General features: G+C 72.9%; 50 protein-coding genes (1 of these 50 running past the window's edge). 18 read left to right on the top strand and 32 right to left on the bottom strand.

From position 1 onward, the window contains the following. Positions 1–135: 135 nt before the first annotated feature. Entirely contained in the window at positions 136–1,197 is a 1,062-nt protein-coding gene (locus tag ACFWXC_RS05705; protein ID WP_384473577.1) for a chitinase, read from the bottom strand. Between the two features lie 245 nt (positions 1,198–1,442). Between ACFWXC_RS05705 and ACFWXC_RS05710 the strand changes: the two genes are divergently transcribed. Next, complete coding sequence (locus tag ACFWXC_RS05710) at positions 1,443–2,483, top strand: NlpC/P60 family protein (protein ID WP_384473580.1); 1,041 nt, start codon at positions 1,443–1,445, stop codon at positions 2,481–2,483. Between the two features lie 24 nt (positions 2,484–2,507). Here the strand turns inward: ACFWXC_RS05710 and ACFWXC_RS05715 are convergent, their stop codons facing one another. Together ACFWXC_RS05715 and ACFWXC_RS05720 are read right to left on the bottom strand one after the other, a co-directional pair. Beyond that, positions 2,508–3,170 carry a response regulator transcription factor gene (locus ACFWXC_RS05715; protein WP_384474169.1) on the bottom strand — a complete coding sequence of 221 codons (663 nt, stop codon included), beginning with the start codon at positions 3,168–3,170 and terminating at the stop codon, positions 2,508–2,510. A 7-nt stretch (positions 3,171–3,177) separates the two neighbouring features. Continuing rightward, entirely contained in the window at positions 3,178–4,437 is a 1,260-nt protein-coding gene (locus ACFWXC_RS05720) for a sensor histidine kinase (RefSeq protein WP_384473583.1), read from the bottom strand. A gap of 184 nt (positions 4,438–4,621) precedes the next feature. On the opposite strand from ACFWXC_RS05720, the gene ACFWXC_RS05725 reads away from it, so the two are divergent. Genes ACFWXC_RS05725 through ACFWXC_RS05735 form a run of 3 tightly spaced genes read left to right on the top strand, consistent with a single transcriptional unit; the run spans position 4,622 to position 8,120 of the window. Next, the gene (locus ACFWXC_RS05725; RefSeq protein WP_384473586.1) at positions 4,622–4,852 is read left to right on the top strand and encodes a hypothetical protein; all 231 of its coding nucleotides are present in this window, start codon (positions 4,622–4,624) and stop codon (positions 4,850–4,852) included. Next, on the top strand, positions 4,849–5,598 hold the full coding sequence (locus ACFWXC_RS05730; protein ID WP_384473589.1) for an ABC transporter ATP-binding protein: 750 nt from the start codon (positions 4,849–4,851) through the stop codon (positions 5,596–5,598). Before ACFWXC_RS05725 ends, ACFWXC_RS05730 begins: the two co-directional genes overlap by 4 nt. Positions 5,599–5,603: 5 nt before the next feature. Next, complete coding sequence (locus ACFWXC_RS05735; RefSeq protein ID WP_384474172.1) at positions 5,604–8,120, top strand: FtsX-like permease family protein; 2,517 nt, start codon at positions 5,604–5,606, stop codon at positions 8,118–8,120. Between the two features lie 197 nt (positions 8,121–8,317). On the opposite strand, the gene gndA is transcribed toward ACFWXC_RS05735, so the two are convergent. Then, on the bottom strand, positions 8,318–9,757 hold the full coding sequence (gndA, locus tag ACFWXC_RS05740) for an NADP-dependent phosphogluconate dehydrogenase (RefSeq protein ID WP_384473592.1): 1,440 nt from the start codon (positions 9,755–9,757) through the stop codon (positions 8,318–8,320). Between the two features lie 63 nt (positions 9,758–9,820). Continuing rightward, on the bottom strand, positions 9,821–10,786 hold the full coding sequence (locus ACFWXC_RS05745; RefSeq protein WP_384473595.1) for a zinc-binding alcohol dehydrogenase family protein: 966 nt from the start codon (positions 10,784–10,786) through the stop codon (positions 9,821–9,823). A gap of 102 nt (positions 10,787–10,888) precedes the next feature. On the opposite strand from ACFWXC_RS05745, the gene ACFWXC_RS05750 reads away from it, so the two are divergent. The 3 genes from ACFWXC_RS05750 to ACFWXC_RS05760 all read left to right on the top strand — a co-directional run bounded on the left by ACFWXC_RS05750 (position 10,889) and on the right by ACFWXC_RS05760 (position 12,757). Next, a complete protein-coding gene (locus ACFWXC_RS05750; RefSeq protein ID WP_384473598.1) occupies positions 10,889–11,386 on the top strand; it encodes a MarR family winged helix-turn-helix transcriptional regulator in 498 nt (165 codons plus the stop codon). Positions 11,387–11,468: 82 nt separating this feature from the next. Next, complete coding sequence (locus tag ACFWXC_RS05755) at positions 11,469–11,711, top strand: hypothetical protein (RefSeq protein ID WP_384473601.1); 243 nt, start codon at positions 11,469–11,471, stop codon at positions 11,709–11,711. A 95-nt stretch (positions 11,712–11,806) separates the two neighbouring features. Then, entirely contained in the window at positions 11,807–12,757 is a 951-nt protein-coding gene (locus ACFWXC_RS05760; RefSeq protein ID WP_384473604.1) for a glycoside hydrolase family 26 protein, read from the top strand. A 9-nt stretch (positions 12,758–12,766) separates the two neighbouring features. Here ACFWXC_RS05760 and ACFWXC_RS05765 read toward each other — a convergent pair whose 3' ends face one another. The 8 genes from ACFWXC_RS05765 to ACFWXC_RS05800 form a co-directional block, all read right to left on the bottom strand. Continuing rightward, on the bottom strand, positions 12,767–14,209 hold the full coding sequence (locus tag ACFWXC_RS05765) for a zinc ribbon domain-containing protein (protein ID WP_384473607.1): 1,443 nt from the start codon (positions 14,207–14,209) through the stop codon (positions 12,767–12,769). After that, on the bottom strand, positions 14,206–14,775 hold the full coding sequence (locus ACFWXC_RS05770) for a phage tail protein (RefSeq protein ID WP_384473610.1): 570 nt from the start codon (positions 14,773–14,775) through the stop codon (positions 14,206–14,208). The genes ACFWXC_RS05765 and ACFWXC_RS05770 overlap by 4 nt, the downstream gene beginning before the upstream one ends. Positions 14,776–14,803: 28 nt before the next feature. Further along, entirely contained in the window at positions 14,804–16,765 is a 1,962-nt protein-coding gene (locus ACFWXC_RS05775; protein ID WP_384473613.1) for a putative baseplate assembly protein, read from the bottom strand. A 5-nt stretch (positions 16,766–16,770) separates the two neighbouring features. After that, entirely contained in the window at positions 16,771–17,214 is a 444-nt protein-coding gene (locus ACFWXC_RS05780) for a GPW/gp25 family protein (RefSeq protein ID WP_384473616.1), read from the bottom strand. A gap of 129 nt (positions 17,215–17,343) precedes the next feature. Then, entirely contained in the window at positions 17,344–19,251 is a 1,908-nt protein-coding gene (locus tag ACFWXC_RS05785) for a VgrG-related protein (protein ID WP_384473619.1), read from the bottom strand. Then, positions 19,251–19,973, bottom strand: coding sequence for a LysM peptidoglycan-binding domain-containing protein (locus ACFWXC_RS05790; protein ID WP_351696172.1), 723 nt, complete (start codon positions 19,971–19,973; stop codon positions 19,251–19,253). Before ACFWXC_RS05790 ends, ACFWXC_RS05785 begins: the two co-directional genes overlap by 1 nt. Positions 19,974–19,995: 22 nt before the next feature. Further along, positions 19,996–20,418, bottom strand: coding sequence for a phage tail protein (locus tag ACFWXC_RS05795; protein ID WP_093500599.1), 423 nt, complete (start codon positions 20,416–20,418; stop codon positions 19,996–19,998). Positions 20,419–20,457: 39 nt separating this feature from the next. Then, the gene (locus ACFWXC_RS05800; RefSeq protein ID WP_384473623.1) at positions 20,458–20,961 is read right to left on the bottom strand and encodes a hypothetical protein; all 504 of its coding nucleotides are present in this window, start codon (positions 20,959–20,961) and stop codon (positions 20,458–20,460) included. Positions 20,962–22,666: 1,705 nt separating this feature from the next. Here ACFWXC_RS05800 and ACFWXC_RS05805 point away from each other — a divergent pair. Then, entirely contained in the window at positions 22,667–22,987 is a 321-nt protein-coding gene (locus tag ACFWXC_RS05805) for a hypothetical protein (protein ID WP_384473626.1), read from the top strand. An 869-nt stretch (positions 22,988–23,856) separates the two neighbouring features. Here the strand turns inward: ACFWXC_RS05805 and ACFWXC_RS05810 are convergent. From ACFWXC_RS05810 to ACFWXC_RS05825, 4 genes are all read right to left on the bottom strand, one after another. Beyond that, entirely contained in the window at positions 23,857–24,024 is a 168-nt protein-coding gene (locus ACFWXC_RS05810) for a DUF6760 family protein (RefSeq protein ID WP_351316879.1), read from the bottom strand. Beyond that, entirely contained in the window at positions 24,021–24,491 is a 471-nt protein-coding gene (locus ACFWXC_RS05815; RefSeq protein WP_362558775.1) for a hypothetical protein, read from the bottom strand. The genes ACFWXC_RS05810 and ACFWXC_RS05815 overlap by 4 nt, the downstream gene beginning before the upstream one ends. Then, positions 24,491–24,934: a phage tail protein gene (locus tag ACFWXC_RS05820; protein ID WP_350791871.1), complete on the bottom strand. Its 444-nt coding sequence runs from the start codon at positions 24,932–24,934 to the stop codon at positions 24,491–24,493. The genes ACFWXC_RS05815 and ACFWXC_RS05820 overlap by 1 nt, the downstream gene beginning before the upstream one ends. Positions 24,935–24,997: 63 nt before the next feature. Then, positions 24,998–26,581, bottom strand: coding sequence for a phage tail sheath subtilisin-like domain-containing protein (locus ACFWXC_RS05825; protein ID WP_384473631.1), 1,584 nt, complete (start codon positions 26,579–26,581; stop codon positions 24,998–25,000). A 235-nt stretch (positions 26,582–26,816) separates the two neighbouring features. Between ACFWXC_RS05825 and ACFWXC_RS05830 the strand changes: the two genes are divergently transcribed. The 3 genes from ACFWXC_RS05830 (at position 26,817) to ACFWXC_RS05840 (ending at position 31,950) form a co-directional block, all read left to right on the top strand. Next, a complete protein-coding gene (locus tag ACFWXC_RS05830; protein ID WP_384473634.1) occupies positions 26,817–28,961 on the top strand; it encodes a DUF4157 domain-containing protein in 2,145 nt (714 codons plus the stop codon). A 95-nt stretch (positions 28,962–29,056) separates the two neighbouring features. Then, entirely contained in the window at positions 29,057–30,511 is a 1,455-nt protein-coding gene (locus ACFWXC_RS05835) for a hydrolase (RefSeq protein WP_384473637.1), read from the top strand. Continuing rightward, the gene (locus ACFWXC_RS05840) at positions 30,508–31,950 is read left to right on the top strand and encodes an RICIN domain-containing protein (RefSeq protein WP_384473640.1); all 1,443 of its coding nucleotides are present in this window, start codon (positions 30,508–30,510) and stop codon (positions 31,948–31,950) included. The genes ACFWXC_RS05835 and ACFWXC_RS05840 overlap by 4 nt, the downstream gene beginning before the upstream one ends. Positions 31,951–31,966: 16 nt before the next feature. On the opposite strand, the gene ACFWXC_RS05845 is transcribed toward ACFWXC_RS05840, so the two are convergent. From ACFWXC_RS05845 to ACFWXC_RS05855, 3 genes are all read right to left on the bottom strand, one after another. Next, the gene (locus ACFWXC_RS05845) at positions 31,967–33,931 is read right to left on the bottom strand and encodes an ATP-binding protein (RefSeq protein ID WP_384473643.1); all 1,965 of its coding nucleotides are present in this window, start codon (positions 33,929–33,931) and stop codon (positions 31,967–31,969) included. After that, a complete protein-coding gene (locus ACFWXC_RS05850) occupies positions 33,928–34,587 on the bottom strand; it encodes a DUF4255 domain-containing protein (RefSeq protein ID WP_384473646.1) in 660 nt (219 codons plus the stop codon). Before ACFWXC_RS05850 ends, ACFWXC_RS05845 begins: the two co-directional genes overlap by 4 nt. 125 nt (positions 34,588–34,712) lie before the next feature. After that, positions 34,713–35,363, bottom strand: coding sequence for a LuxR C-terminal-related transcriptional regulator (locus ACFWXC_RS05855; protein WP_384473649.1), 651 nt, complete (start codon positions 35,361–35,363; stop codon positions 34,713–34,715). Positions 35,364–35,792: 429 nt separating this feature from the next. On the opposite strand from ACFWXC_RS05855, the gene ACFWXC_RS05860 reads away from it, so the two are divergent. Beyond that, positions 35,793–38,525 (top strand): LuxR C-terminal-related transcriptional regulator, encoded by a 2,733-nt coding sequence (locus ACFWXC_RS05860; RefSeq protein ID WP_384473652.1) that lies wholly within the window; start codon positions 35,793–35,795, stop codon positions 38,523–38,525. On the opposite strand, the gene ACFWXC_RS05865 is transcribed toward ACFWXC_RS05860, so the two are convergent. Both ACFWXC_RS05865 and ACFWXC_RS05870 read right to left on the bottom strand, forming a co-directional pair. Beyond that, positions 38,504–39,271, bottom strand: a complete 768-nt coding sequence (locus ACFWXC_RS05865; protein WP_384473655.1) for a hypothetical protein — start codon at positions 39,269–39,271, stop codon at positions 38,504–38,506. The genes ACFWXC_RS05860 and ACFWXC_RS05865 overlap by 22 nt on opposite strands. Positions 39,272–39,285: 14 nt before the next feature. Continuing rightward, on the bottom strand, positions 39,286–39,591 hold the full coding sequence (locus ACFWXC_RS05870; protein ID WP_384473658.1) for a hypothetical protein: 306 nt from the start codon (positions 39,589–39,591) through the stop codon (positions 39,286–39,288). Positions 39,592–39,780: 189 nt separating this feature from the next. Between ACFWXC_RS05870 and ACFWXC_RS05875 the strand changes: the two genes are divergently transcribed. Continuing rightward, positions 39,781–41,343 carry an XRE family transcriptional regulator gene (locus ACFWXC_RS05875; protein ID WP_384473661.1) on the top strand — a complete coding sequence of 521 codons (1,563 nt, stop codon included), beginning with the start codon at positions 39,781–39,783 and terminating at the stop codon, positions 41,341–41,343. Positions 41,344–41,362: 19 nt separating this feature from the next. Here ACFWXC_RS05875 and ACFWXC_RS05880 read toward each other — a convergent pair whose 3' ends face one another. Beyond that, entirely contained in the window at positions 41,363–42,607 is a 1,245-nt protein-coding gene (locus ACFWXC_RS05880; protein ID WP_384473664.1) for an amidohydrolase, read from the bottom strand. A 169-nt stretch (positions 42,608–42,776) separates the two neighbouring features. Here ACFWXC_RS05880 and ACFWXC_RS05885 point away from each other — a divergent pair, with 169 nt between their 5' ends. Then, positions 42,777–43,001, top strand: coding sequence for an antitoxin (locus ACFWXC_RS05885; RefSeq protein WP_384473667.1), 225 nt, complete (start codon positions 42,777–42,779; stop codon positions 42,999–43,001). Between the two features lie 36 nt (positions 43,002–43,037). Here ACFWXC_RS05885 and ACFWXC_RS05890 read toward each other — a convergent pair whose 3' ends face one another. The 5 genes from ACFWXC_RS05890 to ACFWXC_RS05910 form a co-directional block, all read right to left on the bottom strand. Next, positions 43,038–43,976 (bottom strand): MIP/aquaporin family protein, encoded by a 939-nt coding sequence (locus tag ACFWXC_RS05890; RefSeq protein WP_384473673.1) that lies wholly within the window; start codon positions 43,974–43,976, stop codon positions 43,038–43,040. 135 nt (positions 43,977–44,111) lie between these two features. Then, the gene (locus ACFWXC_RS05895) at positions 44,112–44,777 is read right to left on the bottom strand and encodes an SDR family NAD(P)-dependent oxidoreductase (RefSeq protein ID WP_384473676.1); all 666 of its coding nucleotides are present in this window, start codon (positions 44,775–44,777) and stop codon (positions 44,112–44,114) included. Between the two features lie 112 nt (positions 44,778–44,889). Then, complete coding sequence (locus tag ACFWXC_RS05900; RefSeq protein ID WP_384474174.1) at positions 44,890–45,519, bottom strand: DUF4328 domain-containing protein; 630 nt, start codon at positions 45,517–45,519, stop codon at positions 44,890–44,892. 139 nt (positions 45,520–45,658) lie between these two features. Then, positions 45,659–47,914: an MMPL family transporter gene (locus ACFWXC_RS05905; RefSeq protein WP_384473678.1), complete on the bottom strand. Its 2,256-nt coding sequence runs from the start codon at positions 47,912–47,914 to the stop codon at positions 45,659–45,661. A 267-nt stretch (positions 47,915–48,181) separates the two neighbouring features. After that, entirely contained in the window at positions 48,182–48,538 is a 357-nt protein-coding gene (locus tag ACFWXC_RS05910) for a hypothetical protein (RefSeq protein ID WP_384473681.1), read from the bottom strand. Positions 48,539–48,663: 125 nt separating this feature from the next. On the opposite strand from ACFWXC_RS05910, the gene ACFWXC_RS05915 reads away from it, so the two are divergent. From ACFWXC_RS05915 to ACFWXC_RS05930, 4 genes are all read left to right on the top strand, one after another. Next, positions 48,664–49,206 carry a GntR family transcriptional regulator gene (locus tag ACFWXC_RS05915; protein WP_384473684.1) on the top strand — a complete coding sequence of 181 codons (543 nt, stop codon included), beginning with the start codon at positions 48,664–48,666 and terminating at the stop codon, positions 49,204–49,206. Next, entirely contained in the window at positions 49,203–49,982 is a 780-nt protein-coding gene (locus ACFWXC_RS05920) for a GntR family transcriptional regulator (protein ID WP_384473687.1), read from the top strand. The genes ACFWXC_RS05915 and ACFWXC_RS05920 overlap by 4 nt, the downstream gene beginning before the upstream one ends. Positions 49,983–50,065: 83 nt before the next feature. Then, positions 50,066–50,332: a hypothetical protein gene (locus tag ACFWXC_RS05925; RefSeq protein ID WP_384473690.1), complete on the top strand. Its 267-nt coding sequence runs from the start codon at positions 50,066–50,068 to the stop codon at positions 50,330–50,332. Positions 50,333–50,524: 192 nt separating this feature from the next. Further along, a complete protein-coding gene (locus ACFWXC_RS05930) occupies positions 50,525–51,949 on the top strand; it encodes a hypothetical protein (protein ID WP_384473694.1) in 1,425 nt (474 codons plus the stop codon). 133 nt (positions 51,950–52,082) lie between these two features. Here the strand turns inward: ACFWXC_RS05930 and ACFWXC_RS05935 are convergent, their stop codons facing one another. The 4 genes from ACFWXC_RS05935 to ACFWXC_RS05950 form a co-directional block, all read right to left on the bottom strand. Then, positions 52,083–52,394 (bottom strand): DUF6234 family protein, encoded by a 312-nt coding sequence (locus ACFWXC_RS05935; RefSeq protein ID WP_384473697.1) that lies wholly within the window; start codon positions 52,392–52,394, stop codon positions 52,083–52,085. A 264-nt stretch (positions 52,395–52,658) separates the two neighbouring features. Further along, positions 52,659–53,939 carry a DMT family transporter gene (locus tag ACFWXC_RS05940; RefSeq protein WP_384473702.1) on the bottom strand — a complete coding sequence of 427 codons (1,281 nt, stop codon included), beginning with the start codon at positions 53,937–53,939 and terminating at the stop codon, positions 52,659–52,661. Positions 53,940–54,205: 266 nt separating this feature from the next. Next, positions 54,206–56,200: an FtsX-like permease family protein gene (locus tag ACFWXC_RS05945; protein WP_384473705.1), complete on the bottom strand. Its 1,995-nt coding sequence runs from the start codon at positions 56,198–56,200 to the stop codon at positions 54,206–54,208. Continuing rightward, positions 56,197–56,966 carry the 3' portion of an ABC transporter ATP-binding protein gene (locus ACFWXC_RS05950; protein WP_384473708.1) on the bottom strand. The gene runs 7 nt beyond the window's last position, so only the last 770 of its 777 coding nucleotides appear in the window; its start codon lies off the right edge, out of view; it ends in the stop codon at positions 56,197–56,199. The genes ACFWXC_RS05945 and ACFWXC_RS05950 overlap by 4 nt, the downstream gene beginning before the upstream one ends.

Consider the following 56,966-nt stretch of genomic DNA (forward strand, 5'->3'; position numbering starts at 1 on the left):
TTGTATGGTTGTGTGGTGGTTTGGTTTTTTTTTATATGATACCGGTCAACCGTTAGGCCCCCCGGGGGCCGACGGGGCGTCCACAGGGTGTGGACGCCCGGTCGGCACGGTCGGAGGAATCAGCCGGCCGGCGTCTTACCGCCCCAGACCGGCGAAGCGCGCGAAGCGGGCGAAGGTGTGGCTGAAGTACCAGGGGTCCTGGGCGATTCCGGAGCAGGCGTTGGCGCCGCCGGTGCCGACGCAGTCGCCGTTGTCGCGCTGGAGGGCCCAGAAGGAGAGGGTGTCGATGCCCCGGGCGGCGGCCCAGCGTTCGACGTCCACGGCGTTCTGGGTGGTGAAGGTCTCCTCGGGGCCGTAGTCGTCGATGCCGGGCATCTCGGTGACGCCGACCATGCCCCACAGCTCCCTGGAGCTCTTGTGCGGGTAGAGGGTGGCGAGTTGGGCGTGCAGGCCGTCGGCCGCGGTCCTGGTGTCGGCGGCCATGTCGTGGGTGGCGCCGTCGTAGTAGTCGAAGGTCATGATGTTGACGACGTCCACGCGCGCGTGGTGGGCGACGGCGTTCTGGAGGACGGCCAGGCCGTTGGTCTCCAGGCCCTTGGTGGTGGTCGGCAGGGTGTAGGAGAACTGGAGCGGGTGGCCGGTGCGGTCGGCCCAGCGCTCCGCCTTGGCGATCGCCTGGTTGCGGCGGTCGATCCCCGCGGTGTCGGCGAGGGAGTCGGCCTCGATGTCGAGGTCGATGCGGGAGATGCCGTACGTCGTGACGAGCTTCTCGTACACCCCGGCGATGGCGTCCACGTCGGTGCAGCTGTCGGCGAGTTCGGTGCCGGTGGTGTCGGCGCTGTAGCCGCCGAAGGAGGGGATGGCGTTGCCGCCGCGGGCCTGGAGGGTGGCGATGTCGGCGCCGAAGGTCGACCGGGAGATCGGCTGGGTGGCGTCGCCGTTCCAGTCGGCGGTGCAGGAGCCCGCGGCGGGCGTCTGCAGGAAGGCCAGGGTGAGGTACTTGTTGCCGGACTCGGCGGCGAGCGCGGCGGGGCTCTCGCCGGTCCAGGCCTCGAAGTAGGGCGCCGCGACCCGCGCGGGCATGGGCTTCGCGGCGTGCTGCGGGGAGGCGTGCGCGGCGCCCGATCCGAAGGCAACGAGGGTGGCGGACAGGGCGGTTGCGGTCAGGGCGGCCTGCAGGGCACGAGTGCGTCTCATGGGCGCCCATATTTGGACTAGACCAATTAACTGTCAAGGTTCTTTACAATCGACGGCCCGACGCTCCGTGACCCGACCGGCACAGAAGGCCAGTTGACGACCGGTGGCCGGATTTTTTTCATGCGGAGATTTGAACTGAACATAAGCGAGTCATTAATGTCTGAGGCTCGTACTACTAGTTGATCCATCGCTTGCTCCTTACTTGATCCGTCGCTCGACTCCTCGCTCGGAAGGAGATCGCCCCCGTGGCGTTCCACCGTCGTCCCAAGCAGCCGAGCCGTGCTCGGGTCACCGTGCTCACCACCGCCGCCGCTGCCGCCGTGGTCCTCTCCTCACAGGCGGCCGACGCCGCGCCCGCCGCGAAGCCGAGCAAGGGCGAGGTCAAGTCCAGGGTCGACAAGCTGTACGAGGAGGCCGAGCAGGCCACCGAGAAGTTCAACGGGGCCAAGGAGAAGCAGGAGAAGCTCCAGAAGCAGATATCGGCGCTGCAGGACTCGGTCGCGCACGGTCAGGACGAGCTGAACGAACTGCGGGACGGCATCGGCTCCATGGCCACCGCCCAGTACCGCAGCGGCGGCATCGACCCGTCCCTCCAGCTGTTCCTCTCCGCCGACCCGGAGGACTACCTGGACAAGGCCTCCACCCTTGACCAGCTGAGCGGCCAGCAGGTCGATACGCTGAAGAAGATCCAGGCCAAGCAGCGCGAACTGGCGCAGGAGCGGGCGGAGGCCACCGGCAAGCTCAAGGACCTGTCCGCCACCCGCACCGAACTCGGCACCAAGAAGAAGGAAGTCCAGGCCAAGCTGGCCGAGGCGCAGAAGCTGCTCAACAGCCTCACCGCCGCCGAGAAGGCCGCGCTGACCGCCGAGCAGGACCGCGCCAGCCGTTCCTCCAGCGAGCGGGTGGACCTCGGCAACGACACCTCCGCCACCGGCCGGGCCGCGGCCGCCTTCGCCGCCGCCCAGTCCAAGATCGGCACGCCGTACGTCTACGGCGCCACCGGCCCGTCCTCCTTCGACTGCTCGGGCCTGACCTCCTGGGCCTACGCGCAGGCCGGGGTCTCCATCCCGCGCACCTCCGAGTCCCAGACGGGGGCCGGCACCAGGATCTACTCGACGTCCGGCCTCCAGGTAGGCGACCTGGTCTTCTTCTTCAACGACCTGCATCACGTGGGCCTGTACGCGGGCAACGGGCAGATCCTGCACGCCCCGCGCACCGGCACGGTCGTCCGCTACGAGTCGATGTCCACCATCGGCGGCCCGTTCATGTTCGGCGTCCGCGTCTGACCTGCCTCAAGAGCACCAGAGGCCTCAGCGGGATCTGACCCGGGCGTCCTCCAGGTAGTGCAGGACCGCCGCGACCCGGCGGTCCACCCGGTCGGCCGGTGACAGGTCGAGCTTGGCGAAGATGGACCGGATGTGCTTGTGGACGGCGCCGTCGGTGACGACGAGGCGTTCGGCGATCGCGGAGTTGCCGAGGCCCTCGGCCATCAGGGCGAGGACGTCGCGTTCGCGCGGGCTCAGCCGTTCCAGGCGGGTGTCCTGGCGGGAACGGGCGAAGAGCTGGGCGACGACCTCGGGGTCGATCGCGGTGCCGCCGTCCGCCACCCGGTGCAGGGCGTCGAGGAACTCCTCGACCCGGCCCACCCGTTCCTTGAGCAGATAGCCGAGGCCGCCGACCCCTCCGGTGAGCAGCTGGGTGGCGAAGCTCTGCTCGACGTACGCCGACAGCACGAGCACGGCGAGGCCGGGGTGGCGGCGCCGGGCCTCCACGGCCGCGCGGATCCCTTCGTCGGTGTGGGTGGGCGGCATCCGGACGTCCAGGATGGCCACGTCCGGCCGGTGCGCGTCGATGGCGTCCAGCGCCTCGTCCGGCGTCCCGGCGGTGGCGGCCACCTCGACGCCCTCGGCCCGCAGCAGCAGGGCCAGGCCCTCCCGCAACAGCGGGTCGTCCTCGGCCATCACGATCCGCAGCACTCGGTCAGGTTCCACAGGGCAGTTCCACTTCCAGGGTGGTCGGGCCGCCTGCCGGACTGGTCAGGCGGAGGGTGCCGTCGTGCGCCGCGACCCGGCGGCGGATGCCGGTCAGCCCGGAGCCGCCGGCCGGGTCGGCGCCGCCCCGGCCGTCGTCGGTGACGGTCAGGGTGAGCCGGCCGCCGCGGGCCCGGACGCCGACCGTGGCCCGGTCGGCGCCGCTGTGCTTGGCGACGTTGGTGAGGGCCTCGGCGACGACGAAGTAGGCGGTCGCCTCCACGGAGGCGGCACAGCGCTCGGGCGCGTCGACGTCGATCCGGCACGGCACCGGCGACTCGGCGGCCAGGCCGGACAGGGCGCCCGCCAGGCCCCGGTCGTCCAGAACCGGCGGCAGGATGCTCCGCGAGACCGTACGCAGTTCGGCCAGTGCCTGTTCGGCGGCCGACTGGGCGCGTTCCAGGATCTCGTCGGCTCGGGACGGATCGCGGGCCACCTGGCGGCGGGCGGCGCCGAGCAGCACGGTGACCGAGACCAGCCGGTTCTGCGTGCCGTCGTGCAACGCCCGCTCGATCCGGCGCAGTTCGGTGGCGTGCGCGTCGAGGGCGGCGGCGCGGGTGGCGGTGAGTTCGGCGACCCGGAGGGAGAGGTCGGTGTCGGGTCCGGCGGCGAGCAGGCGCCGCCCGGGGTCCGCCTGGAGCCGGGCCATGCCGGGGGTCAGGCCCAGGATGACGGCGATCGACCCGATGCCGAGCATGCAGACGGCGAAGGCGTCCACCCAGGAGTGCGCGACGCCGTAGCCGAAGGAGGTGGCGGTCAGGTTCTCGGGCATGAACCGCCAGTACAGCGGAAAGAGCGTGTCCCGTACGGCGGAGAGCGGCAGCAGGACGCCGAGCAGCCCCAGCGGCAGGCCGAGCGTGCCGTGCCGCAGCAGCCAGCGCAGTTCGCGCCGGGTGGTGGGGTCGCCGAGCGCGAGCCGCAGCCGGGTGGGCGGCGGGCCGGGGGCGATGACCTCGGGCCCGCGCCGGCCGAGCCGCGCCCGCTCACGCCCGGCCAGGGCGTGCAGCGCGCGCAGCGCGAGCGGGGCCAGGAGCAGGCCCACGCCCAGCGGTGCGGTCACGGCCGTCACCGCGAGCAGTAGCAGCAGGCCGAACGCCGGTACGGCCGTACCGAGCCCGCCGACGAGCTCGGCGCTCGCACCGCCCGCCGCGCGCAGCGTCCGTCCGGCGAGGGCCCTGACCCCCTCGGCCCGCACCCCGGTGACAGCCATGCGCACCCCTTTCTCCGTCGTCAAGGACCCTAGGTCGTAAGGCGGTTGGCCGGGGCCGTCCGGCCCGGAAAGTACAGCCTGCTGTACCTCGAACCGGGCGGTCCGCGGGATCGGCCGAGGGCGGTCACGGTCCGTAGCGTCGGTACCCGTAACGCAGGACGTCAGCCCCCAGCCGGAGGTTCCCGTGACCAGCACCGACCCCTATCGCCTCACCAGCCCGCCCCCTGTCGACCGGCCGGGCGGCGGCGCGGACCTCGTCCGCGTGCTGCTGTGGTCCCTCCTCGTCCTCAGCGCGGGCGCGAACATGGCCACCTCCTACGGCGGTGTGCCCGTCTGGACGCCCGTGGCCTGCGGTGTGGTGACCCTGCTCAGCGCGGGCACCCTGGTGGCGCGCCGGCTGCGGGGGCGTCGATGAACACGGCCACCGTCGAGACCGCCCGCCGGGCCCCCGCCATCGCGCTGACGGGCGTGGGCAAGACGTACCCGGGCGGGGTGCGGGCCCTGGACGAGGTGTCGCTCACCGTGGAACACGGCACCTTCCTGGCCGTGATGGGCCCCTCCGGGTCCGGCAAGAGCACGCTGATGCACTGCGCGGCCGGACTGGACTCGCCGACCTCGGGCAGCGTCCGTATCGACGGCCGGGAGATCGCCGGGCTGAACGAGACCAAGCGCACCGAACTGCGCCGGGAGCGCGTCGGTTTCGTCTTCCAGGCCTACAACCTGATCCCGTCCCTCTCCGTCGAGGACAACATCACCCTGCCGCTGCGGCTGGCCGGCCGCCGACCCGACCGGGACTGGATCCGCACCCTGACCGAACGGGTCGGGCTCGCCGACCGGCTCCACCACCGCCCCGCCGAACTCTCCGGCGGCCAGCAGCAACGGGCCGCATTGGTGCGGGCGTTGGCCGCGCGCCCGGCGGTGGTGTTCGCCGACGAGCCGACCGGCGCACTCGACCTGCGCAGCGCCCACCAGGTGCTCGACCTGCTCCGGACGCTCGTCGACGACCTCGGTCAGACCGTCGTCATGGTCACCCACGACCCGGCCGCGGCGGCCCGTGCGCACCGGGCGCTGGTGATGGCCGACGGCCGGGTGGTCGAGGCCATGGACCATCCGACGGCCTCCCAACTGGCCGCCCGGCTCGCCGCGTTGGGAGAGTGGTGACCACCATGCTGCACTTCGCCCTGCGGATGGCCGCCCACCGGTTCGCCTCGCTGCTCGCCGTGGCCTGCGCGGTCCTGGGCGGCGCGGCCCTGATCACCGCCACGGGTGTGCTGGCGGAGTCCGGCCTGCGCTCCCAGCTGCCGCCCGGCCGGCTCGGCGGCGCGGACGTCGTGGTCGCCGCCGACCAGGAGTACCACGTCCCCGGTGACCTCCCGATCGCCCTGCCGGAACGCGCCAGGGTCCCGGCCGCCCTCACCGACCGCCTGGCGAAGCTGCCCGGCGTCACGGCCGCGGTCGGCGACCTCGGCTTCCCGGCCGCCGTGACGGACCCGCGCGGCCACCTCGTCCCGGCCGCCGGCGAGGACCCGGCGACGGCGGGCCACGGCTGGTCCTCGACGAAGCTGCTCGCCGGCCCGCGCATCGAGGGCCGTGCCCCGGCGGCCCCCGCCGAGGTGGCGGTGGCGGCCTCCACCGGCCTGGCCGTCGGCGACGAGGTCCGCGTCACCGCCGGCGGCGCCACCGCGACCGCCTACCGCGTCACCGCCCTGGTCCACGCCCCGGACGCGGGCCTCTACTTCACGGACGGCAGGGCGGCGCAACTGGCCGACCGCGCCCCGCGGGGCACCGTCGACCTCATCGGCCTCCGCACCCGCCCCGGAACCGAGGAGCAGGTCGCCTCGGCGGCGCGCGAAGCCGTCTCCGGCACCGGTCTGAAGGTCCTCACCGGAGCCGGCCGCGGGACGGCCGCGGCCCCCGGCATCGGCTCCGCCCGCTCCCTGCTGATCCTCCTGTCCGGCTCCCTCGGCGGGATCGTCCTGCTGATCACCGGGTTCGTCACCGCGGGCGCGCTGGGTGTGGCGATCGCCGGCCAGCGCCGGGACCTGGCGCTGATGCGGGCCGTCGGGGCGACCCCGCGGCAGATCCGCCGGCTGGCCGCCGCCCAGTCGACGACGGTGACGGCCGTGGCCCTGGTCCCCGGCATCGCCCTCGGCTATCTCCTCGCCGCCCGCTTCCGCACGCTCCTCGTCCACCGGGACGTGCTGCCGGCCGGACTCCCCCTCACGTTCAGCCCGTTCCCGGCCCTGGCGGCCGTCGTCCTCCTCGTCGCGGTCGTCCGGGTCGCCGCCCGCTGCGCCGCCTGGCGGACCTCGAAGATGCCGGCCACCGAGGCGGTCGCCGAGTCCCGCAGCGAACCCCGCACCCCGTCCAGGTCCCGTACGGTCACGGGCCTGGCGCTGATGGCCGTCTCCTGCCCCCTGTCCGTCACGCCGCTGCTGCAACGCACCCCGATCAGTGCCTCCGCCACCTCCATCGCGGGCATCGTCGCCGCGATCGGCCTGGCGCTGGCGGGCCCCGCGCTGGTCCGGACGGCGGGCGAGGCGGTCGTACGACGGCTGCGCCCCGGGGTGTCCGCGCCGACCTGGCTGGCCCTGTCCAACGTACGGGCGTACGCGCAGCGGGTCACCGGGGTGATCAGTCCGCTCGCCATGGCGGTCGTGTTCGTGCTGACGTACACGCTCGCGCAGACCACGATGCTGGCCGCGACCTCGGACGACACCCGTACCGGGACGCTGGGCCAGTACCGCCTCGGCGCCCCCGCGCTGGGCGGGCTGCCGGACGGCACGCTCGCCGCCGTACGACGGCTCCCGGGCGTCGAGGCCGCGGCGCCCGTCGGCACGACCACCGTGGTCTGGCCGTACCTCCAGTTCGGCGACCCCCAGACCGAGTCCGCCGCCGCGCTGATCCTGACCCCGGCCGCGAAGGACGTCCTCGACCTGGGGGTGACACAGGGCAGCCTGACCGGTCTGACCGGCGCCACGGTGGCCGTCAGCAGCGAGGTGGCGGGCCCGCGCGACGCCGAACCGGGCGCCCGGATCAAGCTGTTCCTCGGCGACGGCGCGCCCGTCGAGGCGAAGGTGGTGGCCGTGTACGACCGCGGGCTCGGCTTCGGCCCGATCGTCCTCTCCCACGACCTGGCCGCCGGGCACACCACGAGCGGCCTCGACCAGAGCGCGCTGGTCCGCACGGACGGCTCCGCCGGGGCCGACCGCGCGCTGACCGCCTTGGCCGCCGCCCGTCCCGGCCTCGCCCTGTCGGACACGGCCCCTCGGGCGGGCGCCGACACCCCGCCCGAGGTGTGGGTGAACCTGGCGGTCATCGTCGTCCTGCTCGGCTATCTGCTGCTCAGCATCGCCAACCGGCTGGTCGCGGCGACCGCCCAGCGCCGCACGGAGATCGCCGCGCTGCGGCTGGTCGGTACGACGCCGAGGCAGATCCTCGCGATGATGCGCCGGGAGGCCGGGGTGATCGCGGTGACGGCACTGGCGGCCGGCCTCGCCCTGTCAGCGGTGCCGCTGGCGCTGCTGGGCCAGGGCTTCCTGCACCACCCGTGGCCGGCGGGCCCGGTGTGGCTGCTCCCGGCAGCGGCGGCGACGGTGATCCTCACGTCGTACGTCACGATCGAACTGCCGACGCGACGGGCCCTGCGCGTGCCGCCGGCGGAGGCTGTCCGAGCCCCGTAGGGGGCGCGGGGAACTGCGCGACCAGCCACGACGAACCTGCAGCGGGCCACGCTCCGACACCCGCGGGACGGTGGCACGGCCGAGAGTGCCGCGAAATGCCGTCAGCGGTCCGCGGCTTCGTCGTGGCTTGTCGCGCCCACGCGGCGGTAGCCGCAAATCAAATACAGCCCCGCGCCCCTTAAAAGACGGGGCGCTGCTCAGCCCTGGGTTTCGGGGCGGCCCTCTGTCGCCCAGTGGGTGTGGAACGACCCCTCCCGGTCGACCCTGCCGTACGTGTGCGCGCCGAAGTAGTCGCGCTGGCCCTGGAGGAGGGCCGCCGGCAGACGCGGGGAGCGCAGCGTGTCGTAGTGGGACAGGGCCGCCGAGAACGCCGGGACCGGGATGCCCCGGCGTGCCGCGGACGCGACCGTCTCCCGCCACGGCACCTGCGCGTCGGCGATCTCCTTCGCGAACTCCCGCTCGGCCAGCAGGCTGACGAGGTCCGGGTCGGCCCGGTAGGCCGCGCGGATCCGGTCCAGGAAGGACGCGCGGATGATGCAGCCGCCCCGCCAGATCCGGGCCACCGCGCCCAGGTCGATCTTCCAGCCGTACTCGGCGGCCGCGTCCTGGATCATCGTCCACCCCTGGTCGTAGGCGATGACCTTCGACGCGTACAAGGCGTGTTCGACGCGGGAGGCGAAGCGGTCGGCCTCGGTGGCGCTCAGCGGGGGCGTGGTGCCGCCGGGCAACCCGGCGTACGCGGAGCGCAGTTCGCGGCGGCCGGACGCGGCACGGGCGAAGGTCGCCTGGGCGATCGCGGTGACCGGCGAGGCCAGGTCCAGCGCGGTCTGGACGGTCCAGCGCCCGGTGCCCTTCTGTCCGGCCGCGTCGGCGACGATGTCGACGAAGGGCGCACCGGTGGCGGCGTCCACGTGGGCGAGCACGTCAGCGGTGATCTCGATGAGATACGACCCGAGCCGGCCGCCGTTCCACTCCCGGAAGATGTCCGCGATCTCGGCCGGCGCGTACCCGCCGACCTGGCGGAGCAGGTCGTAGGCCTCGGCGATGAGCTGCATGTCGGCGTACTCGATGCCGTTGTGCACCATCTTCACGAAGTGCCCGGCGCCGTCCGCGCCGACGTGCGTGGCGCACGGTTCGCCGCCGACCTTCGCGCTGATGTCCTCGAACATCGGCCCGAGGACGGCGTAGGACTCCGCGGAGCCGCCCGGCATGATGGACGGCCCGTTGAGCGCGCCCTCCTCGCCGCCGGACACCCCGACCCCGACGAAGTGCAGCCCCCGCTCGCGCAGGGCGGCCTCCCGGCGGCGGGTGTCGGCGAAGTGGGCGTTGCCGCCGTCGATGACGATGTCACCGGGTTCCAGGAGCGGCACGAACTCGTCGATGACGGCGTCGGTGGCGGCACCGGCCTGCACCATGATCATGAGCCGCCGGGGGCGTTCGAGGGCGGCGACGAAGTCCGCGGCGGTCTCGGCGCCGACGAACGTGCCCTCCTGTCCGTACTCCTCGACCAGGGCGCGGGTGCGGGCGGGTGTGCGGTTGTGGACGGCGACCGGGTAGCCGTGCCGGGCGAAGTTCCGGGCCAGGTTGCGGCCCATCACTCCGAGGCCGGTCACGCCGATGGCTGCGGATGCGTGCACGGGGGACTCCGATCTGCGAACGAACGCTGTCCCCGCAAGTACGGGCGGACGACGGCCGGGCGTTCAGTCTCCGGACGGGGTGAAGACGATTCGCCGGCCGGGCTCGACGGGCGCGGTCCAGGCCTGCTCGACCTCGGACAGCGGTACCGGCAGGGCGTCGGCGGTGATGGTGCCCCGGGTGAGTTCGGTCATCAGGGAGGGCAGTTCGGCGACGATCCCGCGGGCGGTGACGGAGCCCTGGCCGCTGCCCATGAGCCGCAGGTTGGCGGCGCGCAGCACGGCGGACGGCAGGGTGATCTCCGGTCCGGCCAGGGAGCCGATCTGGATCCAGTCCAGCGGGGCGCTGCGGTCGGTGCGCCGGGTCAGCACGGCCGGGAGAGCCCGCTCGGTGGGTCCGCCCCAGGTGTAGTCGATGACGACGTCGACGTCCGCGGCGGCCTCGCCGAGCCGGGCGAAGTCCTTGTCCGGGTCCCCGGCCAGCGAGACCACGTCCGTGGCGCCGAGGCCGGAGAGCAGTTCCAGGCGGAGCGGGTCGCGGCCGGCGGCGACGATCCGGTCGGCGCCGAGGTGCCGGGCGATCTGTACGGCCATCCGGCCCGCGTTGCCGGTGGCGCCGAGGACCAGGACGCTCTGCCCGGGCTTGAAGGTGATCCGGCGGCGCAGTGCCACCCAGGAGGACATGGCGGGGTTCATGGCGGCGGCGATGGTCACCGGGTCGGCGCCGTCGGGGAGTGGGACGGCCCGGCGCGGGTCGACGAGGGCCTGCTCGGCCATGGTGCCCGGGTCCTCGTCGGCGGCGACGAAGTAGACGAGGCGCCCGTCGGGCAGCCGGCCCACTCCGTCGATGCCGGGGATCAGGGGGAGCCGGCCGTCGCTGGTGTAGTGCGTGCCGTCGGCACCGGAGCGGACCCGGGGGTGCAGGCCGGCGGCGACCATCTCCACCACCGGCTTGTCCGCGGCGGGCACGGGGGCGGCGAACTCCTCGAAGCGGGGCGGGCGGTCGAACGAGCGGACGACGGCAGCGTGCATGACGGCTCCTCCTTTTAGTACGTGACACCAATTAAATTAGTTGGCACCACGTACCAAGTCAAGTGGTTGGCGGCACGTACTAATCCTCGTAGGATGGCGATCATGTCGGACGAACCGGAATCCAAGGACACGGGACACACGGCCGCGGGACACACGGCCGCGGGACAGACCGCCGCGGAAGTGGCGGACCTGGGGATCGTGGACAGCCTCGCCCAGCTGTCGTTCCTGGTGCAGGCCGCGCTCGGGAAGGTCGCGGCGGAACACGGTCTGTCGGCCGTCCAGTTGCGGCTGCTCGGCGTGCTGCGCGACCGCACGCCCGGCATGCAGGAACTCGCCCGTCACCTGGGCCTGGACAAGTCGAGCATGACCGGCCTGGTCGACCGCGCCGAACGCCGGGACCTGGTCCGCCGGTCCCCCTCGCCGCACGACAGGCGGAGCCTGCTGGTGTCGATCACCCCCGAGGGGCAGAAACTGGCCCGGCGCTGCGCGGCCGACGCCGAGCGGGAGATCCGCGACCTCACCGCACACCTCACCGACGACCAGCGCGACCGGCTCTCCCTGCTCGCGAGCGCCGTGGTCGGCCACCACACCCCGATCTGAGCGCCGCACCCGAACGGGCGAAAGTCACGGCACCCGGCGTGTGAGCCGCCCCATGCCCGGCCGTTCGTCCGAGGATCCGACAATGCGAACGGATGATCCACGACTCCTCACGGCCGCGGTCGTCCTCCTCCTGACGGGCGCGTTCCTCATCCCGCCCGCCAAGGCCGCCCCCCAGGACGAGCACCGCGCCTTCGGCACCCCCGGCGCCCCGCCGTCCGAGGGCCCCACCGACCGCTGGACCGCGGTCCGCACCGGCCCCGTCATGGGCTCCGCGGTGCCCCCGTCGCCCTGGCTGCGCCGGCACGGGGTGCCCGTACCGCCGTAACCGCGCCGGGGCGTCGGCGGCCGGCGTCCTCGCACAGCAGTCCAAGATGCCCACAACGGGCAACTCGCCCTCCCGGAACGGCCAGACTGCACCCCATGGCACGTCTGAGGTTCCTCCTGGTCGCCACGCTGGTCGCCCTGTTCCTGCTCCCCGTCTCCCGCCCGGAGACCGCACGGCCCGCCGCCCCCGGCCCCTTCGGGGCGTACGTCGGTTACGGCGCCGAAGGCGTGCGCCGGGTGAGCGCGCTCGGCAGCTGGCTGGGGGACGACGAACCCCGGGTCGGGCACACCTACCTCCCCGGTGACGTGTGGCGGAACATCGAGGGCGCCCCCGACTTCGTACGGCTGTGGGCCGACTGGCGGCGGGCCGAGCCCGACCGGCTCCTCGTGCTCAACGTGCCCATGCTGGAACGGACGGAGGCGCATCTGCCCGACGCCGAGGTGCGCCGCGAGCTCCGGTCCGGGGCGGAGGGGCGGTACGACGGGCACTTCCGGACGCTGGCCCGGCGTCTGGTGGCGGTCGGCGCGCCGGACACCGTCGTGGTGCTCGGCTGGGAGATGAACGGGGTGACGTACACCCACCGCTGCGGACCGGACCCGGCCGCCTGGAAGGCGTACTGGGTGCGGATCGTCACCGCGATGCGGTCGGTGCCGGGCCAGCGGTTCCGGTTCGACTTCACGCCCAACCGGGGGCGGGACGCGGTCCCCTGGACCCAGTGCTATCCGGGGGACCGGTTCGTGGACATCATCGGCATGGACGCCTACGACGCCCCGCGCGGGATGTCCTTCGCCGAACAGGTCACCGAGCCGTACGGGCTGCGGGCGCAGGTCACGTTCGCCCGCGCCCACGGCAAGCCCGTCTCCTATCCCGAGTGGGGGCTGTACGAGAACGGCGACGACCCGGCGTACATGAAGGGCATGGTGAAGTGGTTCGCGGACAACCGCCCGCTGTACCAGAGCATCACCGACTACTGCCCGCACGGGGTGTGGGGCTGCCGGGGCAACCCCAGGTCCACGGCCGTCTACCGGTCCCTGATGAGGAAATAGGTCCCTTTCTCAGGAGGAGTTCGCGCTCGACGGGCCGAAGAACTCTATTTCGGCGATGGCCACCTGGGTGGCCCCCGAGGCCTGGTACGACGACTCGATCGTGAAGCGGACCGAGATGACGTTCTTCACGCGGAAGTCCCGGGTCTGGCCGCCGGCCGTCCGGTCGAGGGTGATCTCCCGGGTCTCCGTCTTGCCGTCGGACGTCTTGATGGTCGCCTTCATCCGGTGCGGCAGGGCCGACTTCTTCAGCTGGTCGAAGCGTTTCGACTCGCCGGAGGAGATGACGACGTTCAGCAGGGAGACCGGCTCGTCGTAGCGCGCCTCGATCCACTCGCCCACGCCGCCCTGGACCACGCCGGGGCCCCACCAGGTGTTGTTCAGGTTGTCGAAGAGCAGGTCCGGCTTGTGACCGGCGTACGAGCGGGACGCGCTGAACCGGTCCGGAGGGACCGGGGCGCGCTTGGCGAAGTGGTCGCGGGTGGCGCTCACCGCGTTCGGGATGTTGAACGCCAGGACCGTGACGAGCGCGATGACGACGGCCGCGCCGATCCAGGTCAGCACACGGTCGAAGGCACGGCGCAGCCGGGGGCGGTCGCCGGCCCAGGGGGTCTCGCGGTTGCCGAAGTCGAAGATGCGGCGCCACCAGGGGCGGGAGGCCGAAGACGCGCCGTGGCCGTGGCCGGCCATGGGCATCGCGCACCGGGTGCAGAAGTGACGGTCGGGGCGGTTCGGGGTGGCGCACCAGGGGCAGGGGGTGCCGCCGTGGGCGCCGAGGTCCTCGCCGGGGGCGCGGACGGCCTGGGGGCGCTGGGGGGTGGGGCGGCCGGGGAGAACGGGGGCGACGGAAGGGGTCGGCGGGGTGGGCGGGTTGGGGTCCGTCACGGGGATGAGGAGGCGGCGGGCCCGGTCGTGGTCGCCTTCGGCGGGGCCCTGCGGGGGCTGGGCGGCGGTGTCTGCGGCGGCGGCAGCAGCTTGTGGAGCGGGGGTGGGGGCGGATGCAGGGATGGGAGTGGGTGCCGGAAGGGGGGTGGTTTCGGCCGTGGGTGTGGTGGCCGGCAGTGGGGGCTGGTCGCGCTCACGCGGCGGTAGCCGCACATCCGATTCAGCCCCGCGCCCCTGAGGGGGCGCTGCAGTGGTCGTTCCCAGGAGGTCCCCGCGTTGGGTATGGGGCAGGCCCGAGCCGCCGTCTCTGCGGGTGAAGGCGTCCCAGCCCGGGGCGGCCGGAGCCGGGGCCGGGGTCGACGCCGGGGCCGGGGTCGACGCCGGGGCCGGGGTCGACGCCGGGGCCGGGGTCGACGCCGGGGCCGGGGTCGGCTCGGGAGTGGGTGCCTGCTGTTGTTGGGGCTCGGCCCCGTTGGCCGACCAGCTCAGTACCGAGCCGCAGGCGTCGCAGAAGGACTGGCCCGGGTCGGCGACCGTGCCGCACTCCGTGCAGTTCCGGTTGGTCGTCATCGCTGCGGGGTCCTTTCGGCGGACGAAGAAGATGCGGTCACCTGGACCGTGTAGGGCATGTGAGCGGGGCGGGCGGCCGCCACGAGGTGTTCCAGGCGGACCTCGTCGGCCGGGGTGGGGGAGGGCAGTGCGAGGTGGACGTGCAGGCGGGGGCGGGCTTCGCCGGGGAAGTGGCCCAGCGGGCGGGCGTTCCAGTCGGCGCCGCCGCTCTCCGTGATCTCCGGTGTCACGCCGAAGGCCAGCCGGACCGCCTCGGACAGGCCGAGGCGGGTGCCCCGGATGCGGTGCAGGTAGGCGGCCGCCGCCACGGCCGCCCGGAGCAGGGGTTCCGCTTCCGTGCCGTCCGTCTCCGCGCCGACCCAGGTGCCGAGCCATTCCGCGAAGTCCAGCGGGGCCAGGGCCGGGTCGAAGTAGCTGGGCAGGCAGTCGAGGACGTTCGGGATCGGGGCGATCACGTCGTCCAGGCCGGCGACGAAACGCAGCGCCAGGTCGTCGTCGGCGAAGACCGACGGGAGCATCGCGCCGATGGGGACGGAGGAGCCGAGGCCGTCGATGGACCCTCTCAACGGACGCCTCCTGTCGAGTCGTTGACGGTCATTCGCCGATCACCCGGACCCGGTGGTCGTAGGAGAAGACCAGGGACGGGGCGTCCAGGTCGATGCGGTCGGTCGGGTCGCCGCGCTTGCCGGTGAGCGGGTCGGCGGGGTGCAGCACGACCTCGTCGACGAGCTCGATGCCGGGGACGCGTTGCAGCACGGCGAAGACCTCGCCCGACTGCACCGGGCGCCCGAACGGCCAGCCCTTGCCGTCCGCGCCGCCGGTCAGCGGGTCCAGGTGCCGGTAGAGGGCGTCGTGGGCCTGGCGGCGGACCCGGTCGACGTCCACGCCGCGGAAGGCGTGGACGGTGGCGACGACCGTGACGCCCTGGTAGAAGGGCGGGCCGACCGCCAACCGGGTCCCGATCAGGCGGCGTTCGTCCAGGTAGCGGGTGATGCGGTCCAGCAGGGCGTCGCCGGGGACGAGTTGCTCGAAGCGCAGCCGGCCGCCGGGGTCCGGAACCGCCTGCGGCACCACCAGCACCCGTACCGCGTACGACCCGTGTTCGCCCTCCTCGCCCTCCAGGCAGGTGATCCGGGCCGTCTCCGGGGCGGCGCGGCGGGCCAGCTCCTCGTAGTCGCGCAGGGTCACCGCCCGCTCCTGGGCGCGGAGCGTGATCGGGGCGCGGACCTTCGCCTCGGCGACCGTCTCGCCGTCCACTCCGCCGCGCGCGGCCTCCCGGTTGACGACCTCCGCGACGTACGGGATGGAGGAGCGCAGGATCTGTACGGCCCCCCGGGCCACGTTGCCGTCCCGGCCGCCGCCCGTGCGGTAGCGGCGGGCCCGGATGACCGCGCCCTTCGGGGCCACCGTGCCGTACTGGCGCAGCGAGCCGTCGGGTTCACGGACCGCGGGGCCGAAGGCGATCTCGCCGGTGGTCGCGTCGAGGGTGAGGTGCCGGTCGTACGGTCCCGAGGCCGCGAAGTGCGGGACGACCTGCCAGTCCACCCAGCCGCCCTCGCCGTCGTGCTCGGCGGTCTGCAGGAGCAGCGGCGGGGTGTCCCCGACGACGGGGGCGTGGGCGAGCCGCAGGCGCTGGCCGGGCAGGCCCGTCGACTCGCCGAGCGCCTCGTCCTCCACGGTCTCCGCGTGCACGGTGCCGGTCGTGCCGCCCACCGTGCAGGCCTCGACGAACCGGACCGTCGGGGAGGTGGTGTAGAAGGGCTGGTCGGCACGCGGCTCGGTGACCCGGCAGCGCAGCCAGCTCGCCTCCAGGCCGCCGTTGCGGGACAGGACGTGACCGCCGGGGACGTGCAGCACGACCTCGCCGGGGCGGTTGAGGCCACCCGTGCCGTCCCGGTCGACCTCGCACTCCCGCCAGCCGTCCTCCGTCCACGCCTCCCACACCAGCGGGGGCTGCCGCGGGTCCACGCCGACACCGTCGACCCGGCTGTCCAGGTCGAGGGCGACCGCGCAGTGCGGAACGGCGGCGGAGAGGCCGAGCAGCATGCAGTCACCGGGGTTCGGGGACTCGGTGAAGCACAACAGGTCCTTGCCCTCGGCGAGTTCATGGGTGAGGTCGACGACGGCGGAACCCTGCTGCTGCCGCAGCAGGTGCCGCAACTCGCTCGGCACGATGGTCAGTTCGCGTTCGGTCGCGAAGACCACCGCCTCCTGCGTCTCGGTACGGCGGGTCGCCACCTCCGTGCCGACCGGCACCGGAACCGGCTCCTCCTGGGCCGCCGACAGCCAGAACGTCACGTCCGTACGGGCGGCGGACGGCGGGAACAGCGTGATGCCGACCAGGTCCAGGAAGGCGAGGTGGTTCTTCTCCGGGACCCGGTTGAGGCGGTACACGATCTGGTCGGCCATGTGCGCGACCGTCTCCACCAGCGTGATGCCGGGGTCGGAGACGTTGTGGTCGGTCCACTCCGGGGCGCGCTGCTGGATGTAACGCTTGGCGTCGTCGACGAACTGCTGGAAGCGGCGGTCGTCGAGGTTCGGGGAGGGCAGGGCCATCGGGATCAGCGGTCGCTTTCGGAGGAGTCCGAGGAGGCGGGAGGCAGGTCCGGCTCGTCGTGGGAGGGAATGACGTAGAAGGGGAACACCAGGCTCCGCGGGTTGTTGGTGCCGCGGATCGAGTAGCGGACGTCGATCATCAGCACGCTCGGGTCGTCGCCGGTGGTCACCTCGACGTCCTCGACCTCGATCCGGGGCTCCCACCGGTCGAGGCTGGCGTACACCTCGTGCTGGATACGGCCGGCGGTCTGCTCGTTGACGGGGGCGAAGACGAGGTCGTGGATGGCGCAGCCGAACTCCGGCCGCATCGGGCGTTCGCCCGGGGCCGTGGAGAGGATGAGGCGGATGGCCTCCTCCACCTCCTTCTCACCGCTGACCAGGGCGATGCCGCCGGTCGGGCCGATGCGCAGGGGGAAGGACCAGCCGGAGCCTACGAACTGCTCTGCCATGTGTCTTCCTTCGGGTTCGGGGACGCTGTGCGGGTGGTGTGCCGGCTGCGGGTGCGGGGGGCTGGTCGCGCTCACCCGGCGGTAGGCGCACATTCGGTTCAGCCCCGCGCCCCGCTCCGCCCGGGTCGCTCAGAAAGGCGGAGGGAGCGGCAAGCCGTTCGCGCTGCCCTTGCCCATGAGGAGGTAGGTGGCGCCCTTGATGCCGATGTTGAGGGCCGCGGTGAGCTGGACCGTGGCGCCCGCCGTGAGGGAGGCCGCTCCGCCCGCCGTCATGTTCACGGCGCCTCCGGCGCTCATGGAGACCGCCGCGCCCGCCTTGATGTCGACGGCTGCCGCGCTCTGCAAGGACAGCGGTCCCCCGCTCCTGATACTGAGCGCGCCGCCTGCCCTCAGGGAGAGGTTGGCGCCGGCCTCGACCGACACCGATCTGCTGCCCTTGATGGAGACGCTGCCCTTGCTGTCCACGGTGATCTCGGTCTTCTGCCGGTCCAGGAAGACGGTCAGTCTGTCGTCGCCGCTGGCCAGCCGGACGCCCTGTTTGCGGCCCCGCTGGTCGAGCAGGTCCATGCGGTTGCCGACCCGGTCGGAGACGGTGTGCCGGGTGGCCCGGCCGCGCATGCCGTCGTGCAGCGGTACGTCCTTGACCCTGGTCGGCTTGTCCTTGCCGTTGTAGAGCCCGCCGATGACATACGCGTGGTCGAGGGCGCCCCGGTCGAAGGCGACGAGCACCTCGTCACCGACGTCCATCGGGAAGACCCCACCGCCGCGCACCCCGCCCCACTGCATGGTCCGGGTCCAGTCGCTGACGTAGGTGTCGTCCAGCCACGGGAACTTGAGCTTCACCCGCCCCTGCTGGAGCGGGTCCTGTACGTCGGTGACCAGGGCCTGCGCCACGCTGGGCTGCCGGTCGGCAGCGGCGTCCGCGGCACCGCCCGAGGCCACGCCGTACAGGGACCGCCACTGCCGGCCGCTGACCGTCACCCAGGTCTCGTAGTGCTTGGAGTCACCGAAGACGTGCCGTACCGAGGTGACCGTGTACTTGCCCTCGAAGGGGTCCCCGACGTCCGCGAGCGCCACCGGAACCCCCGGCCGCAGCTTCGGATTGCCCCGCACGACCACCTCGACCTCGGCGAACGTCGAGGTGACGTCGTCGGAGAGGGCGTCGGCCGCGTACTTCACCTCGGACTGCTTGTCGTACGGCGTACGCGTCTCGACCAGCTTCGACGTCTTGAACTCGCCGGCCGCGGCGCCCGGGGTGGTGCCGATGCTGTAGCCGGTGTTACCGGCGGGCGTGGCGGTCGCCGTGAGCGTCTTCTTCGTCCGCACGTCCCAGCCGCGCGACTCGACCTTGTTCACCTGGTCGGAGGCGGTGACCGCGGTACGCAGCCGCAGGATGTCGTGCCTGGCCTCCAGCACGAACGGGCTCTTGTCGCCGTCGGTCTGGGGCGACGGCGCCCCCGAGGCGCTCTTCTGCTTCACGAACTGGAACTTGCCGTCCGCGTCCACCGACATGACCATCTCGTTCTCGTCGGCGAGCCGGGCCAGGAAGTCCCAGTCGGTGACGTTCGACTGGCTGATGAACTCGTAGACGGTCCTGGTGGCCTGGATCCGCCCGACCGGCACGCCGTCCTGCGCGGCCAGCTTGCGGGCGATGTCGGAGGCGGTCTGGTTGCGGTAGGCGACCACGCGGCGCTGCCGCATCAGCCGGAACCCGTAGTCGTAGCCCCGGACCACCGCATAGCTGCCGGTGCCGTCGTACTCGGCCTCCATCCCCGTGACCTCACCGGTGAACAGCGGGTCGCCGGTGCCCTGCCCGTCGGAGACCGGCGTGATCACCACCGGGGTGCCGAACTGGACGCCCAGCTTGCCCAGCAGCTTGCGGGTCGGGTCGCGGAAGGTCAGCTGGAAGGCGGCCGGCACGCCGACGCCCTGGTCCACGTGGGCGTCGACGAGGTACCGCCCGTACTCCGAGGTGGCCGTCAGCTCCTTGCCGCCGATGACGACCTTGATGACGTTCGAGAAAGCGTGCTTCACCATCAGGACCGCACCTCCTCGGCGGCGGGCAACACCAGTTCCGTCCCCGCGGGCAGCCACCCCGGGTCGTCGATCCCGTTGGCGTCCGCGATCGCCCGCCAGGCGGCCGCGTTGCCGTACTCCCGCCAGGCCAGCGACTGCAGCGAGTCCCCGGCCACGACCCGGTGCACGCGCTGCGCGGTGAGCGCGCCGGACGTCGGGTTCTGTCCCGCGGTCTTGCTCGGGATCTCGTGCAGCTGGAGCCGGCAGCTGGCCCGGATCGGCATCCCGCTGGTCCCGAACAGGGAGTAGGAGACGTCGACGGAGGCGACGTACGCCGTGAAGTGGGCGGTCGAGAACGAGCCCCACTGGAACACCACCCAGGGCGGCGACGGCTGCTTGGCCGCGATGCTCTTGCTGGTGACCTCGCAGCAGGCCAGCAACGACTCCACCTTCTTCATCACGTCGTTGCTGTCCGGGTCGTCGGACCGGTCCAGGAAGATCTCCACGCTCATCTCGCGCGGGTGGGTGCCGAGGAACTCCGGCAGCGCGCCGTCCCGTTCGATCGGCGCCGCCGACGACTTCCAGTCCGCCCGGCGGGCGATCGACAGCTCCGCCGGGTTGAACTCGAAGCCGAACGTCTTGATGATGCCGCCCGGGCTGGTGCTGGTGCCCACGGGCGGTTCATGTATCGCGAGGGTGGCCCGCACGAGGCTCTTGCCGGCGCCCCGGCTGCTCCTGGCCATGATCTCTCCGTCCGCCTCTCCGTCAGTCCGTGAATCCGTGGTGGGCGATCTCCAGGACCTCCGTGGCCACGGACGGGTTGCCCGCGTCCAGGGAGGGCCCCTGCCAGCTCACCGGCAGCACGTCAAGGAGTCCCCACCGGGCCACCTCCGAGCCGTCCGCGCGCAGCGCCGTGATCTGCCCGGTGGGCCGCTCGATCCCCGTCTGCACGGACGAGATCCACTTCGCGACCTTCGAGGTGTCCGGGGTGAGCGGGCGGGTCAGCCGGATGTGGGAGAAGGTGACACGGGTCGGCAGTTGCCACACGAATCCGTTGTTGCCGCCCTCCTGCCGCTGCTCGATCTCCACCTGCGACGACAGCCCCTCGCACCCGTTGAAGTAACCGAGGTCCTCGCCGTCGATGGAGAGGCTGAACCAGACTGTGGTTCCCGGGTCCTGGCGGTCCATCGGGGGCCTTTCTGTGGGGTGGGTACGCGGTCGTCGTGGTCAGGAGCGGAAGTCGCGGAGCTTTCCCACGCGTTCGCGGTCGCGGCGGAGTTCGGTGCGGACGTGCCGGGTGATCCGGTCGATGATCCGGTGGACCAGGGCGTCCACCTGGAACTCGGTGAGCGCACGGGGGTCGAAGCCGCCCGCCTCGACCGCCTGGTATCCGGGGGGCGGATCGGCGGAGGACGAGCCGGAACCGGAGCCGGAACCAGAACTGGAGCCGGAACTGGAGCCGGAGTCGGCGGCAGAGCCGGAGTACGAGGGTGGCGGGTCGCTGGGGGGCGGCGGCTGCCGCTCGGCCCGGACGCCGGCGGCCGGCGTCTCCTTCACGGTGGTCGTGGGGAGAGCGTCGCGCTGGACGGTGGGGCGGTTGAGGGGCACCACGGGGAGAGGGGTGGTGGCGGAGATCGGGGTGGTGGGGCGCAGGGGGACAGCGTGAGCGGGCGCGGTGGTGGTGCTCGGCTTGACGGGCAGGGCGGCGGTGGAAATCGCCGCTCGCTGCACGAAGGGGGGCCGGGGCGCCGGCGCCGGTCCGGTGGGGGACGGGGTGGCACTCGTGGGCCGGGGTGACTGCGACCGGCTCCGGCCGGATGCCGGGGGGCCGCCGAGACCGGGAGTGGCGGGAGCGGCGGCACGCTGGACGAAGGGGGGAAGCGGCGAAGGGCCCGTCGTGGCGGGGACGGGCAGAGCTGGTGGAGGCGGCGGCGCCGGGGCGGCGGAGGCGGGCAGAGCGGGCCCGGCCGTCGGTATCGGCAGGTCTGCCGCCGCGGCTCGCGGTCCCTGCCGGGGCGCTTCGGGCACCGGGCGGGAGACGGCGGCCGGCCCACGGTCCGCCGAACCGCTCGACGCCTGTCGCCGCTGCACGGACGGCACAGCAGCCCCGCGCCCGGCACGCCTGGCGGGAGCCGGGCTCGCGGCCGGGCCGGTGACGGGAGCGCCGAGACCGAGGCGGGGTGCGCGCGGGGTGGTCGCCGCGGCACGCTGCACGGGGGCGGGAGTCGGCGCCGACGTCGGCGCCGACGCCGACGCCGAAGCGGGCCGGGCCGTCGTCACCGGGCCGGTGGACGGGGCGTCTTCCGGTTCACGCGGGCCCGGCGGTGTCGGTGCGGCGGGGGAGGAGGGGATCGAGGTCTTCTCCGTCGTCCGCCGACGCTGCACAGCCGTCTCGCCCACCTTGCCCGCGTTGCCCGTCTTGCCGCCGTCCCTCGGAGAAGCTCCGGCGGTACCCGTAAGGGGGGCGCCGAGGCCCGGACGAGGGGAGCCGGGAGCCGGGACTGAGGGCCGGGGCGCTGTCGAAGTACCTTCCGGGGCGGCCCGGTTGGGCTCACGCGCGGGCATCGGCACGGCAGCCGGTACGGCGTCGGTGACGGCCGCGCTCTCACTGACCCGCCGCTGCACGGGCGCCTCGCGGCCACCGCTCGCGGCCGGGGAGACCGACGCTCGCCCACTCCGCGGTACGGCAGGGGGTGTAGTTCCGGCGGTGGGAGAAGCAGCGGCGGCGGCTTCGGTGGCGGTGCCGGTCATGGGCTGCGGTGCCGAACTCTCCGCCGTAGGCCCGCTTTCCGGGACGGGGGTGTGCGGGGCGGCCGAGGCCGTGGCCGTACGGCGCTGCACGGGGGGCGTCGCGGGGCCTCCGGCCGGGGCACCGCTCACCGTCCGCCGCTGCACCGGGGTCTGCGTCCCGGCGCCGGACATGCCGGAAGGCCCACCGCGGTCCGGGGACACGGCGGACGGGGCGGACGGGGCAGGCGTCGGGGATACCGGGGGTGCCGCGGGGGACGTGGGAGGGGTGCGCCGGGGTGTCGTAGGTGCCGTGGCTCTGGGAGATGCGGGAGCCGATGCCGTACCACGGCCACCGGACGCGGACCGCTGTACGACGGCGGGTGCCGGTGCCGGTGCCGATACGGACGGAGCGCCCTCAGGGGCACGCGAGGCGGTATCGGGGGAGGTACGGCCGCCCTTGCGCGGAGGCGACGACCAGCCGCCGCTCACCGGCACCGGATCCCCGGCCCCGACCGCTCCCTGTACACCCCCGTCCGCCGCCGTTTCGCCCCCGGCTCGGTCACCCTCACCCGACGCCGGCACCGCACTCTCGCTCGCCGGCGTCCTGGGCGCCGACGGCAGCGTCCGCCGCTGCACGGGCAGCGCCGACGTGCCCACCGGCGCATGCGTCAGCGCGCTGCGGCGAGGCGGGACGAAAGGTGCGGCCGTGACCCGCGGACCGGTGACCGGAGCCGGAGCGACCGGCGCCGACTGCGGAGCCCAGGCCACCGGCACCGCGGCCGGAACGACGGCCACCGAGGGGACCGCCCGCTGCACGGCGGGCACCGCCCGCCGCCCGTCCCCAGAGGCCCTCTTGGCGGAGGAGGCCGAGGAAAGCGACGGGGTCGAGGAGGCCGAGGGGGTCGGCGCGGCCGAGGAGGCCGACGAGGTCGAGGAGGCCGACGGGATGGACGAAGTCGACGGGGTCGGCGCAGCCGAGGAAGTCGACGGGGTCGAGAACGCCGACGGGGTGGACGAGGTCGAGTAGGTCGAGGAGACCGACGGGGTCGGGGACATCGGCGAAGTGGACGAGGTCGAGGAGGTCGAAGGGGACACGGACATGGACGGAGTGGACGGGGTCGACGAAGCCGACGGGGTCGCCGGCATCGGCGCGCTCCCCCCGCTCCGTACCGCTCCCGCTCCCGCTCCTGCCCCCGCCGTCCGCACGGCCGCACCACCCTCGCGCCGCCCCGCCAACGGCACCCGCTGCACCACCGGCGCCCGCTGCACCGCCGGCCCAGCCGAACCCACCGGTCCAGCGGACCCGGCAGGCCCGGCCGACCTCACGAAACCAGCCGCACCCCCAGCCGCACCCCCAGCCCCAGCAGAACGCGTAGCCACAGGCGCAGCCGACCCACCGCTCCCCGCCGGTGCACCTCCGCCCGCCGGTGCCGAAGACCCTGCTCGTACCGCCCGCAGCGGCACCACCGGAACCGTCGGCCTCCGGCCACCGGCCGAACCCGTCAGCCCTGCCGCGGCCGTCGGGCCGGTCGCATCGACCGGTCCCGACAACGGCAGCCTCTGCACCGGGCGTTCCAGGCCGGACACGGCTCCCGCGCGCGTCGTCCCCGTGTGGCCGCCGCCGGTCAGGCCCGCGCTGGACTCGCCGTCCAGGACCGCGTGCGAGCGCATGCCCATGAACGACGGGTTCTGCCAGGTCGGCAGCCGGCCGCCGAACCCCGGGTCCGCGACCGGTCCGCCCGCCGTCCCCAGCGCACGCTGAATCGGCGGCAGCCCGGACCAGGCCGCCGCCACCACGGGCCGCGGTGCCTCGACAGGACGCGGCGCCTCCACGGCGGCCTCGGCCCCGGCGTCAGCGGTTCCGCGCCCCCGTATCCGATCCCACAACCCCACCGCTCAGCCCTCCGCCCCTGCGGAGGCCGCCCGGGTCACCAGGGACGCGATCTCCGCCGTGTAGCGGCGGCGGTCGGCGTGCTCCAGGTCCAGGATGTCCTCCAGGCTCCAGTGGAAGTGGTAGGCGACGTACGCGATCTCCTCGTGCAGCCGGTCGGTCGCGTACGTCACGATTCCCCCAGGCGGCTCCCGCCGAGTTCCACCTCGAAGGGCTCCGAGCAGTGCGGGCAGTTGACCGCGGCCCGGGTGTGGCCCTCCGCGTTGATCTGGCGGTAGAAGTCCTGGAGGAACGCCAGGTCGGAGGCGAACATGTTCTCCACGATCCCGTCGTGGACGAAGGCGAGCGTGCCCAGCCGGGTGATGACCCGTCCGAGCAGCACCACCGACAGGAACGCGGGGTTCTCCTGGACGCGCACGTCCCGCAGCGGGATCAGTTCGTCCCGCGCCGTCGACAGGCGCATCACGCCGTCGCGGTGGACGGTGCCCTGCTCGTCGACGTACCCGCGGGGCAGCTGGAACGGGAACTCCGTGCGCAGCACCTCGACGGGCGTCTCGGGTTGCTGAGGGGCCTGGGGCGCCGGCTCCTCCGGTGCGAGCGGCGCGCCCACTCCCCCGGCCCTGACAGCCGAACGCCTCATTACTCGATGACCAGTTCTTCGAACGTGATGGTCACGGTCTCGGTCAGCGCGGCCGCCTCGCCCGCCTTCACGGTGCTGGTGTCGATCTTGCTGCACCAGGCGTTGCGCAGGTTGTAGCGCTTCACCGGGTTGTTCTCGAAGTCCATCATGATGATGGAGGCGTTCTTGCGGGCCGTGGCCATCTGGCCGTTGATCGACTCGTTGATCCACTGGGTGAACGACGAGGACTGGGTCATACCGCGGACGACCGTGCAGGTGCCGTTCTTCTTCACGCCCGGCAGGTTGCGGACGTGGTTCTTCCCGTCCGGCGTGTTCTGCTGGTAGGTGATGACGTCCTGCTCCATCGTCATGCCGCTGACCTCGGCGAGGTACTCGACCATCACGCCGTCGATCTGCAGGCCGAAATTGTGCGATGTGAGGGCGTCACCCGGCTGGAGTGTCATGTGTTACTGCCCGTTCTTCTCAAGACTCTTCGGAAACAAGGGGTTGGGGAACCCGGGGGTCCGCTACTCCTGCAGCTCGCCGCTGCCGCTGGAGAACTGGGCGAGGCGGAAGATCACGAACTCGGCGGGCTTGACCGGCGCGATGCCGATCTCGCAGATCACGCGGCCGACGTCGACCGACTCCGGCGGGTTGGTCTCCTCGTCGCACTTGACGTAGTACGCCTCCTCGGGCCGCTGCCCGAACAGGGCGCCGCTGCGCCACTCGTTGACCAGGAACGCGGAGATGTTGCGCCGGATACGGGCCCAGAGGTTGTGGTCGTTGGGCTCGAAGACCACCCACTGGGTGCCGATCAGGATCGACTCCTCCAGGTAGTTGAAGTACCGGCGGATGTTCAGGTAGCGCCAGGCCGGGTCCGAGGACAGGGTGCGGGCGCCCCAGATGCGGATGCCGCGGCCGGGGAAGGCGCGGATGCAGTTCACACCGATGGGGTTCAGCAGGTCCTGCTCACCGCGGGTGATCTGGAGCTCCAGGTCGACCGCGCCGCGGATGACCTCGTTCGCGGGGGCCTTGTGGACACCGCGCTCGGCGTCGTTGCGGGCCCAGACGCCGGCCACGTGACCGGACGGCGGGATCAGCCGGGACTGGCCGGAGGCCGGGTCGAAGGTCTTGATCCAGGGGTAGTACAGGGCCGCGTACTTGGAGTCGTAGCCGGCCGTCTCCTGGCGCCAGACCCGGATCTGGCGGGCGTTGAGGCTGGGCGGCGGGTCGATGACCGCGACCCGGTCGCCCATCAGCTCGCAGTGCGCGATCAGGCCGAGCTGGACGGCCTTGACGGCCTCCAGGTCGATCGCGCCGCGCTGGTAGGCGGCCATCAGGTCGGGCACGGCCACCATGGACACCTCGTCGACGGCCTCCAGGCCGCCGAAGCCGGTGCGGTCGGCCGAGTCGCCGAGGTACTCGGCGGGGCCGGGGTGAGAGCCGGCGCCCGCGACGGGGGACGCGGACGCCGGGGCAGGGGTCGGGGCCACGAGGGCCACCGTCTGGTTCTCCGGACGGGCCAGCTGCGCGGCGGGCGCGGCCTCGGTCACGGTGATGAGCTTGGAGCGCTCCTTGACCTGCGTGACGACGTAGTTGCGGCCGCCCTTCTTCGCGGTCACGTCGAAGGTCTCCACGGCCTTGCCGCCGTCCTTGACGACCAGCTTGAAGCGCTCGGCCGGGCCCTCGCCCTCCGGGTCGGCGACCTCGACGCTCAGGTCACCCGAGGCCAGCGCGCTCACGGTGAAGGTGCCGAGCTGCTTGGCCTCGCCGGGCGGCAGCGCGGCCTGCGCGGCCGAAGTCCCGACGGCGGCGGGCGCGTTGACGGCGGTCTCGGCGCCTTCCCGGGTGCCGCCGACACGGACGACGTAGGCCGCCGTGCCGCCGTTGTTGAAGAAGCCGTAGACGGAGTGCGCGAGGTAGTACCCGTCGGTGAACTCACCGAAGGACGCGACGTACTGCGTCCAGTTGGTCACCAGCGTCGGCTCGTTCAGCGGACCGGTCGGGGCCAGGCCCACGAAGGCCGCCACCGACGTGCCCACCCCCTCGATGGGGCGCGAGCCGCTGGCCACCTCCTCGACGTAGACGCCGGGCGACAGGTAGGACGGCATGCTCTGCTCTCCTCGGGGTACGAGACAGGAACATTCCCACCCTCACGCGCGAAGCGCGCATCCCGGAACGTCCTCCGGTGCCTGCTCGCGGGCAACTTCTTTGCCCCCAAGGGCAGGTGACCGGTTCCCTCTGCCCCGGGACCGGCCGGCTCTGCCCCCGGGTCTGCCCCCGCGGCCCTCCCGCTCCCGGGCTCGGGCGCTTAAGGCTGAGAGCGCCCATCGTGAGGGGAGCAGTGTGCGCGCACAGGAGTCCCAGGACCGGCAGGACCCGGAAAAGCGGCAGAACCGCGGTGCCCCGGCGCCTGCCGGCACCACCGCACAGCGGATGCTGGCACTCCAGCGCCGGGTGGGCAACGCGGCCCTGACCCGGGCCTTCGAAGAGGAGCGGCACGAGCACGACGCCCACTGCGGGCACGGCGGGAAGGACGCCTCCGTGCAGCGTTCGTCGGTGCTCGGGGTGCTGGCCACGCCCGGCCGCCCGGTCGACCCGGTGATCCGCGGCAAGGCGGAGCGGGGCCTGAACACCGACCTCAGCGACGTCGTCATGCACACCGGACCCGTGGCGGAGCGGTCGGCGGCCGAGTTCGGGGCCCGCGCGTACACCTCCGGCCGGCACATCGTCGTCGGCGCGGGCGGCGCGGACGAACACACCATGCTGCACGAGCTGGCGCACACCTGGCAGCAGCAGCGCGGCGCGGTGGAGGGCACCAGCACCGGCGGGGTGCACCTCTCCGACCCCAGCGACCGGCACGAGCAGGAGGCCGAGTCCATCGCCCACCGGATCAGGAGCGGCGGCAGCGCTCCGGCCGCACCGCAGCAGGCCGCGGCGGCCGCCGCGCCCGCGGGCGCCGTTCCGGTGGCCCGGATGCCCAAGGGGCGCGGCCAGAGCCGCCCTCCGGCCAGCCGGATGCACCCCGCGGACGCGGGGCAGTTCTTCGAGTTCATGCTCGACGGCAGCAACGAAGTCGGCCGGTACGTCCGCGCCAGGTCGGACGGCTACGAGGTCTTCGACACCGAGCGCTTCGGCCGGATCGACGTCCACCCGTCCGACATCCTCGGCCCCCGCGCCCGGGTGGGCGGTATCCATCCGCCGGGCCGGGCCCGTACGGCCGAGGAGCGGCTGGAGGGCCGCAGCACGGTCTATCTGTCCGAGGCCGACGCCTCCGCGGCCCGCGCGCGGCTGCGCAGGGACCCCAGCAGGGCGGACGAGATCGGCGTCACCACGTTCGAGGAGAACCCGGGGCGGGAGTACGAGGACTACGAGCGCAACAGCGAGGACCTGCGCCGTTACGGTGTGCCGATCCTGAACAACATGGACCTGAGCCGGCCGGACGCCGCGGAGCGGCTGCGGCATGTCGACGAGGGCGCCAACCTGCACTTCCAGATGCCGCGCACGGGGCGTATGAAGGGCTACTCCACCCAGAAGCTGGTCGGCGACACCAACCGGCTGCCCCGGCGGATGAACCGCGACGACGTCTCGGTGAGCATCACGGCTCCGGACCCGCGCCAGTACAAGAACCGGGGCACGCACGACAGCTTCTACGGCCTGGAGAACCGCAAGGCCGTGCCCCCGGGGATGCGGGTCAGGTCGGGTCCCGACCCCGAGGCGGACCTGGAGGAGTACGGCTACTCGCACCGGATCTCCGGCAAGGACAAGAGCGCCGCGGTGGCCAGCCGCCGCAAGACGTACTACATCGAGGACGACCGGCGCAGCGACAGTCCCGAGGAGCGCGGCGGCCCGTCGAACTACCGCGAGCGCGAGGACGACCGCGGGGCCCGCAGGCGCTCCCGGAGCCGCCGGCGGGCGGCGAGCAGGGGCCCGAGTCTGGCCCCGAGCCGGGCCGACACCGAGTACTACGAGGATCAGCCGCGCGGCCGGCAGCTGAACCGGGGCAGCCTGTACGAGGAGGACATGGCCGCCGGGGTGGCCGAGCCCGCCCGCAGCCAGAGCCGGCGCAGCCGCAGCCGGCGGCGCCCGGCCGAGGTCGACCCGTACCTCGACGAGGACCTGTACGCCCCGCCGACGCCCCGGCAGCGCAGCCGCAGCCGCCGGCGGGTCGAGCGCAGCCAGAGCCGGGGCCCCGCCACGTTCACCCAGGCCGACCTCGACGCCTACGTCGAGTACGGCGGCGGTGACGACTACCTGGAGCAGCCGTCCCGGAGTTCCCGCCGCGCCCGCAGCCAGAGCCGTGCCTCGCGGCACCGCAGCCGGGCGGCCTCGCAGCGCCGCAACTACGCGGCCCCGCCCTCCGACTACGACGAGCCGGTGAACAGTCAGCAGGTGCACGAGGACGAGTACGAGTACATCGCCCCCCGCATGCCGTCGCGGCACCGGGGCCGGCGCCGGAACGTGATCTACGACTCCGACGACGACCTGTGACGGTGGCCCCCCGGGCAACACGGGTGCGGGCCGGGGCAACCCGGCCTGCCCCGTGGTCCGCTGACCGGCCGCCGTGCTTCCCCTAGCGTTGCCGTGTGAGCCTGTGGACCTCTCTCGAACCCGCCTCCGCGACCGTCGACCCGGGCAGCAGCACCCGCGTACGCCTGCGGCTGCGCAACACCGGTGACGTAGTCGACGAGTACCGCTTCGAACCAGTGGGCCCCATCGCCCCCTGGACGACGGTCGAGCCCCAGACGCTCCGCCTCTACCCGGGCACCACCGGCACGGTCGAGCTGACCTTCGCCCCGCCCCGCACCTCCGACGCCACCGCCGGACCCAACCCGTACGCGGTCCGCATCACGCCGACCGAGCACCCCGAGGCCGTCACGGTCCCCGAGGGCAACCTCACCATCACCCCCTTCACCGAACTGCGCGCCGAACTGGTCCCGCCCACGGTCAAGGGCCGCTTCCGAGGCCGCCCCAAGCTCGCCATCGACAACCTCGGCAACACCAAACTCACCGCCTCCATCGGCGGCAACGACAACGGCGACCAGCTCGCCTACGACATCCACCCCAGCAACGTCCAGATCGAACCCGGCCGCGCCGCCTTCATCAAGGCCACCCTCAAACCCCGGCGCATCATCTGGTTCGGACCGAAGGAAGAGCGGCCGTACCGGCTCACCGTCCAGCGCTCGGGGCTCACGCCGGAGCCCGTCGACGGGACGTACGTCCAGCGCGGCTTCCTGCCCCGCTGGATCGCCACCCTCTTCGGCACCCTCCTGGCCCTCGCCATCACCTTCGCCCTGATCTGGTTCAACTACAAGCCGCAGGTCAAGAGCCTCGCCGAGGAGCAGATCCAGGAAGCCGGGGTGAGTTCGCTCGCGCCCAGCCCCTCGGCCACCCCGACCCCGCCGCCGGCGCCCAGTGTCACGGCCTCCACCGCGCCCGTCACTCCGGACGCCGGGGACGGCGGCAACGGCGGCAACGGAGGCGGAGGCGGCGGGGGAGGCGGCGGTGCGACGGCCACCGTGACCGCCAAGCCCAAGCAGGACACCGCGGCGACCGCCGTGAACCGCCTCGCCGCCGCCGACCCGTCCGGGCGGCACATCTGCTACCGCGCCTACGTCCAGGGCACCGGCTGGCAGAAGCCCGTCTGCGACGGCACCATGGCCGGCACGGTCGGCAAGAACACCCCGATCAAGGCCATCAACCTCGCGGTGTACGGCGTCCAGGGCTCCGCCGCCAACGCCTTCGTCTACAACCCCCAGTCCACGGACGGCAGGGGCAAGTGGAACCCGAACTGGACGGCGATCATGCCCGACGGCAAGGACAACTACATCGGCAGCACGAAGGCGGCCGACCCCTACATCGAGGGCTTCGCCTTCAACGTGGGCAGCGGACAGGGCTGCAACTACGCCAAGGTCCGTGACCACGACTGGGGCGGCCAGTGGTGCCAGGGTTCCCGCAGCGACAACAACGCACTCGATTTCGTCGGCACCCTCGACAACACGCTCTGGCTGGAAGCCTTCAAGCTGACGGTGCCCGCATGACTCTCTGGACCTCCCTGGAACCCGCCTCCGCGACCGTCGACCCGGGCGCCTCGACCCGGGTACGCCTGCGGCTGCGCAACACCGGTGACGTAGTCGACGAGTACCGCTTCGAACCAGTGGGCCCCATCGCCCCCTGGACGACGGTCGAGCCCCAGACGCTCCGCCTCTACCCGGGCACCACCGGCACGGTCGAGCTGACCTTCGCCCCGCCCCGCACCTCCGACGCCACCGCCGGACCCAACCCGTACGCGGTCCGCATCACCCCCACCGAACACCCCGAGGCCGTCACCGTCCCCGAGGGCAACCTCACCATCACCCCCTTCACCGAACTGCGCGCCGAACTGGTCCCGCCCACGGTCAAGGGCCGCTTCCGAGGCCGCCCCAAGCTCGCCATCGACAACCTCGGCAACACCAAACTCACCGCCTCCATCGGCGGCAACGACAACGGCGACCAGCTCGCCTACGACATCCACCCCAGCAACGTCCAGATCGAACCCGGCCGCGCCGCCTTCATCAAGGCCACCCTCAAACCCCGGCGCATCATCTGGTTCGGACCGAAAGAGCAGCGGCCCTACGCCCTCACCGTCCAACGCGCCGGCGTCAATCCACAGCCTGTGGACGGGACGTACGTCCAGCGCGGCTTCCTGCCCCGCTGGATCGCCACCCTCTTCGGCACCCTCCTGGCCCTCGCCATCACCTTCGCCCTCATCTGGTTCGCCTACAGACCCCACGTCGGAAGCCTCGCCCAGGAACAGCCCCAGGAGGCCGGGGTGAGTTCCCTCGCGCCCAGCCCCTCGGCCAGCGCACCCCTCGCCGCGGCACCGGCGCCCTCCCCGTCCCCGGTGGAGCAGCAGCCGGACGACGACAACGGCTCGTCCGACACCCAGGCGGGCGGGGGCGGCGGTCAGGCCCAGCCGTCCCCGAAGGCGACGAAGAAGAAGGTCCCGAAGCCGGTCGTACCGGTGTACAACGTCCTGCTGCGCAACACGACGACCAAGAAGTGCGTGGACATCCCCGGCTACGACAAGGGGACCAGCAACGGCCCGGTGCGGGAGTACACCTGCAACGACACCACCGCGGACAACCAGCTGTGGAACCTCGAGGTGCGCTACTCGAAGGACGGCCCGGGCTCGGCCGCGCTCTTCCAGATCCGCAACGTCAAGGACCAGTTGTGCATGGACCTGCCCAACTACGGGTCGGCCAAGCTGTCCTCGCCGATCACCGAGTACAAGTGCGACGGCACCAAGGCGGACAACCAGCTCTGGTGGATCGACAAGCAGCCCAGTGGCGACTACTGGATCCGCAACTTCGCCAGCAACAACCTCTGCCTGGACGTGGCCGGCTACAGCACCGGCGGCAACGACACCAACCTGACCCTCTACTACTGCTCGGACGACGACGACCAGGAATGGCGGATCATCCCTCCGTCGGGCGACTAGCGAACCCACCCGCCGGTCACCAGGTGCCCGGTACCAGCCGGCCCGCCTTGCGGTATTCGCGGCGGGCGCCTTCCAGCAGGTTCGCCGCGGTGACCGGCTCCCCGCAGCCGGCGGCGAAGTAGGCGGCGGTGACCACCGCGCTGCGGATGGCACCGCCGGCCAGCTCGAAGTCGCGCGCCAGCGGGCCGAGTTCGATGTCCGGCTCGCTCGGTACGTGCACCAGCCCGTGCCGCCACAGGGCCAGCCGCTGCTCCTCGTCCGGGAACGGGAAGTCGACCACCAGGTCGAGGCGGCGGGTGAAGGCCTCGTCGATGTTGGCGCGCAGGTTGGTGGTGAGCAGCGCGATGCCGTCGAAGGCCTCCAGGCGCTGGAGCAGATAGGCCGACTCCAGGTTGGCGTACCGGTCGTGCGCGTCCTTGACCTCGGAGCGCTTGCCGAAGACGGCGTCGGCCTCGTCGAAGAGCAGCACGGCGTCGGTGCGGTCGGCCTCGCTGAAGATGCGCTCCAGGTTCTTCTCGGTCTCGCCGACGTACTTGTCGACGACCGAGGAGAGCTGGACGACGTAGAGGTCCAGGCCGAGTTCGGCGGCCACCACCTCCGCCGACAGGGTCTTGCCGGTACCCGACTCGCCGGCGAACAGGCCGAGGACGCCGCGGCCCCGGCCGCCGCCCGCGCTCAGCCGCCAGTCGCCGAGCACCCGGTCGCGGTGACGGGCGCGCAGGGCCAGTTCGCGCAGTTCGGTGAGCGGGCGTTCGGGCAGCACCAGGTCCCGCCAGTCGACGGCGGGCCGGATCCGGCGGGCGTGCTGTTCGAGCCCGGACGCCGACTGCTGGCGGGCGGCCAGCCGCAGATGGCCGGCGGCCAGCGGGGTGCCGTCGAAGGCGGCCAGCGCCTGCGCCGCCCGGGCCGCGCGGGCGAGCCGGTCGCCGCCCAGGTGGTAGGGGGCGACGGTGGCCGCGAGGTCGAAGCCGGGGGTGCCGGGCAGTACGGCCGCCCAGGCGTCCACGGGCGCGGCGCGCCGGGACGGCACGTCCAGGACGAGAGGGTCGCGGTGGTCGCACCACTGGGGGTCGTACGGATGGGGGCTGGTGATCAGCGCGGTGACGTCGCCGGAACCGCTCAGCTCCCGGGCGAACGCGTGGGGCCGGGCCGCGTCGACGAGTACCGCCCGGCCGCCCAGCCGGGCCTCCCGGAGCACCTCCGGGATGTGCTCCTCGGGGCCGGTGTAGTGCAGGACCTCCACCCCGGCCAGCCGCAGCGCGGCCGTCGCGCAGCCGAGGCCCTCGCCCTCCCGGCGCTCCCGCAGATACCCGAAGAGCGGCCCGGCGGCGATCCGTCCGGCCAGCCGCCGCACGAACTCCTCGTCCTCCTCGGCACCGGATTCGCTGCCGTACGACGGTGCGCGCAGGTGTCCCGTCAGGGCCGGGTCCGGGGTGTCGTCGCCGAGGAGGTGGGACAGGACCCGGTCGGGGACCCGCAACGAACGGCTGAGGAAGGGGCGTTCGGGCTCCTCGACGGTGAGCAGGCCGAGCGCGGTGAGCGGGGCGGTGGGGTGGAAGCGGGCGCGGGCCTGGGCGAGGTGGGCGGGCACGCCGTACAGGTCGAGGGCGAGGGCGATGGTGGCGCGGCGGCGGCCGACGTCGTCGTTGAGGTAGCCGTACAGCGGCTCGAAGGTGCGGTCCAGGTCCGGGGCGAGCGCGATGAGCAGGATCGTGGTGTCGAGGGCGGTGAGCCGGAGGCGGCCGGCGAGTTCGGCCAGCCGGTCGGGGAACTCCTCTTCCAGGGCGGGGAGTTCGGCGGGCGTCTCGGGACGCAGGAAGTACCTGACCGCTTCCTCGGAGAGGTAGAGGCCGCGCAGCGGGTCGGTGGCCGTCGGGTCGCCGGCCGAGCGGTGGGCGACGAGGGCGGCGGCCCGGTCCCGCAGCCCGGACAGCCTGGCGAGGAGCGGGGCGACCGGCGTCAGGGAGACGTCGAGGGTCACGCCCGGGTCCTCCGGGCGGCCTTGGCCTGGGTGATCTGGCCGGGCCGGTGGGCCCGCTCCTCGAGGACCGGCGCGGTCTCCTCCAGTCCCTCGCGGACACGGACGGCGGCGCCCTCGGTGACCGGCGGACCGGCGTCGTACTCGGGGTAGGCCGGGAAGGGTGCCGTGATGACGACGTCCAGGGAGGGCTTGAGCTCGCCGCCGAGCGCGGACCAGATCTCGGCCAGGGAGCGGGCCTCGGTCTGGATACCGGCCACCGAGAGGGACACGGTCAGCCCCAGTTCGCGCAGGGAGTCCGGCAGTTCGCCCGGATGGATCAGCTCCCTCGGGATCAGGGTCGCCAGTACGGCGCTGATCAGCCGGTGTTCGTCCTCGGGCCGCTTGGTCCACGCCGTCACCAGGTACGACAGCCGGAACCAGCGGGGCGGCTGCCGGCGCTTGATCACGACGTCCCGGTCGTCCCGGACGTCGACGTGCCCGCGCTGACGCCGCTTCACATCCTCCCGGATGTCGTACAGATAGCTGTTGATCACGGGGCCGTTGCGGCGGGCCGCCCAGTCGCGGGTCGGGGCGTCGAAGGAGACGTCGATGCCGGCACCCTCCAGCGCACCGCTGGTCAGCAGGTTCCGCAGCACCTGGTCCACCTCGTGGATCACGCCGTACTCACCACCCCATGGACCTGTCCGCACTCGTATCCATCCTGCCCTCCGCCCCCGCCGCGCCCGCAGGAACAGCCGGGCAGACCGCGTTGCCCGGGAACCGGTGGGCGCTGCCCGTTCGGTCAGATGTAGCCTTCCCGGAGGGCATGGGCCACGGCGTGTGCCCGGTTGCGCAGATGCAGCCGGGTCGTCAGCCCGTGCATGACGTTCTTGACGGTGCGCTCGGAGTAGGACAGCTTGCTGGCGATCTCACCGGTGTCGAGTCCCTCGGCGACCAGCCGCAGTACGTCCACCTCCCGGGCGGACAGCCCGGAGGCCGGGGCGCCCGGGCGGCCGGCGGCGCTGCGGTGCAGGGTGCCGACCTGGTTGATCAGCCGGCCGAGCAGGTCGGCCGGCAGGTCGCCGTCGCCGCGGGCGGCCGCGAGCACGGCCTGCACGAGCCGGAGTTCGGTGGCCTCGTGCCGCCAGACGATGGCGCCTACCCCGCACTCGATCACATCGAGCAGCTCGGTCTCGCGCAGCGCCCCGACCACGAGCACGGCCCGCGCGCCCTCGCTGCGCACGACACGGCGCAGCCGGGTCAGCTCCGGCTCGTCGAGGCTGTCGCTGATGAGCAGCGCGACCGTGCCGGGGCCGGTCTCGGACTCCTCGCGCAACTCGATCTCCGGGTGCCGGCGCAACTGGCTGAGGGCGCCTTCACGGGAGATCGGGTCCGGTGCGTACACCGCGACGGGCGTGCGGGTGACCGACGCTAATGAGCTGTTGCTGATCAACCGCTTCCCCTATGTCCACGTGCCCATCACCCCTGAGGGAACGGTGACGGGCGGGAATACCCAGCCTGGTGGGACCAAAGGGGCAACGACAATCGTGGACGACCACGACAGGGACCACGAGATGTTCGGGGTGCTTGAGCCTGTGGGTCGCTGCGGGCCGGTGGGGGTTGTTCGCGCCCACGCGGCGGCAGCCGCATATCGAACACAGCCCCGCGCCCCCAAGAAGGTGGGACCAGTGAACCGACCTGAAAGGGGCGCGGGGAACTGCGCGAGCAACCCCCACCGGCCCGCAGTCGCCCACGGCCCCAAGCACCCCCGAATGTGCCAACCCGGCAACAAACCCCCGGCCCACCCCACCTCCCCACAACCTCTCCCACCTCCGCCCCCTCTAACCCCCCGAACCCACCAGCGCACCGCGAGGAGCCAGGAATGATGCATTCGTGCCCTGAACTCGCCGACGCCATGCACCTGTTGGCGGAGGAAGCCGCGCGCACGCGGTCCGGTACCGGCCGCCTCGTGCTGCTGCGGGGCGCCACCGGTACCGGCCGTACCAGCGTCCTGGAGGCCGCGGCCGAGCACGCGGCCGGCCTCGGTCTGAAAACGCTCCGCGCGCGCTGTTCGCCCGCCGACACCGCCATCTCCTTCTCCACCGTCCTGCAACTCCTCGGCCCGGTGCCGGAGTTCGCCGATCTCGCGGTGGACGGCGACGAGCGGGCCACCGCCGCCGGACTGTGGCGCGTCCTGCGCGCCTACGCCGAGGACTCGCCGCTGCTCGTCGTCGTGGACGACGTGCACCTCGCCGACGCCCCCTCGCACCGCTGGCTCGTGGAGTCCGCCCGTCACATAGACCGCTTACCGATCCTCCTGGTCGTCGGCGAACGCAGCCAGTACGACCTCGATCCGCCCACCCCCGGCTTCGCCCACACCCTTCCCCCGGCGCTCGTCCGGACCCACACCCTCGCTCCCTTCACCCCGGAGGCCGCGGCCGGCCGGGTGCGCGACGCCTTCCCGGACGCGGACCGGACCTGGGTGGACGACTGTGTGCGGGCCGCCGCCGGCAGTCCGCTGCTCCTGCGCGCCCTGCTCGACGACCTCCGCGAGGCCCGGCACCCGGCGGTGCCCACCGCCACCGCCGCGCTGTATCCGGGCGCGTACCCGGCCGCCGTCCGCTGGTGGCTGGACAGTGCGGGACCGGCCACCACCGAGGTCGCCCGCGCCCTCGCCGTACTGGAGGAGAACACCGGCGCCGCCCTGCCGGAGATCGACATCACGCCCCTGCTCGCCGAACTGGCCGGCGCCGACCCGACGCGGGTGGCCGGCTGGCTCACCGCCATGACCAACCTCGGCCTGCTCACGCCCGGCAGCGACGGCCGCCCCCGCTACCCGCACCCCCTGCTGCGCGACGCGGTCCTCGCCGGTGTGCCCGCGGCCCGCCGCCGGGCCGCGCACCGGGCGATCGCCGAGGCCATGCTCCGCCAGGACGCGCCCGCCGAGGCCGTGGCCCGCCAACTACTGGCGACCGGCCCGGTGCACGCCCCCTGGGCGGTGCCCCTGCTCAAGGACGCGGCCGCGCTCGCCCTGTGCGACGGCCGGGCCGCGGACGCGGTCGGCTATCTGCGCCGGGCCCTGGAGGAACCCCTCCCCGACGACCGGCGGCAGCGGCTGCTGACCGAGCTGGGCTCGCTGGAGTACGCGGCGCCCCGCTCCTCCGCGGCGATCCCCCGGCTCGCCGAGGCGCTCCGGCTGCCGGCGGCCCCGCAGGACCGGGTGCGCACGGCCGTCGCCCTCGGCACCGCCCTGACCGGCCGGGGCCGCACCCGCAGGGCCGTCGAGCTGCTGCGGTCCGTGGACGGCGAGCTGAACGACCACCCCGACCTGGTGCGCACCCTGCACACCGCCACCGTCCTCCTCTCCGACCAGGACCAGGAGATACGGCAGGAGGTCTACCGCCGGCTGTCCGAGACCGCCGAGCGCTCCCCGGAGCTGGTCGGCACGGCCGGGCAGGCCCTGCTGGTGCGGCACGCCGCCTCCGCGGGCCTCACCTCGGCCCGGGACGCCATGCGGCGGCTGCGCACCCTGCTCGCCGAACCCACCGACCCGCTCACCGAGCCGTTCCTGGTCGGTACCGCGGCCACGGTCGCCCAATGGGCCGACGAACTCGACGAGGCCGAGCGGCTGGTGGCCCGCGGGCTGGCCGGACAGCGCCCCGACCTGCTGCACCCCATGCACCAGGCCCTGCTCAACAGCCGTTCGGACATCACGGCGGCCCGCGCCGACCACACGCACCCGGCGGCCGTGCCCGAGTCGGTCACGCCCGGCAACGCCCATGCGCACGCCCTGATCGCGCTGGTGGAGACCGGCCGTACCGCACAGGCCGAGAGCCTGGTCGCCGGCCTTGACCTGCGGGAGGCGGCGGACTCCTGGGAGCTGAACCGGTTCCTCTACGCGCGCGGAGTGGTGCGGGCCGCCGCCGGTGATCCGGCGGCGGCACTGCACGACTTCCTGGAGTGCGGCCGCCGCCAGTCCGCCCGTGAGGTGGTCAGCCCGGTGGTCACCCCCTGGCGTACGGCCGCCGCCGAGTGCCGGCTGGCCCTCGGCCGCCCCCTCGAAGCCATCGCCCTGGCCGAGGAGGAGCTGCGGCTGGCCCGGGTCTGGGACACCCCGCGCACGGTGGGCCGGGCCCTGCGCGTTCTCGGTACGGCGACCGGCGGTCGCCGGGGTCTGGAGCTCACCGAGGAGGCCGTGGCGCTCCTGCGGGGCGGCGGGCCCGCCGGTACCGAGCCGGCGCTGGCCCTGCTCGCCCTGGGCCGCCAGCTGACCGCCGCCGGCGAGGGCGTCCGGGCCCGCGACTGCCTGCGGGAAGCCGTGGAGCACGCCGAACGCCTCGGTGCCGTCCGGCTGGTGGAGCTGGCCGAGGGGATGCTGCGGAAAGGCGGCGCCCGCTCCCCCAGACGCCGTACGGGCACCGCCTCCCTGACCGGCAGCGAGCGCCGGATCGCCGAGCTCGCCGCCGAGGGCCGCACCAACGTGGAGATCGCGGCCCTGCTCCATCTGGCCCGCCGTACCGTGGAGACCCATCTCACCCACACGTACAGGAAGCTGGGCATCCGCCGGCGGGCCGACCTGCGCCCGGCCCTGGATCAGGGCGCCCCGCGCCAGTAGGGGTCCAGGGCGTCCAGGGCGCGGTCCTGGTCGCCGGTGAGCCAGTCCCGGACGTGCGGGGCGCGGGCGGTGTCCAGCATCCACCGCACGACCGTGCCGTACGCCGGGTGGCCGGGGGTCCGGCCGTCCCCGAGCCACTCCAGGCAACTGCTGACCAGGTTGCGGTAGTTGGTGCGGGCCGCGTTGTCGTGCTCCAGGTCGGTGCCGTAGCCGGGGCCCAGCTGCCGGGCCAGTTCCGCCCACGGTTCGAGCACCCGCAGCGCGATCTCCGGGCCGCCGCTGCGCAGCGCGCCCAGCACCATCGCGAACCGGTAGGAGCCCTCGGTGAAGTGCGGCTCCTCCCGCATGGCCCCGCGCAGCTGCCGGTCGGTGTGCGCGAGGACGCCCTGCGCGGCGCGCGTGTCGCCGTCCATCAGGTGGTCCTCGAAGCTCCAGGTCAGCAGATGGAAGCGGACCAGCAGCCCGAGGTACTCGTTGCCGTCCCGCTCCGCCTCCGCGAGCAGCGCGTCCAGTTCGGCGCGCCGCGCCCCGTGCTCCCACGGCCAGGCGAGCCTCGGATACGTCTCCTCGCCGCAGGTCTCGCACCAGCGCGGGATGTCGGTGCGCGGCGCCGGGAAGTACCCGCCCTCCCCGCAGTCCGGGTCCAGGCACTGCCAGCCCTCGGCCAGTGCGCCCTGCGGTGGCTGATAGCCGTCCTTGGTCGGTGGCAGCTGCTCACCGGCGAAGAGTCTGCGCAGCAGTCCCATGGCAGGTGCCCTCCTCACATCGTGCGGGCGGCGGCCCGGTCGCGGGCGGCGCGTTCGGAGGGGCTCAGCCGGGTGATCCGCCCGGACCGGCTGTCCTCCCGGATCCCCCAGGGCGACGACGGCCGGCCTCCGGCCAGCCACACCACCAGGGTCACCTCCCACAGGAACGCCTTGCCGACAGTGACGATCAGCCACTCGGGGCTGATCAGCATCAGCGTCGGCGGCATGCCGTGCCAGAACGAGCCGCCGGCCCGCCCGTTGAACGTCCACAGCGCGATGACCACTCCGATCACATGCGCCAACCCCACCGCGGTCCCCATGAGTTCCCCCCTCGGTCGTCCCCGTCTCCCCACTTGGTACCGCCGTACGCCCGTGCGCCCGGGGCGCGTTGCACGCCCGCCCGGCGCGTGCAACGGACCCCCACCGCCCCCGGTGCTTCGGGTAGGCGGCCGGAAAAAGGTTTGCCGCACTCGTCACGAAGCCGGACGACCACTGCCAAACTGTCCGTCATGAGCACGCACTTGACGGTCGGCGGCGCTCCGGACCGGCGCTCCCGGGTGGCCTGGCTGCTGCGCGTCAACCGCCTGCTCGGCACGGACCCCGCCTTCCGTTCCCTCCCGGTCTTCGCCGCGGCCTTCCGGGGCGGCTGCTACGACCGTGAGGTCAGTGTCAGCACGCCCTCCCGGTGGGAGACCGGACGGACGGCCGTGCCCTGGGCGGCGGTCCGCCGCTACGAGGAGCTGCTCGGCCTGCCCCGCAACCTGCTCACCGCCACCGCCCGCACCCTCTGGCGCTATCTGGCCCCGGCCCCGGTCCTGGACACCGCCCCGGTCACCGCCGCCGACGACACCCTGGAGGACCTCCTCGAACAGGCCCTGTCCGGCGCGGTGATGACCGGCGACGACTGGGACCGGCTCGCCGACGGGCTGTGCGCCCGCCCGGACGTGGTGCTGATGCCGTCCGGCACCTGGTACGGGCTCGCCGAACGCCTCGTCGGGGAGATGGTGATCGCCGACGACCTGCCCTGGATGCTCCGCTTCGAGACCCTCAACCGGCTGCTCAACCATCCGCGCGGCGGCCGTACCGTCGTCCTCGCCTGCGCCGAACTGGCCGCCGGGCGGGCCCGGTCGACGGCCACGGAGATCGTCTGCGCCCTCGACAACTGCGGCCACCCCGACGCCGCCGACCGGGTGCTGGCCGAACTCGCCGCGCCCAGCGGCCCGCTGGCCCACCGGGGCGCGGTGATGGCCTGCTTCCGCAAGGTCGGCTACCGGCACTTCGACCGCGCCCAGCTGCGCACCCTGGTCCGCGCCCTGCGCGAGTCCCCCGGCACCGGTCCGGTCGCCGACCAGGTCGACCCGCTGCGCCGCTATCTGGCCCGCGTCCACCCGGAGCACGCCCGCGAACTCCTCGGCGGGCGCGGGCCGGTGGCGCCACCGCCGGAGCCGGCGCCCGCGCCGCTCGCCGCGGCCGTCCGCCGGATCACCGCCCCGGTGTGGGCCATCGAACCGGACCTGGTCCCCGACACCACGGTGCCGGCCGCCCTGGTCGCCGAGACCCTCACCTCGCCCGTCTTCGACGTCCGCCTGTACTCCGCGTTCCTGCTCGCCGCCACCCCCTACCGGGAGCCGCTGGCCGACGCGGTCGCCGCCGAACTGGCCCGACCGTCGACCGCCCGGCACGCGGAACTGGCGGTTCCGCTGCTGGACGCGCTGCGCATCCTGGGCGACCGCAGGCACCGCGCGGTGGTCAAGGCGCTCGCCGTGCGGCCGGGCGTGCCGCGCCGCACGGCCTACGTGGCGGTGCGCGCGCTCGGCCATGTCGCGGCCGACGACGCGGACTCCGTCTTCCTGCGCGCCGCGGTCGCCCACCACCACACCGCCTGGCGGCTCACCCGGGACCCGGTGAGCGCGGCCACCCTGGAGAGCCTGGTCTACGCCCTGGGCATGGCGGCCCGGGACGACATCCTGGCGGAGATCCGCGCCGACCCGGGCTTCCTGCCGGCCGCGCGCACGGCGGCCGGGGGGTGGCTGGCGATCCCGGCGCACCGGCGGACGAGCGCCCTGCGCTGACCCCGGAGCGCGCCGGAGGTCAGGGCGCCAGCCAGTGACCCGCCGCCGCGAGCAGCGCCCGTACGCCCGTCTCGATGGTGGGCTCCGGGACGGGGGCGAAGTGCGGGGAGTGGTTGGAGGGGATCTGCGGCGGTATGCCGTCGCGGACCAGGGCCTCCAGGTCGACGTCCACGAAGAGCTGGTGGTCGGCACCGCCGACGAACCAGAACACCGAGGGCGCCCCCAGGGCCGTACCGAAGGCGCCGAAGTCCTCGCTGTTGGGGACCGGCGAGGTCAACTCGAAGGTGAGGGAGGGGAATTCGGCGGCCAGTGCGGCCTGTACGGACGCGGTGGCGGCGGGGTCGTTGTGGGTGACCGGGAAGGAGTCGATGGGGACGATCTCCGGTTCCTTCGGCGCGGCCGAGGCCGCCGCCTCGGCCCGGACGATCCGCTCGACCGCCGCCAGCACCCGCTCCCGTACGGCCGCCGTGGTGGACCGCACGTTGACCTTCAGCTCGACGGTGTCCGGGATGATGTTCTCCTTGGTGCCGCCGTGGATCGAACCGACCGTCACCACGGCCTGCTGGCCCGCGCCCACCTCCCGGGAGACGACGGTCTGCAGCCGCATCACCACGGCGGCGGCCAGCACCACCGGGTCGACGGTCGCCTCCGGCGTGGACCCGTGCCCGCCCCGCCCGAACAGCGTGACCCGCATGCTGTCCGCGCCCGCCATCAGCGCACCCGCCCGGGTCCCGACGAGCCCGGCCGGTGCGGCCGCCACATGCTGGGCCAGGCAGACGTCCGGCCGCGGGAACCGCTCGGCGAACCCGTCCGCGAGCATCTTCGGCGCCCCGCCCACCTCCTCGGCCGGCTGGAACACCGCCACCACCGTGCCCCGCCAGGCATCCCGCACGGCCGCCAACTGCCCGGTGGCGCCCAGCAGCCAGGCGACATGCATGTCGTGCCCGCACGCGTGCATCACCCCGTCGTTCTTCGAGGCGTACGGCAGCCCGGTCTCCTCCCGCACCGGCAGCGCGTCCATGTCGGCACGCAGCAGGACGACGGGACTGTCCCCATCGGCCCCGTTGGCCAGCACCCCGACCACCCCGGTGCCGCCGACCCGCTCGGTGACCTCCCAGCCCTGCCCCCGCAGCCGCTCGGCGACCACGGCCGCGGTCCGCTCCTCCTCGAAGGACAGCTCCGGATACGTGTGCAGATCCTCGTACAGCGCCCGCAGTTCGGGAAGCTTCCCGGTCAGGCCGGTCAGGAGGGGGCTGATGCTCATGGCGTCGTCTCCAGGGGTGGGTGACGTGGTTGCCCGTCGAGTCTCCACCGTCACCCGCCGCGGAAAACGCCCGACCGCTCCTTTCACGCCCTGCCGGACACCGCACGCCCTGCTGAACGCCCCGGGTGCCGTCTTGCCGCGGCCGGCTCCCGCCGGGCACGATTCCCTCATGTTCGATGGACTGAAGAACCTGACGGACAAGGCGAAGGACAAGGCCGAGGACCTCGCCGAGGAACACGGTGACGCCATCGAGACCGGTCTGGAGAAGGCCGGCGACCTGGCCGACGGACGCACCGACGGCAAGTACACCGAGCAGATCGACACCGGTGTCACGAAGGCCCAGCAACTGGTGCGGCGGCTGGGCGAACAGGGCGCGGAGAAGCCCGGGCCCTGACCGCCGCCGCGATCACCGCTGCACCGACCGGTCCGCCTACGGCTCGTCCGTGGTCGGGCGGGTCCGGCCCGGCTCCGGCAGTTCGCCCATCTTGAGCCGGGCGTGCAGGACGTCGCCGATGAACAGGTCGTAGATCAGCACCCCGATCACACCGCCGATCAGCGGTCCGACGATCGGGATCCACCAATAGCTGCTGAACCCGGCCCCGTTCCCCGGGAACGCGAGACTCTTCCACCCGGCGAGCCAGGTGAGCACCCGGGGCCCGAAGTCACGGGCCGGGTTGATGGCGTAACCGGCGTTCGCGCCGTAGGACATGCCGATGGCGGCGACGGCGAGGCCGATGACGAACGGGCCGAGGTTGGACCCCACGGCCGTGTTGCGCAGGTCGACGACCGCGACGACGAACATGACCAGGAACGCCGTTCCCACGATCTGGTCGATCAGCGGCCCCCAGATCCCGCCGTGGAAGTACGGCGCCGGGAAGGTGGCGAAGATGGAGAAAGTGGCCTCGGTGTGCCCGCCCACCTTCGGCGGCTTCGACGCGGCGTCGAACGCGTTGATCGCGTCGTGGTAGACGAGGAAGACCAACGCGGCCCCGGCGAAGGCGCCCAGCACCTGCGACACCCAGTAGGGCACCACCTTCACCCACGGGAACTTGCGGCGGACGGCGAACGCGAGCGTCACCGCCGGGTTCAGATGGGCGCCGCTGACACCGCCGGCCACGTAGATGGCGAAGGTCACGGCCAGTCCCCAGCCCCAGGCGATCAGGAGCCAGTCACCGGCGGCCAGGAAGATCGTCGTGGGAGTCTCCGCACGCCCCGACCCGGGCAGCGCCGCGACGGCCATCGCCACGACACCGGCTCCGAACGCGAGGATGACGAAGGTCCCGAGGAACTCTGCCAGACACTCACCGAGCAGGCCTCCACGGCTTCTGAGCCGGGAGGGCTTGAGGAGAGGAGGTATTTCCACCGCCATCGCTGGCCCCCTTTAGCCATCGCTGGCTCCCTGAGAGGAGCAATCGGGCCGAACACCATATTGACCCACAAATGATGTTCGCGCAGATCGGCCCATCCCGCCCGACGGGGGCTACCGTTCGTCCCTCGCCAGGGGCTATCCCTCTAGGTCGTCGGCGTAGTGCCGGAATCCGTGCCGGTCGCGGTGCATCGTCCAGAGGGTGTCGGCGAGCACGGCGGGATCCTTGCGGGCGTGCCCCGCGACGATGGCCCCGGGAATGACCAGTTGCGCCACATGGATCCCCTCCCCGGCGAGCCGGTCGTGCAGGAGATGCCCATAGGCACTCTCGGCGGCGAAGGCGATGGAGGTCCCGGCACGCTCCGGGTGCGGGATGACGGCCGTACCGCCGTTGACGAGGAGGATCGTCCCCCGGCCCAGCTCCCGCATCCCCGGCAGCACCTGCTGCACGGCGGCGACGGGCCCGTACACCGAGAACTCGACCGGCCCGAGCAGATCCGCATGGGTGGTCTCCAGCACGGGCCGCATGAAGTCCCGCTGCGGGACGGGGCTGTACTGCAGGATCTCGACGGTCCCGAGCTCCTCGGCGGCCCGCTCCAGGGCAGCGGCGAGGGCGAGCGGATCCCGTACGTCGGCGGCGAACCCACGGGCTTCGACACCGAGGCCGGCGAGCTCCTCCGCGATCGCGTCGAGCCGCTCCCCGTCCCGGGCGATCAGCGCGACGCCGTACCCCTCCCGCCCGAACCGCCGGGCGACGGCGGCCCCCAGCCCCGGCCCGGCACCCACGATGGCGACACTGCTCACGACGTGACTCCTGACGGCTGAGGCGAGAGGTCGTACCTAACTCTCCGTACCGCGCCGCCCCCGACTTCACACGTGCGCCCCGGCCGGCACCTGGACGATCCCCCAGCCGCCCCTAGCCCTCCCGCTCCACCTGCACCCGGGTGACGGCCCGCACGACGAACGCGCCCGCGACGGCGGCCGCGACGAGCGCGAGGTCGGAGAGCACGAGCGGCCGGACGTCGCCGTAGGCGCGGGCGATGAGTTCGTCGGTGGAGTCGCTGTTCATCAGCCCGACCCCGCTCACCAGACCGACCAGCCAGAGCGCCCACCACACATTGACGATCCAGGGCAACCGCCGTTCGGGTGCACTGTCCCGGAACACGTCGGCGACGATCCCGCGCGGAATCCACAGATTCCCGATGGGAATGACCCACCCCACGGGAACCCAGATCCCGCTGTACCGGGGCGCCCGCCCGGACAGGACCCGCGCGTTGTCGCGCACCCGCCCCAGCCACATCAGAAAGACGACGGCGCACAGGACGGTCAGTACGGCCCCGGCGGAACTGACGAGGTGGTACCCGTTCTCCAGCGAGGTCAACGGCCGGTGCCGACCGCCCCCCTGGTCCGGCACCCCGCCCGCGGGTTCCCCCGCCCCGGCCAACCGCAGGTCCCACACCGCCCGTACGGCCCAGGCGCCACCGGCGAGCAGCAGCGCGGAGGAGGCGACGACCCCGGTGGTCCGGACGGGGCTCAGGGAGACCATGTGTTCACTCACCGGGTCATCCTGGCCTGGCTCCGGCACCGGGAGCCATGGCCGTTACCACCCTGGGACAGGTGACACACAGTTGATATGCCCAGGCAGTGCCCGGTACGGCGCGGACGCCACCCCTACCGCCGAAGCCTCAGCGCCTCAGCGCCTCAGGCTCCGCCACCGACACCGTCGTATCGGCCTCGTACTCGGGCTGGTCCACGACCCGCGCCGGCGCGGGCACCTTCCGGCTCAGCCGCTCGCCCTCCACGTCGATGTCGGGCAGCACCCGGTCCAGCAGCCGCGGCAGGTACCACGCCTTGTCCCCGAGCAGCGCCAGCACCGCCGGCACGATGGCCATCCGCACCACGAACGCGTCGAAGAGGACGGCGATGGCGAGCCCGAACCCGATCATCTTGATCATCGACTCGCCGGCCCCGATGAACCCGGAGAACACCGCCATCATGATCAGCGCGGCGGCCACGACCACCCGCGCGCTGTGCCGGAACCCGGAGACCACCGCCTGCTCGGCACTCTCCCCGTGGACGTACGACTCCCGCATCCGCGAGACGAGGAACACCTCGTAGTCCATGGCCAGGCCGAAGACGATGCCCACCAGGAATATCGGCATCATGCTCATGATCGGGCCGGTGGTCTCCACGCCCAACAGGTCCGCGCCGTGGCCCTGCTGGAAGACCAGGACGACCGCGCCGAGGGCGGCGAGCACCGAGAGCAGGAAGCCGCCGGCCGCCTTCAGCGGCACCAGCAGCGACCGGAAGACCAGCAGCAGAAGCACGATCGCGAGCCCGACCACGACCACCAGATACGGCACCAGGGCCGACTGCACCTTCTCGGCGACGTCGATGTTCAGCGCGGTCGTCCCGGTGACCTCGAAGGACGCCCCGGAGGCCTTGGCCTCTATGCCGCTTCGCTCGTCCCGGATCTCACCGACGAGATCCATGGTCTTCTCGTCGGTCGGAGCGGTCGACGGCGTGGCGGAGAACACGGCGGTGTCACCGGCGTCGTTGAACCGGGCCGCGGAGACCGACACCACGCCGTCCGTGGCCGCGATGTCCTTGCGGACGACGCTCACGGCCGCCTCGGAATCCTTCGCCCCCTTCGCATCCACCACGATCGTCAACGGCCCGTTGAACCCGGGCCCGAACCCCTTCGCCAGATCGTCGTACGCCCGACGCTCGGTGGTCGACGTCGACTTCGCCTCGTCGCCCGGCATCCCCAGCTGAAGATCCATCACGGGTACGGCCACGGCCCCCAGCCCCACCACACCCAGCAGCAGCACGGGCAGCGGATGCCGTACGACGACCTTCGCCCACCGCGAGCCACCGTTGTCGAGCCTGCGCTGCTTCCGCCGGAACCGCCGGGAGCCGCGCCGCATACCGCGCGAGAGCACGGCGTTCGGCCAGAACCCGAGCAGGGCAGGGACGAGCGTGAGCGAGATGAGCACCCCGACGAGCACCGCGCCCGCGGCCGCCAGCCCCATCTTCGTCAGCATCGGAACGCCCACGACGGACAGCCCGGCCAGCGCGATGACGACCGTGAGCCCGGCGAAGACGACAGCCGACCCGGCCGTACCGGCGGCGAGCCCCGCGGCCTCCCTCGGCGCATGCCCCTTGCCGCGCTCCTCCCGGTACCGGGACACGACGAACAGCGCGTAGTCGATACCGCAGGCCAGTCCCAGCATGGTGGCCAGGGTGCCGGTGGTGCTGGAGAGACCGAAGGTCTCGGAGAGGGCGAGGATGCCGGTCATGCTGACGGCGACCCCGAGGACCGCGGTGAGCAGCGGCAGCCCGGCGGCGGCCAGCGACCCGAAGGTGATCAGCAGCACGACGGCGGCCACGGCGATGCCGATCGCCTCGGCCGAGCCGCCGGCGGACGGCTGGGTGGCCAGCGCGTCCCCGCCGACCTCGACGGTGAGCCCCGCGTCCCGGGCCGCGTCGATGGCATGCTCCAGATGCGCCTTGCTGCCGTCGGTCAGGTCACCGGCCTTGGCGTCGAAGGTGACGGTCGCGTAGGCCGTCGTACGGTCCTTGCTGACCGTCTTCGCCTGGAAGGGGTCGACGGCGGAGGCGACCTGCGAGCCGGCGGCGGCCTCGTCGACGAGCTTCTCGACGGCGGCCCTGTTGGCGCCGGCGGTCACCTTCTCCCCGCCGGGCGCGACGAACACGATCCGGGCGCCGGCCCCGTCGGCGGCGGTCCCCGGGAACCGCTCCTCCAGCAGGTCGAACGCCTTCTGCGACTCGATCCCGGGCATGGTGAAGCCCTCGTCGGAGGCCTCCGGCGCCTTGCTCGCGGCGAACCCGGCGACAGCGAGCACCGCGACCCACAACAGGGTGACGAACCAACGCCACCGGAAGGCCACCCGGCCCAGGTGATACAGGACAGTTGCCATGACGGGAAAGGCCTCCAGAGGCGGTACGGACGGGGATCCGGGTCTCGGACCTCGCGTCCGAACCCCGAGACCCGGACCTCCCTCCCAGAAGCCCGCGTCTCCACCCACCACAATTCCGCCGACCCCCCGGCCCCCACGAGGGAGCACCCTCCCGAAAGGGGGGTGTAGCGGGCTACACCATCCAGCGCACGACCGAGCCACACCGCCGATGCCCGTGCCGCAACGCACACCCGGGCGAACTTCATGCCCGGGCAGGGACGCGAGCGGTCATGGGAGTGGCTCCCGCTCGCCGCCGGGAGCGGCCGTCTGGCGCCTCCGGCTCTCGGCGACCCGAAGCGCGTCGCGGAGGGCTTCGGTCAGGCACTCGGCGAGGAAGCGGAGTTCCCCGCGCGGGGCGTTCGGGAGCATGTCGTCAGCGTGAGCCAGGAGTTGAGCGGCCATGCCGAGCTGCACGCCTTCCACGGTGTCGGCCAGGCGCGACACGGGGCCGCCGCCACCGTCCGTGATCAGGTAGCACGGCTTGGCATCGAAACCGGCCAGGGGCAGGAGACGTACCTCCCCGTACCGGTGCGCGAGTTTCCGTTCCGGCGCGGCACCCTCAAGGGGATCCGAATCGTCAGTCACAGGTACCGACCTTAATGCCATTCGCGAAAAGCAGCAAGGTGAGTCGAGCGACGACAGGACACCGACCAAGTCGCTTACCGTGTAAAGCAGCAAGGTGGGTGGCTAGGCCGTATGGGAGGGACACCGTGAGCGCGAACAGGTGGGTCAGCACCTCGATGCCGTATCTGACGCCGCGCGAGCAGGGGCAGGGGGACGCCTGGACCGCGGACGCGGCAGCCCAGGGCCGTCGCGGGACTCAGCGCATCGTCCATGCCGGGGAGGTGCCCGCGTCGGCCGAGGTGGCGCGGTTGCTCGGGATCCCGGAGCAGGAGCCGGTCGTCGTACGCCGTCGCCTGATCCTCCTGGACGACGAGCCGAACGAACTCACCGACACCTACTACCCGACCGCGATCGCCCGCGGCACCGGCCTGGCGGCCACAGCCAAGATCCCCGGCGGCGCCGTCACCCTGCTCGCACAGCTGGGGTATGCCGGCGCCCTGGTCCGTGAGGACGTGAGGGCGGATCTCCCCGACGAAGCGGAGCAGCAGGCCCTTCGGATCGCCCCGTCCGACCCGGTCCTGCTCCTGACCCGGCTCACCCTGGACCACGACGACCGGCCGATCCAGGTCGACCGTATGGTGATGCCCGCGCGACGGCAGCAACTGCGCTACGAGATCAGGATCGGATGACCGTGCCCAAGGCAGAACAGGACGCCCACGACCGCCGCTCCCTGCACGAACGGATCGCCGCCGACCTGCGCGACGACATCATGAGCGGCGAACTGCCGGCGGGCTCCAGCCTGCCCTCCACCGCACAGCTCAGAATCCGTTTCGACGCCTCCAACGCCACCGTCCAGAAGGCGCTCCAACTCCTCAAGGACGAGGGCCTGGTGATCGGCCGGGCGGGCGCGGCGGTGACGGTACGCGAACACCGCCGACGGACGATCCGCCCGGCCGGATCCCTGACACCGGCCGCGACCGGGCAGACGTACCCCTGGCTCACCGAGGCGGCCAAGCACGGCGCGACCGCACACATCGACCTCCTGGGCGTGACGGAGACCCGTCCGCCCACTGATGTCCGCACGGCCCTCGGGCTGCCGGAGGAGGCCGCCGTCCTCCTGCGCAGCCAGCTGGTCCTGATCGACGACGAACCGGCCGAACTGGTCAAGTCCTACTACCCGTTGGAGATCGCCCGGGGCACGCCGCTGGCCGACCGGCGTCGGATCAAGGGCGGCACCCCCGCCCTCCTCGCGGAACTCGGCCATCGCCCGCACCGAAGCGTCGACCGAGTCTCGGCCCGCGTCCCCACCCAGGAACAGTTCCAGGCCCTCCGGCTCCCCAGCAGCCTGCCGGTCCTGTGCACCCTCCGGGTCGTCTACACGGAGGCAGGCCGCCCCGTCGAGGCGACGGCCATGGCAAAGGCGGGACATCTCTACGAGCTGCAGTACGAGTTCACACCGGAGTGACCGCCTGACCTCGCATCGCCCACAAGCACCGCCGGTCCGGCCGGGGCCCGGAACGTCACAGGACGACAGGGCACACTGCCGTCATGCGGATAGTGATCGCGTTCATGGCGCTGGTCTTCGTGCTCGGGCTGGGCTCCGCCGTCGTCAAGGCCCGTAAGGGGCAGTGGTGGGAGGCCGCTTCGGTCTTTCTGCCCATCCTCGGCATCGACCTGTCGATGCTCGATGGCGTGAGGTGGAAGAACCTGCCGCTGCTCTGGGTGGGGTTCGTGGTGGCCGCCGCCGGCTTCGGTGCGGAGGGCTACACCTACTGGCGGACTCGGGGAGAGAAGCGGGAGCAGGCGAGCGAGTGACGGGGGCCGCTTCACCCGTACGGCCTTCATGCGCTCGTGGGCGCGCATGCGCCGGGTGAGGGTGGCAGTGGCCGTGTCGGCCGTGGCAGTGGCCGCGTCCGCCGTGGCGGTGCCGATGTTCGGCACGCCCGTGCTCAGCCCTCCGTTCGACGCCGGGCTCGCGGCCCGGTCGTCGGCGAGGAGGAGGCACGGATGGAGGACGGTGGCGCACCCGCGGACGGCGACGCGGAACGGCCGGACGCGAAGGGACCTGAAGCCGGACGGTCCGACGCGGAACGGCCGGGCGCGGAACGGCCGGGCGCGGAGCGGCCCGAGGCAGGACGGTCCGACGCGGAACGGACTGAGTTGGAGGAGCTGCGGGGGCGGCTGACGGTCCTGGAGAACGAGCGGGACCGGCGGTCGTCCCGGTCCCGGCACCACGGCAGGTCCCTCCTCGGCGCCGTACTCGTCGTCCTCGGCTGTCTCCTCGCCCCGCTCTCCGTCGTCGCCGCGTGGGCCGCCGACGTGGTGGGCGACACCAACCGCTACGTCGCCACCGTCGCCCCGCTCGCCTCGAACCCCGCCGTGCAGGACGCCGTCGCGAACCGGGCCACCGACGCGCTGATGACCCGCCTCGACCTGCCCGCCCTGCTCGCCGACGTGGCCCCCGCCGACCGGCCCCGGCTGCAGCAGGCGCTCGGCGGCAAGCTGGGCGGCGCGCTCGAAGGGGCCGTACGCAGCTTCGTCCACGACCAGGCCCAGAAGATCGCCGCGTCGGACGCCTTCAGGACCGTCTGGACCGACGCCAACCGCCAGGTCCACAGCACCCTCGACAAAGCCCTCACCGGCAGCGGCGGCGGCGCGGTCCAGCTGAAGAACGACACCGTCACCCTCGACATCGGCCCCCTCGTGGACCAGGTCAAACAGCGACTCGTCGACGCGGGCCTGACCCCCGCCGAGCACATCCCCGCCGTGCACGCCGACTTCACCCTCGCGAAGTCCGACCAGATCGACAAGGTCAAGACCTACGTACGGCTGCTCCAACTCGCCGGGAACTGGCTGCCGGTGCTGGCCGTCCTGCTGGTCGCCGTCGGCGTACTGCTGTCGGTCCGGCGCCGCCGGGCCCTGGTCGCGGGCTGCATCGGCGTCGCCGTCACCACCGGGATCCTCGGCATCGGGCTGAGCGTGTTCCGGGTGATCTATCTCGACCGGCTGCCCGCCGGCGTCTCCACGGACGCGGCCGCCGCCGTCTACGACGCGCTGGTCCACTTCCTCCGGACCACCGTGCGCATGGTCGTGGCCCTGGCCGTGGTGGTCGCCCTGGGCACCTGGCTCACCGGGCCGGGCCGGTACGCCGGGCTGGTACGGCGGCTGTGGACCTCCGGGATCGGCGCGGTGCGCGCCACCGCCGACCACGCCGGCCTGCGCACCGGCCCGGTCGGCCCCTTCGTACGCCGTTACCGCACCTGGATCAGCTGGCTCCTGGTCGCCGTGGCCCTGCTGGTCTACCTGCTGTGGTCGTACCCCACCGGGTGGGTGGTGATCGGCATCGCCCTGTGCCTGCTGTTCGCACTGGCGGTGGTGGAGTTCCTGACGGCAGGGAAGCCGGGGGCCGGGCAGCTCACCCGACCGGCATGAGCGGACGGGCGGGCGCTCCGCCCGGACGCCAGGGGGCCAGGGGGCCCACGCCCGCTCGACGGTGTGCGGTCCGACGGCAGACGGGTTGGAAGCCGGGGAGGGTGGTGAGTTGAGGCGAGGTGGCTGACGTGCGCTATTCACGAGCGGCCAGGCCACCGAGCAGCCCGGCCGCCACTCCCAGGACGACCAGTTGGACGGTGCCAGGAATGCGCCATCGCAGCGCGAGGAGACCACCACCTGTGACGACTGCGCCGCCGACCAGGAACCACATTCCCCGCAGTGCTTCCCTGGGCGCACCGGGCGGATTGCCCTGGTCATAGCTGTCGGCCCAGCCTGTCATCCCGTAACGGAGCCACAGATAACCGATGACGATCAGGTCGACGACGAGCAGCGCCACGGCGACTCCGATCTGCTCGCCGGTCGACGGCCGACTCCCCTGCCTCATACCGACCACCGTTCTGTTCTCGAGTGACATTCCGTCGATCGCATGTCACTCAGAATGCTGTCGTGGCAGGCACGGCACATGAGCACGGCTACTCAGATGCGTCGCCCTTGTCGGAGCCGCAGGGGTGCGACCGGCGTCGGGGTGAGGCCCGCGCAGACGGACGAACAGCCACCGGCTGGTCTTCGGGGTGTCGAGGTGTCGAAGTGTCGAAGGCTGCCGGATCGGCCGAACCGCTGCGCAGATTGGCCTGTGGTCCCTTGGCGATCACGGCCGCCGGCCATGGTCCGCCCATGTCTCGACGGGGTCGTCGAAAGCCGGCCTCTCTTCCTCCACCTCCGGCCTGCCCAAGTACACGGTGTCGAACGCCCCTGCGCCGTGGTAGGTGAGCGTGATCGTCGGACTCTCGTCCCCGCCGAGTCCTGCCCATTCCGCTCTGGGGTCCCGTTCGGCATGGTGCCCGAACGGTCGGGGTTCTGGTGATGTCGGCCGGGCCGCCACGAAAGCCCGGGCCGGCGTGTGGTGTTCCCGCCCACCGGGGACGGACTCACCGGTCGTGGACGGTAGTTGTGGTGTGTACGGGGCGTAGCTCGGGTACGGCGGTATTCCTCTGCGGTGTTTGCCATGCTGTGACGCTGACTGCTCTCCGTCCCCGCTGGTCACCACGACCGTGACACCGATGATGATCAGTCCGAGCCCGGGTATGGCCGCGGGCTGGATGCTCTGCCCCATCAGCCACCAGGCGGTGAGCGCGGCCACCGGAGTCTCCAGCAGGAGGAGGACGCTCATCGTCGTTGCCGAGGTCCTGCCGAGGGCGAAGGTCATCGAGCCGAGTCCCAGAAGCTGGGGCAGGAGGAGCAGCCCGAGCAGCGACAGCTGCGTGGATCTGTCGAAACCCGTGAGCGGGATGTCGGCCAGCCGGCAGATGACGAGGAGTTCCAGCCCGCAGACCAGCGAGCTGACCGTCGAGAACAAGGGGGTACTCACATCTGTGCGTGCCTTCTGGCTCAGAGCGGTGTATCCGGCCTGAGCGACGGCGCCGGCGAGGGCGAGCAGATCGCCCATCAGCGCCGTGCCGCCGGACCTGATGTCAAGACCGGCGGCCGCGGCCGCTCCCACCACGGCGAGCGTCAGACCCGCCCAGGTCCTTCGAGAGGCCCGGACGCCCTGACCCGCGGCGATGAGGGCCTGCCAGACGGGCTGGGTGGCCACGAGGGCCGTGGACATGGCGACCGAGGTCATCCGCGTGCTCGTCATGAAGGCCGCGAGGTGCAGGGCGAGCGACGTGGCCGCGAGGAAGCCGAAGACCAGGGGCCGCCACTGCTCCCGGCGCAGAAGTCCGCGCTCGCCGCGCGCGATACGTGTCACCTCGCGGCGGCGCAGTATCAGCAGGAACGGTCCGAGCGTGGCGAAGCCCAGGGCGTTGCGCCAGAAGGCCATGGCGAGAGGTGGGGCGGAGGCGGCGGCGGTGAGCGGGGCGGTAGCCGAGATGGAGACCACCGCGACCGCCATCGCCGCGACGGTCAGCGGATCGATTCTGGACTTCACGCGTTCGCACCGCCGTCCGCGGTCGGTCGGGTCGCGGCGGGTGCCGGGGTCTTTCGGCCGCCACCTGTGGAACACATGGGCTGAGTAAGGGAGTTGACCATTACGTACACGGGGTTCTGTGTCCTCGAAGCGGGGCCGGGCCGGCCAGGCGCACCACAGGATGGTGGTGGCCCTGGAGGGTGGGTGTGGTGCGCGAGACATGGCGCATGGATCGCATGAATCGCGCGGATATCGGGTGGAGGTCGTGCGAGTCGGCCGCTCTCCGGTCAGTCCGGCCTCGGTCCTGCCTCCGTCGCGACCGTGCGCAGCAGCGGGCGGCTCGCCGCGCTCGCGGCCGTCAGGCCCGCGAAGCCGAGCGTCAGGCAGCCGGCGAGGAGTGCGGCGCCGGTGCCGTCGACGTGCGGGGTGCCGCCGGCGAGGGTCAGCGGAGCCGCGCAGAACAGGCCTGTGAGCAGGGCGCCGCCCGCGAGTACGGCGGCGGGGAGTACCGACTCGGTGCGCCGGGCCGCGTCCAGGACGCGTAGCGGGGTGCCCGCGAGGTGGAGCAGGCCGTAGGTGCGGCGGCGGTCCAGGACGGAGGACGCGGCCGTGATGCCCGTGGCGGCGATGGCGATGGCGAAGCTCGCGCCGAGCACGGCGAGCGTCACGAGGTGGAAGTCGCGGTCGAACTGCCGGGACTGCCAGTCGACGTCCGTGCCGGTGACCGGGTACTGGCCGGGCACGAGACCGGTGAGCGCGCCGCGTGCCGCGTCCATCCGGTTCGGGTCCGCGACGGCCGCGGTGACCTGGCGCTCGCCGCGTTCGCCGGTACCGGTGGCGACCCAGCCGTCGTCCGTGCCGACCGTGGCCACGATGCCCGCTCGCTCCAGGCGGGCGGAGATCTGCTGTCGTACGACGGCGACCTGGTCCTTCGGTACGGACAGCGCGAGTCGGTCCGCGGCACCCCAGGGCACACCGCCGCCGCCGAGGCTGAACAGCGCGAAGAAACCGGCCACGAAGGCCGCCAGCGTCAACGCGGACACCGAACGCCACGCCGACTTGGGGTCGTCGAGCAGGCGGCGCCCCGCGAGCAGTGTCGCGGAACGCTGGGCCACAACGGTGACTAGGCCGCCGAGCATGCCGACCACCCAGGGGCCGATGACGGACAGCGCGGCGAAGACGGCGGCGCAGCAGTAGACGATCGCGTCGATGTCCATCGGCCGGTCCTTGGACAGCCACCAGTAGCCGACGAGGACGAGGACGAACAGCAGCGCGCGTACGGCCTTCAGACGGGGCGTGCGCGAGCGGCGTACGACCCCGAGCGGGCCCACGACCACCTGCCGCAGCCCGGCCAGTGCGCTGGCCGCCACGGTCAGCACCACGCCGGCGAGCACGGCGAGCAGTACGGACGGGCCCACCCACAGGTCGGAGACGTACCAACTGCCGCCCGCCAGCGGGACCTCGGCCGCGAGCGGGAACAGCACCGCATAGCCCAGCGCGCCCGCGACCGCCCCCGCCGCACCGGTCAGCGCCGCCTCGGCCACCGCCATCCCCGCGATCCGGCCCGGCGCGGCGCCCAGCAGCCGCAGCGTGGCCAGCCGGGTGTCGCGGCGCGAGACGGACAGGCGGGCCGAGGAGGCGCCGAGTACGAGCAACGGTACGACCAGCAGGACCGAGGCGATCTTCAACAGGGCCTGGTACTGGGCGCCGAGGCCGTCCGCCGTGCGGCTGCCCGTGAAGTCGGCGACGGGTGTGGGCGTGACGATGTCGCCCGGGCGGCGTGGATCGGTGCCGCGCCGCGCCGTCATCGCCGGGTCGTCGGCGCGGTGCCCGACGACGGCCACCTTCTCGCCCGGCCTGACCAGCGCGGCCCGGCCGAGCGTGCCGGTGGTGTGCCTGCCGGGCAGTTCGCCGAGCGCGGGCGAGGTCCACACCTCGCCCGGCCGGGGGAAGCGCGGCACACCGGGGAGCGCGGGCGCCGCGCCGCCGCGGCCCGGCAGCGCGGCGACGTCGACGACGGTCACGGGCTCGCCGTCGACGAAGGTCGTGCCCACCGCCTCGACGGCCACCGCACGCGAGAGGACGGCCTTGACGGGCGTACGCCAGTCCGCGTGCGCGGCGCGTGCGCCGATGCCGAGGTTGGCGCCGACGCACAGGAGCAGCAGCGTGGTGCACATCGCCGAGGCGGCGGCGGGCAGCGCGAGGCCGAGACGGCCGTGCCGGCCACCGCCGCGCAGCAGCCGCAGGGTGAGCGTCCAGGTGGTGCGGTCCAGCGACCTCATCGCACGCCTCCGGCATGCGCCGTGGCCTGGACCGGGTCCGCCATGGCCCGGACCGGGTCCGCCGCGGTCTGAACCGGTCCCGCCGCGGTCGTCTCGTCCACGATCCGTCCGTCCCGGACGTGCGCCGTACGGTCGCACCAGCGGGCCACCGACTCGTCGTGGGTGACCACGACCAGCGCCGCGTGCTGCTTCCTGGTGACCTCGGTCAGCATCCGGATCACCTCCTGCCCCGTCGCCCGGTCGAGCGCGCCCGTCGGCTCGTCGGCGAAGACCACCTGGGCGCCTGTCACCAACGCCCGTGCCAGGGCGACCCGTTGGGCCTGCCCGCCGGACAACTGACCGGGGCGGCTGTCCTCCTTGCCTGCCAGGCCCAGCGGCTCGAACCACGCGCGGGCCCGCCGCTCCGCCTCGCGGCGCGAGGTGCCGCCGAGCATCAGCGGCAGCGCCACGTTCTCCACGGCCGGCAGTTCGGGCAGCAACTGCCCGAACTGGAAGACGAATCCGAAGCGGGTACGGCGCACCTCGCTGCGCTCCGGCTCGCCCATCTCGTCGATGCGCTCGCCGTTCAGCAGCACCTGGCCGCCGTCGGGGCGCTCGATGTTCGCGAGGCAGTGCAGCAACGTCGACTTGCCGGACCCCGAAGGGCCCATCACGGCCAGCGACTCGCCCGCCCGCACGGCGATGTCGACGCCGTCGAGGGCACGGGTGGATCCGAAGGACTTGGACAGTCCGATGCCGCACAACACGGGCGGCGCCGAGGAGGTGA

Origin of the sequence: Streptomyces sp. NPDC058683 (genome assembly GCF_042716195.1) — a bacterium.
Lineage (GTDB): Bacteria > Actinomycetota > Actinomycetes > Streptomycetales > Streptomycetaceae > Streptomyces.

Coding starts and splice junctions, on each gene's coding strand:
- ACFWXC_RS05745 (WP_384473595.1), bottom strand. CDS start 10,786: ATGCACGCTGCCGTCGTCCGCTCGTTCGACCGCCCGCCCCGCTTCGAG.
- ACFWXC_RS05755 (WP_384473601.1), top strand. CDS start 11,469: ATGCGAACGGATGATCCACGACTCCTCACGGCCGCGGTCGTCCTCCTC.
- ACFWXC_RS05815 (WP_362558775.1), bottom strand. CDS start 24,491: ATGAGGCGTTCGGCTGTCAGGGCCGGGGGAGTGGGCGCGCCGCTCGCA.
- ACFWXC_RS05730 (WP_384473589.1), top strand. CDS start 4,849: ATGAACACGGCCACCGTCGAGACCGCCCGCCGGGCCCCCGCCATCGCG.
- ACFWXC_RS05860 (WP_384473652.1), top strand. CDS start 35,793: ATGATGCATTCGTGCCCTGAACTCGCCGACGCCATGCACCTGTTGGCG.
- ACFWXC_RS05720 (WP_384473583.1), bottom strand. CDS start 4,437: ATGGCTGTCACCGGGGTGCGGGCCGAGGGGGTCAGGGCCCTCGCCGGA.
- ACFWXC_RS05765 (WP_384473607.1), bottom strand. CDS start 14,209: ATGACGACCAACCGGAACTGCACGGAGTGCGGCACGGTCGCCGACCCG.
- ACFWXC_RS05760 (WP_384473604.1), top strand. CDS start 11,807: ATGGCACGTCTGAGGTTCCTCCTGGTCGCCACGCTGGTCGCCCTGTTC.
- ACFWXC_RS05865 (WP_384473655.1), bottom strand. CDS start 39,271: ATGGGACTGCTGCGCAGACTCTTCGCCGGTGAGCAGCTGCCACCGACC.
- ACFWXC_RS05930 (WP_384473694.1), top strand. CDS start 50,525: ATGGAGGACGGTGGCGCACCCGCGGACGGCGACGCGGAACGGCCGGAC.
- ACFWXC_RS05925 (WP_384473690.1), top strand. CDS start 50,066: ATGCGGATAGTGATCGCGTTCATGGCGCTGGTCTTCGTGCTCGGGCTG.
- ACFWXC_RS05905 (WP_384473678.1), bottom strand. CDS start 47,914: ATGGCAACTGTCCTGTATCACCTGGGCCGGGTGGCCTTCCGGTGGCGT.
- ACFWXC_RS05920 (WP_384473687.1), top strand. CDS start 49,203: ATGACCGTGCCCAAGGCAGAACAGGACGCCCACGACCGCCGCTCCCTG.
- ACFWXC_RS05750 (WP_384473598.1), top strand. CDS start 10,889: ATGTCGGACGAACCGGAATCCAAGGACACGGGACACACGGCCGCGGGA.
- ACFWXC_RS05775 (WP_384473613.1), bottom strand. CDS start 16,765: ATGGCCCTGCCCTCCCCGAACCTCGACGACCGCCGCTTCCAGCAGTTC.
- ACFWXC_RS05780 (WP_384473616.1), bottom strand. CDS start 17,214: ATGGCAGAGCAGTTCGTAGGCTCCGGCTGGTCCTTCCCCCTGCGCATC.
- ACFWXC_RS05875 (WP_384473661.1), top strand. CDS start 39,781: ATGAGCACGCACTTGACGGTCGGCGGCGCTCCGGACCGGCGCTCCCGG.
- ACFWXC_RS05705 (WP_384473577.1), bottom strand. CDS start 1,197: ATGAGACGCACTCGTGCCCTGCAGGCCGCCCTGACCGCAACCGCCCTG.
- ACFWXC_RS05790 (WP_351696172.1), bottom strand. CDS start 19,973: ATGGCCAGGAGCAGCCGGGGCGCCGGCAAGAGCCTCGTGCGGGCCACC.
- ACFWXC_RS05885 (WP_384473667.1), top strand. CDS start 42,777: ATGTTCGATGGACTGAAGAACCTGACGGACAAGGCGAAGGACAAGGCC.
- ACFWXC_RS05820 (WP_350791871.1), bottom strand. CDS start 24,934: ATGACACTCCAGCCGGGTGACGCCCTCACATCGCACAATTTCGGCCTG.
- ACFWXC_RS05840 (WP_384473640.1), top strand. CDS start 30,508: ATGACTCTCTGGACCTCCCTGGAACCCGCCTCCGCGACCGTCGACCCG.
- ACFWXC_RS05900 (WP_384474174.1), bottom strand. CDS start 45,519: ATGGTCTCCCTGAGCCCCGTCCGGACCACCGGGGTCGTCGCCTCCTCC.
- ACFWXC_RS05945 (WP_384473705.1), bottom strand. CDS start 56,200: ATGAGGTCGCTGGACCGCACCACCTGGACGCTCACCCTGCGGCTGCTG.
- ACFWXC_RS05935 (WP_384473697.1), bottom strand. CDS start 52,394: ATGAGGCAGGGGAGTCGGCCGTCGACCGGCGAGCAGATCGGAGTCGCC.
- ACFWXC_RS05795 (WP_093500599.1), bottom strand. CDS start 20,418: ATGGACCGCCAGGACCCGGGAACCACAGTCTGGTTCAGCCTCTCCATC.
- ACFWXC_RS05880 (WP_384473664.1), bottom strand. CDS start 42,607: ATGAGCATCAGCCCCCTCCTGACCGGCCTGACCGGGAAGCTTCCCGAA.
- ACFWXC_RS05825 (WP_384473631.1), bottom strand. CDS start 26,581: ATGCCGTCCTACCTGTCGCCCGGCGTCTACGTCGAGGAGGTGGCCAGC.
- ACFWXC_RS05890 (WP_384473673.1), bottom strand. CDS start 43,976: ATGGCGGTGGAAATACCTCCTCTCCTCAAGCCCTCCCGGCTCAGAAGC.
- ACFWXC_RS05870 (WP_384473658.1), bottom strand. CDS start 39,591: ATGGGGACCGCGGTGGGGTTGGCGCATGTGATCGGAGTGGTCATCGCG.
- ACFWXC_RS05785 (WP_384473619.1), bottom strand. CDS start 19,251: ATGGTGAAGCACGCTTTCTCGAACGTCATCAAGGTCGTCATCGGCGGC.
- ACFWXC_RS05735 (WP_384474172.1), top strand. CDS start 5,604: ATGCTGCACTTCGCCCTGCGGATGGCCGCCCACCGGTTCGCCTCGCTG.